This window comes from Komagataeibacter saccharivorans (assembly GCF_003207825.1).
In the GTDB taxonomy this organism is placed as follows: Bacteria; Pseudomonadota; Alphaproteobacteria; order Acetobacterales; family Acetobacteraceae; genus Komagataeibacter; species Komagataeibacter saccharivorans.
The window spans coordinates 170,780-228,450 of the sequence record NZ_NKTY01000002.1; the positions used below are offsets into that span (position 1 = coordinate 170,780).

The 57,671-nt window shown below is 63.8% G+C and carries 51 protein-coding genes, 1 tRNA gene and 2 riboswitches (2 of these 54 running past the window's edge); of the genes, 27 read left to right on the forward strand and 25 right to left on the reverse strand.

The annotated features are described in order from the left end of the window. From ptsP to CFR79_RS02685, 12 genes are all read left to right on the forward strand, one after another. Window positions 1–700, forward strand: the final stretch of a protein-coding gene (gene ptsP / locus CFR79_RS02630) for a phosphoenolpyruvate--protein phosphotransferase (RefSeq protein ID WP_102324943.1). 1,139 nt of this gene lie to the left of the window's left edge; the window shows 700 of its 1,839 coding nt (coding positions 1,140–1,839); its start codon lies off the left edge, out of view; it ends in the stop codon at window positions 698–700. Beyond that, complete coding sequence (locus CFR79_RS02635; protein WP_110546834.1) at window positions 693–2,084, forward strand: anthranilate synthase component I family protein; 1,392 nt, start codon at window positions 693–695, stop codon at window positions 2,082–2,084. Before ptsP ends, CFR79_RS02635 begins: the two co-directional genes overlap by 8 nt. Continuing rightward, entirely contained in the window at window positions 2,081–2,893 is an 813-nt protein-coding gene (locus CFR79_RS02640) for an aminotransferase class IV (RefSeq protein WP_110546835.1), read from the forward strand. Before CFR79_RS02635 ends, CFR79_RS02640 begins: the two co-directional genes overlap by 4 nt. Before the next feature lie 113 nt (window positions 2,894–3,006). Next, window positions 3,007–4,587, forward strand: a complete 1,581-nt coding sequence (gene purH, locus CFR79_RS02645; protein ID WP_110546836.1) for a bifunctional phosphoribosylaminoimidazolecarboxamide formyltransferase/IMP cyclohydrolase — start codon at window positions 3,007–3,009, stop codon at window positions 4,585–4,587. 96 nt (window positions 4,588–4,683) lie between these two features. Continuing rightward, entirely contained in the window at window positions 4,684–5,460 is a 777-nt protein-coding gene (locus tag CFR79_RS02650; RefSeq protein ID WP_110546837.1) for a hypothetical protein, read from the forward strand. A 124-nt stretch (window positions 5,461–5,584) separates the two neighbouring features. Next, the gene (locus CFR79_RS02655) at window positions 5,585–5,926 is read left to right on the forward strand and encodes an AtpZ/AtpI family protein (RefSeq protein ID WP_102324938.1); all 342 of its coding nucleotides are present in this window, start codon (window positions 5,585–5,587) and stop codon (window positions 5,924–5,926) included. A gap of 12 nt (window positions 5,927–5,938) precedes the next feature. Then, the gene (locus tag CFR79_RS02660; RefSeq protein WP_102324937.1) at window positions 5,939–6,688 is read left to right on the forward strand and encodes a F0F1 ATP synthase subunit A; all 750 of its coding nucleotides are present in this window, start codon (window positions 5,939–5,941) and stop codon (window positions 6,686–6,688) included. Between the two features lie 61 nt (window positions 6,689–6,749). Beyond that, on the forward strand, window positions 6,750–6,974 hold the full coding sequence (locus tag CFR79_RS02665) for an ATP synthase subunit C family protein (protein WP_003616715.1): 225 nt from the start codon (window positions 6,750–6,752) through the stop codon (window positions 6,972–6,974). Between the two features lie 16 nt (window positions 6,975–6,990). Then, the gene (locus CFR79_RS02670; protein ID WP_102324936.1) at window positions 6,991–7,605 is read left to right on the forward strand and encodes a F0F1 ATP synthase subunit B family protein; all 615 of its coding nucleotides are present in this window, start codon (window positions 6,991–6,993) and stop codon (window positions 7,603–7,605) included. Window positions 7,606–7,637: 32 nt separating this feature from the next. Then, complete coding sequence (locus tag CFR79_RS02675) at window positions 7,638–8,132, forward strand: F0F1 ATP synthase subunit B family protein (RefSeq protein WP_102324935.1); 495 nt, start codon at window positions 7,638–7,640, stop codon at window positions 8,130–8,132. Between the two features lie 21 nt (window positions 8,133–8,153). Further along, the gene (locus CFR79_RS02680) at window positions 8,154–8,909 is read left to right on the forward strand and encodes a glycosyltransferase family 2 protein (RefSeq protein WP_110546838.1); all 756 of its coding nucleotides are present in this window, start codon (window positions 8,154–8,156) and stop codon (window positions 8,907–8,909) included. Window positions 8,910–8,921: 12 nt separating this feature from the next. Continuing rightward, window positions 8,922–10,586: an ArnT family glycosyltransferase gene (locus CFR79_RS02685; RefSeq protein ID WP_110546839.1), complete on the forward strand. Its 1,665-nt coding sequence runs from the start codon at window positions 8,922–8,924 to the stop codon at window positions 10,584–10,586. Window positions 10,587–10,592: 6 nt separating this feature from the next. Here the strand turns inward: CFR79_RS02685 and CFR79_RS02690 are convergent, their stop codons facing one another. From CFR79_RS02690 to CFR79_RS02700, 3 genes are all read right to left on the reverse strand, one after another. After that, entirely contained in the window at window positions 10,593–11,681 is a 1,089-nt protein-coding gene (locus CFR79_RS02690; protein ID WP_110546840.1) for an oxidoreductase, read from the reverse strand. A gap of 433 nt (window positions 11,682–12,114) precedes the next feature. Next, on the reverse strand, window positions 12,115–13,872 hold the full coding sequence (locus CFR79_RS02695) for a porin family protein (RefSeq protein ID WP_181417337.1): 1,758 nt from the start codon (window positions 13,870–13,872) through the stop codon (window positions 12,115–12,117). 446 nt (window positions 13,873–14,318) lie between these two features. Beyond that, a complete protein-coding gene (locus CFR79_RS02700; protein ID WP_110546842.1) occupies window positions 14,319–14,591 on the reverse strand; it encodes a hypothetical protein in 273 nt (90 codons plus the stop codon). Between the two features lie 102 nt (window positions 14,592–14,693). Here CFR79_RS02700 and CFR79_RS02705 point away from each other — a divergent pair, with 102 nt between their 5' ends. Then, complete coding sequence (locus CFR79_RS02705) at window positions 14,694–15,221, forward strand: DUF2721 domain-containing protein (protein WP_165927309.1); 528 nt, start codon at window positions 14,694–14,696, stop codon at window positions 15,219–15,221. Window positions 15,222–15,240: 19 nt separating this feature from the next. Here CFR79_RS02705 and CFR79_RS02710 read toward each other — a convergent pair whose 3' ends face one another. The 5 genes from CFR79_RS02710 to CFR79_RS02730 all read right to left on the reverse strand — a co-directional run bounded on the left by CFR79_RS02710 (window position 15,241) and on the right by CFR79_RS02730 (window position 22,234). Further along, window positions 15,241–16,158: an ABC transporter substrate-binding protein gene (locus tag CFR79_RS02710; protein WP_408884555.1), complete on the reverse strand. Its 918-nt coding sequence runs from the start codon at window positions 16,156–16,158 to the stop codon at window positions 15,241–15,243. A gap of 106 nt (window positions 16,159–16,264) precedes the next feature. Further along, window positions 16,265–16,367: riboswitch (TPP riboswitch) on the reverse strand. Between the two features lie 62 nt (window positions 16,368–16,429). Continuing rightward, complete coding sequence (locus tag CFR79_RS02715; protein ID WP_110546844.1) at window positions 16,430–17,644, reverse strand: cytochrome b; 1,215 nt, start codon at window positions 17,642–17,644, stop codon at window positions 16,430–16,432. A gap of 275 nt (window positions 17,645–17,919) precedes the next feature. Continuing rightward, window positions 17,920–17,996 (reverse strand) — tRNA-Arg (locus CFR79_RS02720). A gap of 70 nt (window positions 17,997–18,066) precedes the next feature. Then, entirely contained in the window at window positions 18,067–21,360 is a 3,294-nt protein-coding gene (locus CFR79_RS02725) for an efflux RND transporter permease subunit (protein ID WP_110546845.1), read from the reverse strand. Between the two features lie 37 nt (window positions 21,361–21,397). Then, complete coding sequence (locus tag CFR79_RS02730) at window positions 21,398–22,234, reverse strand: SDR family NAD(P)-dependent oxidoreductase (protein ID WP_162900414.1); 837 nt, start codon at window positions 22,232–22,234, stop codon at window positions 21,398–21,400. A gap of 93 nt (window positions 22,235–22,327) precedes the next feature. Here CFR79_RS02730 and gmk point away from each other — a divergent pair, with 93 nt between their 5' ends. Together gmk and CFR79_RS02740 are read left to right on the forward strand one after the other, a co-directional pair. Next, complete coding sequence (gmk, locus tag CFR79_RS02735) at window positions 22,328–22,990, forward strand: guanylate kinase (RefSeq protein ID WP_110546874.1); 663 nt, start codon at window positions 22,328–22,330, stop codon at window positions 22,988–22,990. A gap of 145 nt (window positions 22,991–23,135) precedes the next feature. Next, entirely contained in the window at window positions 23,136–24,368 is a 1,233-nt protein-coding gene (locus tag CFR79_RS02740) for a multidrug effflux MFS transporter (protein ID WP_110546847.1), read from the forward strand. A gap of 30 nt (window positions 24,369–24,398) precedes the next feature. Here the strand turns inward: CFR79_RS02740 and rfbA are convergent, their stop codons facing one another. Both rfbA and rfbB read right to left on the reverse strand, forming a co-directional pair. Then, entirely contained in the window at window positions 24,399–25,304 is a 906-nt protein-coding gene (gene rfbA / locus CFR79_RS02745; RefSeq protein WP_110546875.1) for a glucose-1-phosphate thymidylyltransferase RfbA, read from the reverse strand. After that, entirely contained in the window at window positions 25,304–26,359 is a 1,056-nt protein-coding gene (gene rfbB / locus CFR79_RS02750; RefSeq protein ID WP_110546848.1) for a dTDP-glucose 4,6-dehydratase, read from the reverse strand. The genes rfbA and rfbB overlap by 1 nt, the downstream gene beginning before the upstream one ends. Window positions 26,360–26,588: 229 nt before the next feature. On the opposite strand from rfbB, the gene CFR79_RS02755 reads away from it, so the two are divergent. Further along, entirely contained in the window at window positions 26,589–27,863 is a 1,275-nt protein-coding gene (locus CFR79_RS02755) for a L,D-transpeptidase (protein WP_258373386.1), read from the forward strand. Window positions 27,864–27,997: 134 nt separating this feature from the next. Here the strand turns inward: CFR79_RS02755 and CFR79_RS02760 are convergent, their stop codons facing one another. The 9 genes from CFR79_RS02760 to hpnA all read right to left on the reverse strand — a co-directional run bounded on the left by CFR79_RS02760 (window position 27,998) and on the right by hpnA (window position 40,099). Beyond that, window positions 27,998–30,367 (reverse strand): phosphoketolase family protein, encoded by a 2,370-nt coding sequence (locus CFR79_RS02760; protein ID WP_110546849.1) that lies wholly within the window; start codon window positions 30,365–30,367, stop codon window positions 27,998–28,000. 42 nt (window positions 30,368–30,409) lie between these two features. Next, window positions 30,410–31,624: an acetate/propionate family kinase gene (locus CFR79_RS02765; protein ID WP_110546850.1), complete on the reverse strand. Its 1,215-nt coding sequence runs from the start codon at window positions 31,622–31,624 to the stop codon at window positions 30,410–30,412. Between the two features lie 301 nt (window positions 31,625–31,925). Beyond that, window positions 31,926–32,606 carry a phosphorylase family protein gene (locus tag CFR79_RS02770; RefSeq protein ID WP_110546851.1) on the reverse strand — a complete coding sequence of 227 codons (681 nt, stop codon included), beginning with the start codon at window positions 32,604–32,606 and terminating at the stop codon, window positions 31,926–31,928. Window positions 32,607–32,626: 20 nt separating this feature from the next. Next, window positions 32,627–34,669: a squalene--hopene cyclase gene (shc, locus tag CFR79_RS02775; protein ID WP_102324918.1), complete on the reverse strand. Its 2,043-nt coding sequence runs from the start codon at window positions 34,667–34,669 to the stop codon at window positions 32,627–32,629. A 55-nt stretch (window positions 34,670–34,724) separates the two neighbouring features. Further along, on the reverse strand, window positions 34,725–36,038 hold the full coding sequence (gene hpnE, locus CFR79_RS02780; RefSeq protein ID WP_102324917.1) for a hydroxysqualene dehydroxylase HpnE: 1,314 nt from the start codon (window positions 36,036–36,038) through the stop codon (window positions 34,725–34,727). A 3-nt stretch (window positions 36,039–36,041) separates the two neighbouring features. Then, window positions 36,042–36,923 (reverse strand): presqualene diphosphate synthase HpnD, encoded by an 882-nt coding sequence (gene hpnD / locus CFR79_RS02785; RefSeq protein ID WP_102324916.1) that lies wholly within the window; start codon window positions 36,921–36,923, stop codon window positions 36,042–36,044. 80 nt (window positions 36,924–37,003) lie between these two features. Then, entirely contained in the window at window positions 37,004–37,867 is an 864-nt protein-coding gene (hpnC, locus tag CFR79_RS02790; protein WP_110546852.1) for a squalene synthase HpnC, read from the reverse strand. After that, window positions 37,864–39,093: a glycosyltransferase gene (locus tag CFR79_RS02795; RefSeq protein ID WP_102324914.1), complete on the reverse strand. Its 1,230-nt coding sequence runs from the start codon at window positions 39,091–39,093 to the stop codon at window positions 37,864–37,866. The genes hpnC and CFR79_RS02795 overlap by 4 nt, the downstream gene beginning before the upstream one ends. Window positions 39,094–39,103: 10 nt before the next feature. Beyond that, window positions 39,104–40,099, reverse strand: coding sequence for a hopanoid-associated sugar epimerase (gene hpnA / locus CFR79_RS02800; RefSeq protein WP_110546876.1), 996 nt, complete (start codon window positions 40,097–40,099; stop codon window positions 39,104–39,106). Window positions 40,100–40,293: 194 nt separating this feature from the next. Here hpnA and CFR79_RS02805 point away from each other — a divergent pair, with 194 nt between their 5' ends. Further along, the gene (locus tag CFR79_RS02805; RefSeq protein WP_110546853.1) at window positions 40,294–41,379 is read left to right on the forward strand and encodes a lysylphosphatidylglycerol synthase domain-containing protein; all 1,086 of its coding nucleotides are present in this window, start codon (window positions 40,294–40,296) and stop codon (window positions 41,377–41,379) included. A 43-nt stretch (window positions 41,380–41,422) separates the two neighbouring features. After that, window positions 41,423–42,328, forward strand: coding sequence for a prephenate dehydrogenase/arogenate dehydrogenase family protein (locus CFR79_RS02810; protein WP_110546854.1), 906 nt, complete (start codon window positions 41,423–41,425; stop codon window positions 42,326–42,328). A gap of 25 nt (window positions 42,329–42,353) precedes the next feature. Here CFR79_RS02810 and pyk read toward each other — a convergent pair whose 3' ends face one another. From pyk to CFR79_RS02830, 4 genes are read right to left on the reverse strand one after another with little or no spacing between them, the layout of a single operon-like run. Beyond that, entirely contained in the window at window positions 42,354–43,793 is a 1,440-nt protein-coding gene (gene pyk, locus CFR79_RS02815) for a pyruvate kinase (RefSeq protein WP_102325268.1), read from the reverse strand. Between the two features lie 30 nt (window positions 43,794–43,823). Continuing rightward, the gene (locus CFR79_RS02820; protein ID WP_110546855.1) at window positions 43,824–44,819 is read right to left on the reverse strand and encodes an SH3 domain-containing protein; all 996 of its coding nucleotides are present in this window, start codon (window positions 44,817–44,819) and stop codon (window positions 43,824–43,826) included. A 15-nt stretch (window positions 44,820–44,834) separates the two neighbouring features. Next, window positions 44,835–45,221 (reverse strand): DsrE family protein, encoded by a 387-nt coding sequence (locus CFR79_RS02825; protein WP_110546856.1) that lies wholly within the window; start codon window positions 45,219–45,221, stop codon window positions 44,835–44,837. Further along, complete coding sequence (locus CFR79_RS02830) at window positions 45,211–46,041, reverse strand: HesA/MoeB/ThiF family protein (RefSeq protein WP_110546857.1); 831 nt, start codon at window positions 46,039–46,041, stop codon at window positions 45,211–45,213. The genes CFR79_RS02825 and CFR79_RS02830 overlap by 11 nt, the downstream gene beginning before the upstream one ends. A 196-nt stretch (window positions 46,042–46,237) precedes the next feature. Between CFR79_RS02830 and CFR79_RS02835 the strand changes: the two genes are divergently transcribed. Next, the gene (locus CFR79_RS02835) at window positions 46,238–46,870 is read left to right on the forward strand and encodes a DUF2939 domain-containing protein (RefSeq protein WP_102324908.1); all 633 of its coding nucleotides are present in this window, start codon (window positions 46,238–46,240) and stop codon (window positions 46,868–46,870) included. A gap of 44 nt (window positions 46,871–46,914) precedes the next feature. Here CFR79_RS02835 and CFR79_RS02840 read toward each other — a convergent pair whose 3' ends face one another. Then, on the reverse strand, window positions 46,915–47,142 hold the full coding sequence (locus CFR79_RS02840) for a DUF3126 family protein (RefSeq protein WP_102325267.1): 228 nt from the start codon (window positions 47,140–47,142) through the stop codon (window positions 46,915–46,917). A 266-nt stretch (window positions 47,143–47,408) separates the two neighbouring features. Here CFR79_RS02840 and CFR79_RS02845 point away from each other — a divergent pair, with 266 nt between their 5' ends. Further along, entirely contained in the window at window positions 47,409–47,963 is a 555-nt protein-coding gene (locus CFR79_RS02845) for a hypothetical protein (RefSeq protein WP_243705176.1), read from the forward strand. Here CFR79_RS02845 and CFR79_RS02850 read toward each other — a convergent pair. Then, complete coding sequence (locus CFR79_RS02850) at window positions 47,935–49,719, reverse strand: hypothetical protein (protein WP_254057974.1); 1,785 nt, start codon at window positions 49,717–49,719, stop codon at window positions 47,935–47,937. The two genes, CFR79_RS02845 and CFR79_RS02850, sit on opposite strands and share 29 nt — an antisense overlap. A 351-nt stretch (window positions 49,720–50,070) precedes the next feature. On the opposite strand from CFR79_RS02850, the gene CFR79_RS02855 reads away from it, so the two are divergent. From CFR79_RS02855 to CFR79_RS02885, 7 genes are all read left to right on the forward strand, one after another. Then, window positions 50,071–50,967 carry an MIP/aquaporin family protein gene (locus tag CFR79_RS02855; protein ID WP_243705175.1) on the forward strand — a complete coding sequence of 299 codons (897 nt, stop codon included), beginning with the start codon at window positions 50,071–50,073 and terminating at the stop codon, window positions 50,965–50,967. Window positions 50,968–51,052: 85 nt separating this feature from the next. Further along, a riboswitch (FMN riboswitch) is annotated at window positions 51,053–51,215 on the forward strand. Between the two features lie 108 nt (window positions 51,216–51,323). Continuing rightward, the gene (gene ribD, locus CFR79_RS02860) at window positions 51,324–52,349 is read left to right on the forward strand and encodes a bifunctional diaminohydroxyphosphoribosylaminopyrimidine deaminase/5-amino-6-(5-phosphoribosylamino)uracil reductase RibD (RefSeq protein ID WP_408884556.1); all 1,026 of its coding nucleotides are present in this window, start codon (window positions 51,324–51,326) and stop codon (window positions 52,347–52,349) included. Window positions 52,350–52,351: 2 nt separating this feature from the next. Beyond that, entirely contained in the window at window positions 52,352–52,969 is a 618-nt protein-coding gene (locus CFR79_RS02865) for a riboflavin synthase (protein ID WP_102324905.1), read from the forward strand. Then, window positions 52,969–54,219, forward strand: a complete 1,251-nt coding sequence (gene ribB, locus CFR79_RS02870; RefSeq protein WP_102324904.1) for a 3,4-dihydroxy-2-butanone-4-phosphate synthase — start codon at window positions 52,969–52,971, stop codon at window positions 54,217–54,219. Before CFR79_RS02865 ends, ribB begins: the two co-directional genes overlap by 1 nt. A 32-nt stretch (window positions 54,220–54,251) precedes the next feature. Further along, entirely contained in the window at window positions 54,252–54,737 is a 486-nt protein-coding gene (gene ribH / locus CFR79_RS02875) for a 6,7-dimethyl-8-ribityllumazine synthase (RefSeq protein ID WP_102324903.1), read from the forward strand. A gap of 75 nt (window positions 54,738–54,812) precedes the next feature. Continuing rightward, window positions 54,813–55,823 carry a lysylphosphatidylglycerol synthase domain-containing protein gene (locus tag CFR79_RS02880; RefSeq protein WP_102324902.1) on the forward strand — a complete coding sequence of 337 codons (1,011 nt, stop codon included), beginning with the start codon at window positions 54,813–54,815 and terminating at the stop codon, window positions 55,821–55,823. A gap of 142 nt (window positions 55,824–55,965) precedes the next feature. After that, window positions 55,966–57,671, forward strand: the 5' portion of a protein-coding gene (locus tag CFR79_RS02885; protein WP_102324901.1) for an MMPL family transporter. 889 nt of this gene lie beyond the right edge of the window; 1,706 of the gene's 2,595 nt are visible here — the first part of the coding sequence; its start codon is at window positions 55,966–55,968; the stop codon falls past the right edge of the window.

The window sequence follows — 57,671 nt, forward strand, 5'->3', positions numbered from 1 at the left end:
AAGCGGCGATACCAATCCCGCCCTTGGCGTCCGTGGCATCCGGCTGCTGCTTCAGCATCGCGGCCTGCTGGAAACGCAGTTTGCCGCCATCCTGCGCGCGGCCCGTGCGGGACCGGTGCGGGTGATGCTGCCGCTGGTCTCATCCGTGGGGGAATTGCGGGCCGCGCGTGACATCTATGCCCGCATCGGACGCAGGCTGCGGCGCAAGGGGGTGGAGATACCCGACCCGCTGCCGCCCCTGGGCATCATGATCGAAACGCCAGCCGCCGCCCTTATGGCGGATGTACTGGCGCAGGAAGCGGAATTCCTGGCCATCGGTACCAACGACCTGACCATGTACACCCTTGCGGCGGACCGGGCGGCGACGGATGTCGCGGCGCTGTATGATCCGTTCCATCCCGCCGTGCTGCAACTGGTGCGCATGACGGCGGATGCGGCCCTGCGACATCGCAGGCCGGTTTCCCTGTGTGGGGAAATGGCATCCGATCCGATAGCGGTGCCCCTGCTGGTCGGGTTGGGAATACGGTCCTTTTCCATGCATGCCTCCGCCGTGCCGCGCGTCAAACGCGCGATCCGGGCGCTGGCCATGGATGACTGCCGCCGCATGGCCTGTCGCGCGCTGGAAGCGGCCGACGGGCGCGAGGTCAGCACCATGCTGATGGATTACGCCGCTGCCGCGCGACAGCCTGCGGATGAATAAGGCACCGCCGGTTGCATGCCCCCTGCCATGGCGTGACGTGGACGGGGTACTGGCCGCTTGGGGGCACCAGCCATGGCTGGCCTGTCTGGACAGCGGTGGTGAGGTGGGGCCGCGCGCGCGCTGGGTGATCGTGTGCCGTGAACCGGTGCATGTGATTGTCCAGCATGCCGGAAGGTGCTGGCTGGATGGTGCGGCCACATCCCATGATCTGGCAACACAACTGCGTCTGTGCGTCCCGGCGGGGGACTGTCCGGCGGAGGTTCCGTTTGCTGGTGGGGCCATCGGTTTTATCGGTTATGGCGTGGGCCAGCGGATGGAGGGCGTTTCCACGCGGCATGAGGGCGAAGCGGGGGAGCCGGAAGCCGCCTTTGGCATTTACGATCATGCCTTCGTTCTGGATCGTGAACGGAAGGAAGCATGGCTGGCGGCATCAGACCCCACGACCATGCCCGCCGGACGGGTGGCGGACCTCCGCCAGCAATGGGATGCGATCGCACCGGCGGGGGATATGCCTGCGCTGCCACATCTGGATTTCGTGGCTGATCAGGATGGTGCAGCCTACAGGGCCAGCGTGGCGCGTACGGTTGAACGGATCGCGGCGGGGGAAGTCTTTCAGGTCAACATCACAGGGCGCATGCGCGCGGACCGCCCCGCCGGGCTTGCGGCAATTGATGTCTACCGGACCCTGCGTGCCGGGTCTCCCGCGCCTTTCGGGGCGTTTCTGGGCGGCGATGGTACCTGCGCGCTGCTCAGCGCCTCGCCCGAGCGGTTTTTATCCCTCGATGCGGAAAGGACGATACGCACACGCCCCATCAAGGGCACGGCGCCGCGCGGCCTGACCCCGGTAGAAGATGAACGTCTGGCCCGCCACCTGCGCCACGATGCGAAAGAACGGGCCGAAAACCTGATGATCGTTGATCTCATGCGCAACGATATCGGGCGTGTGGCCGCACTGGGCAGTGTGGGTGTGCCCGAACTGTTCGGGGTGGAGCGTTTTACCCATGTGCATCACCTGGTATCGGAAGTGACGGGGCAGTTGCGCGGGGGATGCGACGCGTTTGACCTTCTGGACGCGACCCTGCCGCCGGGGTCTGTTACCGGCGCGCCAAAACATCAGGCCATGCAGATAATCGACGAACTGGAAGCCTCGGCCCGGGGGGCCTATTGCGGGGCCGTGGTGTGGATCGGGTGTGATGGCGCGATGGACAGTTCTGTCATCATCCGTTCGCTGGTCATGACACGGAACCACATTATTGCCGCGGCAGGGGGCGGGATTACGTATGATTCCGATCCGATGCGGGAATACCGCGAAATGCAGCTTAAAATCGCGGCCCTGCTGGGTATTTTCAGCACCCGGCCCGATGAAGGTGATCCTGCGTCATGACCGTGCCCACGGCCCTGCCGGTATGGCTGAACGGTCGCCTTCTGCCAGCGGGTCAGGCGCATATTGATCCGGCGGATCGTGGTTTTCTGCTGGGCGATGGCCTGTTCGAGACCATGCGCGTCGCCAATGGGCAGGTAAGTCATTTTTCCCGGCATATGGACAGGCTGGCGGACGGTGCGCGTGCCCTCATGCTGGCGCCGCCCGACCGGGAGCGCATTGCGGCAGGCGTGCATGAAATGCTGGCGGCCTGCGATCTGACGGCGGGTTCGCTCCGGCTGACCTGCACGCGGGGGACCGGGCCGCGTGGATTGCTGCCACCTGTGGACGGCACCTCCACCGTGCTGATCACGGCTTCGGCGGGTGTCGTTCCCCCTACCCCCGTAAAGCTGGTTACGGTGGAATACCGGCGTGACGAGGACAGCGTCCTGTCGCGTATCAAAAGCCTGAATTACCTGCCTTCCATCCTTGCCCGTATGGCGGCGGCACGGGCGGGGGCCGATGACGCCCTGATGCTCAACCGCGCGGGATATGTGGCGGAAACCAGTGCCAGCACGCTGCTGGCCTGCATTGACGGCCAGCTTGTCACCCCGCCCGTAACCGATGGGGCACTGCCTGGCACCGCCCGTGGCGTCCTGCTGGATGCGGGGCTGCTGCATGTCCGCCGCCTGTCGCCCTTGGCGCTGCATCGGGCAACGGCCATCCTTACCGTCAACAGCCTGGGCGTGCGCGGCGTCCACATGCTTGATGGGCGTGACGTGCCCGTCATGCCCGACCTGCTGACGGCCGTGCAGGCATGCGTCTATCCCTGATTTCTGCCCCATAGGGGACAGTCATGGCATTTCGCTTATTGCCCCTGACGGCGCGGTTGGACTAATCCACCCGCATTGGCTCATTTCCAGCTTGCGTGAAAGGTCACCCGCTGATGACCCCCCCCAAGACCGTGCCGGTTCGGCGTGCCCTGATTTCCGTTTCCGACAAGACCGGCCTGCTTGACCTGGCCCGCGCCCTTGTCGCCCATGGGGCCGAGATCCTCTCCACGGGCGGCTCCGCCCGCACCCTGCGTGAGGCCGGTATCGCGGTGCGCGACGTGTCGGAGCATACCGGTTTTCCGGAAATCCTCGATGGTCGCGTCAAGACGCTGGTGCCGCAGGTGCATGGCGGCATTCTTGGCCGTCGTGATCTGCCCGCCCATGTCCGCCAGATGGAAGAGCACCAGATCGCGCCAATCGACCTTGTCGCGGTCAATCTTTACCCGTTCGAGGCCACGGTTGCTTCCGGCGCGGGGGCGGAGGACTGCATCGAGAATATCGATATCGGCGGTCCGGCCCTGATCCGCGCCGCAGCCAAGAACCACGCCCATGTCGCGATCGTGACCGATCCGGCGCAGTATGCCGATGTCATCACCGCGCTGGAAAATGGCGGCACCACGCTGGACCAGCGTACGAAGCTGGCCGGGGCGGCCTATGCCCGCACGGCGGCCTATGACGCCGCCATCGCCGCATGGTTCGCTGGACAGGAAGGCGAGATCCTGCCGCCGCGCATGATTGTTGCGGGCGAGAAGCGCGAAAGCCTGCGCTATGGTGAAAACCCCCACCAGAAGGCCGCTTTCTACACCGATGGCAGCAACCGCCCCGGTGTCGCCACGGCCCGCCAGATTCAGGGCAAGTCCCTGTCTTACAACAATATCAACGATACCGACGCGGCGTTCGAGGCCGTGGCCGAGTTCGATGAGCCTGCGGTCGTGATCGTCAAGCACGCCAACCCCTGCGGCGTTGCGACAGCGGCGACACAGGCGCAGGCATGGGACAATGCCCTGCGTTGTGATCCGGTTTCGGCCTTCGGTGGCATCGTGGCGCTGAACCGCACGCTGGAAGCTGAAGCGGCGGCGCGCATCGCCACCCTGTTTACGGAAGTGATCGTCGCCCCCGACGCAACGGAGGAAGCCCGCCAGATCCTCGCTCGCAAGAAAAACCTGCGCCTGCTGCTGACGGGGGCCCTGCCCGATCCCGCGCAGGGTGGGGTGGTTGTCCGCTCGGTAGCCGGTGGGTTCCTGGCCCAGACGCGCGATAGCGGCCGCATCATGCCGGATGCGCTGAAGGTGGTGACGAAGCGTGCGCCGACTCCGGCTGAAATGGCTGACCTGATCTTCGCCTTCCGTGTGGCCAAGCATGTCAAGTCCAACGCGATCGTCTATGCGAAGGACCAGAGCACGGTTGGCATCGGGGCCGGCCAGATGAGCCGCGTTGATTCCGCGCGCATCGCCGCGACCAAGAGCGCGGATGCCGCAAACGCAGCCGGTATCGACCATCCGCTGACCCAGGGCAGCGTCGTGGCGTCGGATGCGTTCTTCCCGTTCGCCGACGGGCTGGAAGCCGCCATCGCCGCCGGTGCAACCGCCGTGATCCAGCCCGGCGGCTCGATCCGGGATGATGAGGTGATCGCCGCGGCCGACAGGGCGGGCATTGCCATGGTGTTCACAGGTATGCGCCATTTCCGGCACTGATCCGAACACACGGCCCTTGCCTGCATGGCAGGGATGGAATGAGATGACACGGTCCGGCCAGATGCCGGTCAGGCTAGATGAGAGACGGGTATCTGCATGGACATTTATCGACATTCCCCCTGCCGCCTTCTTGCGGGCGTGTTTGTGGCAGCCAGCCTTGTGGGCGGCAGCGCCCATGCAGCCGACAGAAAAGGGGCCGTGCAGCATCCCGCGCCATCCACGCCAGCCGTTGCGCAGCCCGCACTGGTATTCGATATCGCGCCCCTGCCGGTCACGACGGGTCAGGTCACGCAATATATCCTGACGGCGTCGGGGCAGGTGTCCGGCCTGCTGCTGGCTGATGGCACGCAGGTTTTCTGTACGCACGAACTGGGCGACAGCCTGCCCGGCATCGTCCGCCCCGGCGAGCAGGTGACGGTAGCCGGGCTGAAGGGCGTAGGCAGGCCCATCGTGCGCGCCTATGCCGTGACCGGGCCACGCGGGCAGCGTATTGCCGATGTCCGTTCCGCCACGGCTGTCGCACCATCTGATTCCCCCAGCATCGGGCCGGATGTTCCGGTCGATGGCACGATCCTTGCCCCGCTATATGACATGCAGGGCAAGGTGCAGGGCGTTATCATGCGTGATCACAGCGTGATTTACGTGGGTGAAACCAATGCCACCCGTCTTGCCGCATGGCTGCGGCCGGGCGCCACGCTGCATGCCATTGGTATCGGTGTTGCCGGTGAGCGCGGGACGGCCATCAACGCGCGTGAAATCGGCCCGGATATCAGTCAGGCCATCCATATCGAACCCGCTGACGCACCGCCGCCCGGCGCGTTTCCGGGCAGTTCGGGTTATGATGTCATTCCCGGTGGTTCGACCGCCGAATAAGGGGGCGGACAACGCATGCGCGATAAAAAAGATGCGGGGATGGGGCGTTTGTTTGCCGCCCCTTGCTTGACAGGTTATTGCTGCATCGTTAGCTAGCGCCTGCACCCTATGGGAGGTGCGAGAAGTGGATAAGGATAACAGGCCTTCAGGCGAGTCCTTTGACCGGCGACTGGAAGCTGCCCGTGAGCGCGTCAAACCGCGCGCGGCAGCCGAACAGGCCACCGGTGGAACGATGTCCGATCTGGGGCTGGTGCTCCGGGCCGGGACGGAACTCGTATCGGCGCTTGTGGTCGGGGTTGCGATGGGCTGGGGGCTAGACCACTGGCTGCACTCAAAGCCCTGGTTCCTTATCGTGTTCTCGCTTTTCGGGGGTGTGGCGGGTGTGCTTAATGTCTGGCGTCTTGTCAGGCCCGATGCCATAAACACGAAGGCAGACGGGCCGGATAACGGCTCAGGACGGATATAGGGAAGAACGAAGTTGGCGGCCGGATCATCCATCGACGCGCTCGGTCAGTTCGAGCTCCATCCAGTTCTGGGAGTACTTGGTGAATCCCTGCGGTTCAGCCAGTCCCCCATGATGATGATTGTCGCCTCCATTGTGGTTCTGGCGTTCCTGTATCTGGGCATGCGTCCGGCGGCCGTGGTGCCGGGACGGCTCCAGGCCGCGGCAGAGATGTGCTACGATTTCATCTACAACATGGCGGTCGATACGATCGGCGCTGAAGGACGGGCGTTTTTCCCGTTCGTGTTCACGCTGTTCTTCTTCATCCTGGCCGGTAACTACCTCGGCCTGCTGCCTTTCTCCTTCGCCTTCACCAGCCATATCGCCGTGACGCTGGCGCTGGCGCTGATGGTGTTCTGCCTCTCGATCATCGTATCGCTCAAGGTGCAGGGGGCGAAGTTCTTCGCCCACTTCATGCCCGCCGGCGCGCCCAAGGCGCTTGCCCCGCTGCTGATCCCGATCGAGATCCTTTCGTTTCTTTCACGTCCCGTGAGCCTGTCGATCCGTCTGTTTGCAAACATGGTCGCCGGTCACGTGATGTTCGACATGTTTGCCGCCTTCACGATCATGCTGGCCGGTCTGGGCTTCTTCGGTGATGTGATCGCCGTTGGTCCCGTGGTCATCAATATCGCGCTGATGGCACTCGAATTGCTGGTGGGTGCCCTGCAGGCCTACGTGTTTGCCATCCTTACCTGCATCTATCTGAGGGAGGCGGTGGCCCACTAACGGGTCGCACGCCGTCTTCCATCGCTTCAATCCAGAACGTCTGAAACAAGGAAAACAAGACATGGATATCGCAGCAGCCCGTGAAATTGGTGCCGGTATCGCCGTTATCGCCCTCGCCGGCGTTGGCATTGGCCTTGGTAACATCTTCTCCACGCTGGTCAGCAGCATCGCGCGCAACCCGTCCGCACGTCCGCACGTGTTCGGTCTCGGCATGCTGGGCTTCGCCCTGACGGAAGCCGTTGCCCTGTATGCGCTGCTGATCGCGTTCCTGATCCTGTTCGTCTGATACGCTGGAGGCGAACATGGCGCGCGCCGTGGTGTATGAAAACATCCGAAGGGCGGGGACCTTGCTGGCCTCGTCCGCGCTGGCTCTGCCGCTGATGGCCATGGTCGCCCCTGGCGCGCGCGCCGAGGGCATGCCCCAGCTTGATTTCGGCAATCCCTATGTCATCGGTCAGGTGGTGTGGGGCGCTGGCATTTTTCTGGTACTCTATCTTCTGCTGAGCCGTTCGGCCCTGCCGAAGGTGGAAAAGGTCCTGTCGCTGCGTCGCCAGACGATCGAGACGGATCTTGGTATCGCGCACAAGGCCAAGACCCGCGCGGACGAAGCAGTGGCCGAACTGCATACGGCACGGCGTAATGCCCTGGCGGAAGCACAGGCCAATGTGGACAAGGTTGTCGAGGAGGCACGTCTTGCCGCCGCCCGGCAGACCGAGGAAATGAATGCACGGCTGGCTGCGGAAATCCATGATGCCGAAACCCGCATTGCGCAGGCACGCGGAACGGCACTGGCATCCGTGCGTGAGATTTCCACAACGACGGCGGAAACGCTGATCCATCAGTTATCCGGCATTGCCGCCCCGGCCGATTTCGTGACGGCAAAGGTCGGTTCTGCTGCGGCAGCACGTGGTCTCTGACCCGCGCTGCCCAAGACAGACAGGTCATAATCATGTTTCATGATCCCCGTTTCTGGTCGGCTGTTGCCTTTGTCCTGTTCTTTGTCCTGTTCGGGCGCTCACTGTGGAAGCCCCTGGTGAGCGCACTGGACGGACGGGCGGAACGCATCCGCGCCGAGCTTGATGAAGCCGCGCGCCTGCGCCGCGAGGCCGAGCAGATGCTTGAGGACGCCACCCGTGACCGGGAAGCGGCCATTGCCGAGGCCAAGGAACTGGTCGAACATTCCCTGCGGGAAGCCGCCATCATTGCGGAACAGGCCAATAAGAATGCCGCCGCCGTAGCCGCCCGCTGCGAACAGATGGCAAAGGATCGTATTGCATCGGCTGAACGCTCCGCCCTGCGGGAAGTGCGTGAAATGGCCATTGAAATCGCCATTCAGGCCACGGGTGAGACGCTGGCCGCCAGCCTGAACGCCGATACCGATGGCAAGATCGTTGACAAGTCGATCAGCGACATGCCGGCAGTCCTTTCCCAGCGCGCTGCCTGACAGCCCTTGCTGACAGCCGCAATGTCGGAAATACGCGATGGGGCGGATGACGCCCCTGTTGTTTCCATCATCGCCGCCGTGCTGGACGAGGGGGAGAACATCCGCCCCCTCTGTCAGGAAATAGCGGCATCCCTGCACCAGTTGCCTGTAGCCGAGGTCATCTTTGTCGATGACGGCAGCACGGATGATACGGTTGCGGCCCTGAAGGCCGTAAGGGATGACGGTATCCTGCCAGACCTGCGTATCATCAGTCATGACCGGCCCTGTGGTAAATCCGCGGGTCTGCGCACCGGCATGGAAGCCGCGCGGGGCGAATGGGTCATCACCCTTGATGGGGATGGTCAGGACAACCCCGCCGATTTCGCACCCATGCTCGACCTGTGCCGTTCGGCCAGGGGACGTGCCCCGCTTGTGGTGGGGGTGCGCACCAAGCGGCGCGATACCCTGTCGCGCAGGCTGGCGTCGCGTTTCGCCAACGGCCTGCGCAGTCGCCTGCTGAATGATGGCTGCCCCGATACCGGTGCTTCGCTCAAGGCGTTCCGGCGGGCCGATTTCCTCTGTCTGCCCCAGTTCGAGGGACTGCACCGTTTCCTGCCTTCCCTTATGGGGCGGCGGGGCGTACCGCTGGTGTGCATGTCGGTCCATCATCGCAACCGGCTGCACGGATCTTCCAAATATACCAATTTCAACCGGGCCATCGTAGGCGTCCGGGACATATTGGGTGTCATGTGGCTGAACAGCCGCGCCAGGATACCGAAACGCGTTACCGAACGCTGAAGGGGCCATGCCATGACGCGTCTGACGTTGCGCCACTATATTCTGGTGGCGCTGTCCGTGTTTGTCCTGTTCCTGCCCGGGCGGGCCACGCTGCCGCCGCTGGATCGTGACGAACCGCGTTACATGGAAGCCACGGCGCAGATGCTGCATGGTGGCGACTATGTCGATGTCCGCTTTCTCGATCAGCCCCGCTACCTGCAGCCTGCTGGCATTTACTGGCTGGAAGCGGCTGCCGTCCGCCTGACCGGCATGCAGGACACGCACGCTGTCTGGCCCTACCGCATTCCCTCACTTCTGTCTGTCACCGCTGCCGCCGTCCTGACCGCGTGGATTGGGGCGGCGCTGTTTGGCCCTGCCTGCGGATTGCTGGCCGCGGCCCTGCTGGCCGTGTCCGTGCTGATGACGGCGGAAGGGCGGATGGCCACCATTGATACCACGCTGCTGCTATGCGTGCTGCTGGCGCAATGCGGACTGCTGCGGGCCTATCTGGACCGCGAACGTGATCTTGCAACGCCTCTGGCTGCAGCGCTGCTTTACTGGACGGCGCTGGGGTGTGGCCTCATGCTTAAGGGGCCGGTCATCCTTATTCCCGGTTTTGGCACGCCGCTGGCCCTTGCGCTGGTGGAACGGCGCATCGACTGGTGGCGGCGTCTGCGCCCTTCATGGGGATGGCTGCTGATGCTGGCCATTGTCGTGCCATGGTGCGTGGCGATTGGTGTCAAAAGCCATGGGGATTTCTTTTCCCGTTCAGTCGGTCGCAATTTCCTTGGCAAGGTGGCGAGCGGGCAGGAAACACACGGTCTGCCGCCGGGCTATCACCTTGCGGTTTTCGCCCTTGCTTTCTGGCCGGGGTCGCTGTTCGCGGCCATGAGCCTGCCTTTTGTGTGGGCGCGCCGGTTTGAACCGCATGTGCGCTACCTGCTGTGCTGGATCGTGCCGCACTGGCTGGTGTTCGAAGCCATCGCCACCAAGCTGCCGCATTACGTGCTGCCGACCTATCCCGCCATCGCCATCCTGACGGCTGCTGCCGTCGTGTCCTATTCCTCCCGCTGGGAATGGCCGCATGCGATATGGGCGCGGGGTGCGCTTGCGGCCTATGCGGTGCTCTGGTTCACGCTGGGTTCGGTTCTGGCATTTGCGGGTCCGGTGCTGCTGTGGCGGATGGAAGGCACCTTTTCCCCCGCAGCCATGTTGATCCCGGCCGGTGCGTTACCCCTGCTGGTGCTGTCGGGTTATCTGATCGTGCATCGGGATATGCTGCGCGCCGTCATGGCTGCGGTGGCGGCTGCGGTCATTATCCATGTGGGGCTTTTTTCTACTGTTATTCCACGTTTGCAGACCATCTGGCTCAGCCCCCGCCTTGCCGCCATGGTTGATGATCATCGTCCCTGCGCGCAGACGGTCGTGGCTTCCATATCGGATTCCGAACCCAGCCTTGTTTTTCTGCTGGGTCAGAATACACGGCTGATGGGCGCCACGGCAGCAGCGGACTTCCTGCAACAGAACCAGAAATGCGCTCTGGTGCTGGTCGGCGCACAGGATCTGGTGGCCTTCAGCACCCGCGCCATGCAGGATGGACTGGACCTGCATGAACTGGGACAGCAGCGCGGGTTGAATTATTCCACCGGCAAATATCTCGATATCGGGCTGTATGGCGTGATCCGCCAGCCGGACTGATCGGCCCTAACGTTCCCATACCTGCGCCCACAGGACTTTTTCTTCTTCGTTCAGGGGGAGGGAAAGTCTTTTGCCGTCCCGGGCGGATCGTGCGGCGGTTTCCAGCACAGCCATGACGGCAATGGCCTGTATGGGGGGAACCGGGTTCGCGCGGTGGCCCATGACGGCATCACGAAGCAGCGCATAATAGATCCGCTGGTCGCCCGGTGGAGAGGGCACGGCGCGGGGTGTATCCGTGCCATCGAATACCAGCATGTCGTCAGGGTCCGCGCCCCAGCCATCGGCACCGGGAACCATGCCCGTGCGAAGCTGGGTTTCCTGCTGGTCCGCTGCGCGCTTGAGCAGCGTGCCACCTGTGCCATGTACCGCAAAACGTGCGCCGGGCCATGCTGCGAGCATGCTGCAATGCAGGCTGACGCGCATCTGCCCGTAGAGAAGTATCACCTGCGCCCAGTCATCAATGCTGGCGTCATCGCGCTGGCAGGCAAGCGTGGCCTGTATGGAATCCGGCAGGCCGAACAGTTGCAGGGCCTGGTCGGCCAGATGGGGGCCAAGGTCGAACCACAGGCCACTGCCGGGCATATCGGCTTCGCGCCAGCGGTCGCGCACCTGCGGACGGAAACGGTCCATACGGGATTCAAACGTGGTCACCCGCCCAATCATTCCGGCATTCAGGCCGTTGCGGATTGCCAGAAAATCGCTGTCCCACCGCCTGTTCTGGAAAACGGACAGGATTCTGCCACAGCCCTGTGCCTCATCGGCCAGTGCGCGGGCCTGCGCCAGATCAAGGGTGAAGGGCTTGTCCACCACCACATGCAGCCCCGCATGCAGGGCGGCGCGTGCCAGTGGTGCATGGGTTTCGTTGGGGGAGGCGATCACCACCATATCGAGATCGGGCAGGGCAAAAAGCGCATCGGGCGTATCCACCACCTGAACCTGCGGCCAGTCCTGTGCCACGAGGGCGCGCTGCCCCGAACTAATGGCGACCAGCGCCAGACCGGGTGTTGCGTCAATAAGTGGCGCATGGAATGTGCGCCCGGCGAATCCATAACCGACAATCCCGACCCGTAGTGGCCAGCGTGATGGTGTGGGCATCTGTTGCCTTTCTTCCGGTGCATTACGGCAGGACCCGTTTTTGCAGCAAACTGCTTCCGGCGGCCAGATGCCCGGACCGGCGACGAACGCGGTCGTTTGATGGCGGTATGGAAGCGGGGAAAGCGGGCCTCGTCTTTACCCTTTTCCGGCGAACAGTCCCTGTTGCAGCCAGTTTTTATGGCGCGGGGCTGCGCGACCTGTCCAGACTATTCCCATTTTGGAATAACTGATTGATAAATAAAAGTTTTTGGGTGCCACCTTTTTGAAAAAGGCTTCACCAAAAACTTCTACGTAATCTGCACGAACACGACCTATGCAAGACTGCTCCGCCACCAGCCGTCGCAGTGAGGGATAAGGTTAACCCGCATCCCGATGCAGACGGTATGCCCGCCTGCCCCGGTCAGGATGTTCTCGCCCGGATGGCGTTAAACGCTCAGAACAGCAGGATCATACCGCCGGAAGCACTGTTGTCGCTTTCCTTGTACGGTCCGTGTGCTGCCGAACTGGTATGGGCATATTCCGCCACCAGATTCAGCCAGTCCGTCATTTTATAGTAGGCGGCGCCCACTTCGGATTCATTGCGGCGGACCAGATCCGGATCATCCTCGCCCGGTGCCTGATACAGGTTACTGACACCATAGCTGCCCACCAGTTTGAAACGCTTGGTGAAGTTGTACATCATCTGGACATAATAGCCTTCCGATGCACGCTTGCGGCCGTTGCTGGCCACGCCATCAAAGAACAGGCCGGTCGTGCCCAGCCCGCTGCCACGGTAGTAGTAGCCGACGAACTGCGCGGGTCCGTAGGTCAGCTTCGTGCCGATTTCACCCGCTTCCGCCGTAACGCCACGCTTCTGGCCCGGATTGACCGCCATATCCGCCGTGGTGGTTGTGGCCATGTTGTAGATCCCGCCACTGGCTTCAAGCAGGGCCGTGTTGACGGTTGTGGTCCGGCTTACGGTCAGGTCCTGCTGGTGCTGGGTCAGGAAGCTGGCCCAGATGCGGGCACTCAGGCCGCCGATCTTGAAGTCATAGGTCACCTTGCCCTGGATCATGGGCGAGCTGTGCTGGGTGGAACTGGCCGAATAGGCATTGCCATTGGCGTCATCGCCCGAGAAATCGAATTCATCCAGCGGCTGCAGGATGCCGATCGTGCCCTGGAACCCCTTGATGGTGGGCGACTGATAGGAAATCTGCGGAATCCAGTCCGCATACACATAACCCACGCCGATACGGCCCAGCGAGGTATTGCCCGGCGCCGAGTTGCTGCCTGTTGAACCGACACTCAGCAGCGTGGCGTCATCAAGGATGGCGTCGCCGCCAAAGATGCCAAGGTCACGACCAATCTTGAACGTGCCCCATTTCTTGTTGCCCGCCGTCACGTAAACCTGACGAAAATCGATGCCGGCGGTTCCCAGCCCGACCGGGCTACCACCCGTATTGGCGTTGAATGCGCCGTTCTTGGCATTGTTGATGCCAGGATACATGCCCATCACGGCGGCAAGGTCGATGCCGTTCTGGGTGGTCTTGAGCTTCAGGATCAGGCCCGCGGGCAGCAGGCCGTTACGCAGCGCGGAGGAATCGAACCCGCTCGATCCGGTGGAAACACCGCCTGCAACCGGATGGCCGCCAGCCGGGCTGTTATAGGTGTAAAAGCCGTTGATGAAGCCGGACAGGTTGATGTCGATCGGCCCTGCCTTGAAGGTCAGGCCGCCACCGGGCACGTATTTGTCCACATGCACCAGCGATGAACTGTCCATGGTATGCTGGGCTGCAAGCCATGTGGATTCTGCCGATGCCGCGCTGGCCTGCGCACTGGCCGCCGCCTGCTGGGCCTGCGCCAGTACATCGTTGGGGTCCATCCCGCCACCGATGTCGATCTGGCCGGGCGGCTGGATTTTCTGGCCCATGGCGGTGCGCATCTGGGTGTGGGTGGATGCGGGAATGATGGTACGACGCTGGGCAGGCATGTACTGCTGCGCACGTGCGGCGGAGGCCGCTTCGCGCGCATGCTGCATATGATGGGCCAGCAGGCCGCGGTATTCGCCCTGTGTCAGGCTGCCCTTCGCCTTCAGGATATCGAGGAGTTCACTGTAATCATCAGCACGCGCGTCTTCAGGGCAGGCAAGGGATGCCCCGCTACTTGCCATAACAACTACTGCGCCAATACGCGCCAATTTTCCAGCCGACATAGTATTAAACTCCCTGTCCGCATTCCTGTTGTATAAAACCCGGCGGGTCAATGGGGGCTGGTGGCTGTCCCAGGGCGCGTATGTCGACGGAACCGGGGCATGAGCGTGCAGGGATTCTTCCTTGCACGCGCAGGGGAAAAACAGCGGGTTTCCGATGGGCGGAAGGAATTTGTTAGCAAATATTCCTTTTTTTTTATGCAAGGTTCAAAAAACAGTCATCCTGAAAAAGCTGTGTGTTTCCCGACCGGTTCCGTACGATATTGCAGTACGCACCCGCCCGGAACGGAGATGAATGGTCCGGATACGAAACATTGTATCGGATGCATCAAACAATCGTGTGCGCATGAATTTCCAGATTCTGTTCAATAAATCAGATGGGGGCAGGGGTTCATCCAACCGGAAATACAGCACACAGCATCACAAAGCTGTGTTTATATTTTATTGACTTAATTCTTGACTGTAACCTGCGGGCCTGCCTCACCACCCAGCAGGGCGCGGGCCTGACGCCACGCGGTTTCCAGCGCCTCGACCATCGTGCCCTGCGGGGCGGTCCAGTCCAGTGCATCATCGCCGGGCAGAGTCACGCGTGCGCGCCAGCAGGTGCCGCCGTTACCGTCGGGTTGCCGGTCGATGTTTACGGACCAGTCGTCGGGAATGCGGGACAGGACGCGCGTCAGCCGTTTTTCAGGCGTAAGCGGCGTGGCGTAATTATGCGACATGACGGTGGCTCCTTTCGTGTCTGTATCGATCCTGCCCCTTGACGGGGGCAGGGATAAGCCCAAAAAACGCAGGTCCTGACCGCATCCAAGGATATATCTGCAGTGTCTGCCTTTCCCGGCCTTATTCCCGATGATTCCGTCGATGGCGTTGCCCATCTGATCCAGACAGCCCTGACACCCGTCTTCATGCTGTCCGGCATCGGTACATTGCTGAACATGTTCAACACCCGGCTTGCCCGCGTCAGTGATCATATCGAGACGGTGCGCGACAAGCTGGAAAATGCGGATGACACCACGGACACCAAGGGAAAGGACAGCACCAGCGTGCTGCTGCGCCGCCTGACCCACCTGCATTACCGCACGCTGCTGCTGGATGCCGCGATCCTGTTCGCCGGTGTGGGCGGCGCATCCGCCTGCGGGTCAGCTTTCGCGCTGTTTCTGGGCAGCGTGCGGGATTCCGCCATCGCCTGGTGGCTGGTGCTCATGTTCGGCAATGCGCTGGTCTGCACCGTTATCGCGCTGGCCATGTTCCTGGGGGACAGCATCGTCGCATGGCACGGCCTGCGGGTAACGACGTTCCTGCCGCACAGGCGCGACATGCTCAATAACATGGCCCTTGAACAGGACTGATCGCCGCACGGGGCTGGTTTCAGGGGGCGGGATCAAGGCTGAACGGGTCAACCGCATACTGTTCCAGCGCAATGTCGCGGGTCATCATGCCGTGGGCATGCAGGAAGGCGGCAAAGGCCCGGTAGCGCGGTATGTTCAGCAGCGCGGGCTGTTTGCACAGCCGCGACAGCGTCGCCTGCCACGCCGCATGGTTCAGCGGGGTGTCGAGTTCCGGGTGATCGTGGATCGCCTGCGCCAGAATGGTGTCGGGGTGGTTGATAAGCGTATTCGTTCCTTCCGCCAGTGCATCCATGAAGGCGCGTATCCATGCCTCACGCACATGATCCCGTCCCACCAGCAGGACCAGTTCATCGGACATGGGCACGCCGTGCTCCTCGGGGAAGAAGGCTGAAACCCTGACGCCTTTCTGTTGCAGGTCGATCAGTTCATAGGTCCGCACGGCCCCGATCACCGCATCCACCGCATGGCTTATGATTGCCTGTTCAAGCTGGAAATTGACATTGACCTGATGCACGTCGGCAAGGCCAAGCCCCGTCGAATGCAGCATCGCGTCCAGCGCCGCATCATCCACCCCCGGCATGGAAATGCCGACCGTCCTGCCCTTCAGGTCCGCAATGGTATGGATGGTGTCACTGGCGATCAGGACGTTGAGCGGCGTGTCAATCAGCGTGCCCACGCGCATCAGCGGAATGGACTGATCGGCCAGCATGCCCAGTTGTGTCTGGTAGGAAACGGCCATATCCGCCTGTCCCGCCGCGACCAGACGGGCGGGCGATCCGGGATCGGCAGGCGCGATCAGCCTGACATCAAGTCCATGGCGGGTGAAGGCGCCGCTATACTGCGCGGCCAGCAGGCTGGCATGATCGGCATTGAGGAACCAGTCCAGCACCACGGTCACCTGCCGGTCGGCGGCGCGCACGGGTGTCGTCACGACCATGCAGGCCAGCAGCCCCAGCAGGGCGAAAAGATGATGGACAAGGGTGCGCATGTGCCTTCCTTCCAGCGTATCAGCGACGGATGGCAGGCAGGGCGCAGGCCCGGTGGGCCATGGCAGGACGCCTCCCTTCGCTGGCATGACCCAGATCAGGTTCAACGGGTGTGATCTCAGCCCGGCACTTCTGTTGCAGGGCACCCCGGTCGGGCAGAGAGTGTGTGAAGGCGGCGTCGCCCGTCAAGTCACGGCTTGCGGACCGTGCGCGATGGCAGGTTCAGCCTGCCGTGCCGCGCATTTCCCGCCGTGCGCACAGGGGCAGCAGCACAAGGAAGTAGCTGAAATAATACAGTGTCGCGATCCGGCCCACGATCATCCAGCCCCCTTCGGCATGGTGGCGTCCAACCAGCCCCATCAGCACGAAAGCCGCCACCAGCCCCGCCATGCCAGCCCGGCACAGCGGACGCGAGCGGGCCGAACGGATGGAGGATCGGTCAAGCCATGGCACCGCGAACAGGATCGCGATTGATCCCCCCGCCGCAAGCAGGCCGCCGAATTTTGACGGAACAGACTGCAGCATCCCGTAAAAAGGCAGGAAATACCATTCCGGTTCGATATCGGCGGGCGTGTGCAGGGGGTTGGCGGGACGGTAGTTTTCCGGTTCGGACAGCAGGTCGGGCCACAGGAAGGCGAGGGCTACGAACACCAGTGCGAATACCACCAGCCCGGTCAGGTCCTTGGTGGTGTAGTACGGATGGAAAGGGACGGTGTCGCGCGCATTCACGGGTTTGCCGGTCGGGTTGTTCGGCCCCGGCACATGCAGGGCCGCGACATGCAGCCCGACAATGGCGACGATGGCGAAGGCCATGACAAAATGCAGCACGAAAAAGCGGTGGATGAAAATATCCCCCAACTGGTCGCTGCCTTCCATGATGTGTTCAAGCGTGGGGCCGATAACCGGCACGGCCCCCACCGCCTTGCCCGCAACATCCGCCCCCCAGTAGGACATCTGCCCCCATGGCAGGACATAGCCCGCAAAGGCGGTGACCATGACCATGACCAGCAGCCCCAGCCCCGACAGCCACAAAATCTCGCGCGGCTGTTTGTAGGAGCCATAGTACAGCCCCCGGAACAGGTGGATATACAGTGCGGCCATGAACAGGCTCGCCCCGGTGACATGCATGGCGCGCAGCGCCCAGCCGCCGGGCAACTGGCGTTCGATCATCTCGATGGACATGAAAGCGCCTGCCGCGGTGGGCGTGTAGTTCATGGCAAGGAAAATGCCGGTCGCCAGCATGAGCACCAGCACGGCGCACAGGATCGCCCCGAAATTCCACAGCGCGTTCAGATTACGCGGCATGGGGAAGTCCACATATTCCTTGCGGAAAGCACTGATGACAGGAAGCCTGCGGTCAATCCACGAAAGGACGCCGCCACCCGATGCGGGTTCCGCGTGGGGGGGAATGTTTTCGGGGAGGCCGGACCCGTTCATTCTTGTTTCCTGAATTCAGACAAAGAAAGATCAGCCACGGGTGTAGCAGCCCCGCAGGCGGCAGGCACCTTTCTTTTTGGAACGCCCCGCCCCCGCATGGGAAGGGCTGGCTTGCACACAGGCGGGCACCGTGGCGCATGACGGAAACCGCGCGCGACCGGATCGTGCGATCCACCGGGCAGGCAGGCTCCGCATGGACTGTCGTTGACGCGCAGATGCGCGCACAGGACCGCTCAGGGCGATTTTCCGAATGACAGTCTGTTTTTTAAGGAAAGTGGCGCACCCGAAAGGACTCGAACCTCTAACCCCCAGATTCGTAGTCTGGTGCTCTATCCAGTTGAGCTACGGGTGCGCTGTGAGGCGGTTTCTAGCCGACACGGCTGACCCCTGCAACCCCCTTTTTTTGCTTATGGAAAATTTTTTCATCCCCGCCTGCGCGCCAGCAGCCGTCTGGCCCTGTCTACGGTCCATGTGCGGATGTGTTCCATGTAAAGATAGACCACCGGCGTGGTGTACAGCGTCAGCAACTGACTCATCATAAGCCCGCCCACCACCGTAATGCCCAGCGGGCGGCGCATTTCTATGCCGTAGCCGCTGTTGGTGATGAGTGGCACGGCCCCAAGGGCGGCGGCCAGCGTGGTCATGAGGATGGGCCGGAAACGCTGGATGCAGGCGTCATGGATGGCATCGCGCGGGGAAAGTCCCCGGTCGCGTTCGGCATGCAGGGCGAAATCCACGATCAGGATGGCGTTCTTTTTCACGATCCCGACCAGCAGGATCATCCCGATCATGGTGATGAGCGAAAATTCCTGCCCGCTGGCCCACAGCGCCAGCACCGCCCCCACCCCGGCGGAGGGCAGGGTGGACATGATGGTCAGCGGGTGGATGTAGCTTTCATACAGGATGCCCAGCGTCACGTAGATCGTGAACAGGGCCGCGATGAAAATCAGTACCTCGTTGATGATGGCTGACTGGAACTGGGCCGCCTGCCCGGTGAACCCGCCATGGATGGAAGGAGGCACATGCAGCCTGATCATGGTGTCCGCTATGGTGGCGGATGCGTCGCTCAGCGCCATGCCGGGGGCAAGGTTGAAGGAAATGGCGGCGGAAACGAACCCGTCCTGATGGGAAACGGTGATGGCGGTGGGACGCGGCACCAGACGCGCCACGTCGGAAAGCGGGATCATGGTCTCGGTGGAGGAGGATACGGCCGAGCCGTTCGACGCGGCACTGCCCCCCGCCAGCCGGTTGGCGATCTGGTTGCGAAAGGACTGCTGGCTGAGCTGTGTGCTGCGGCTGGCCTGTATCCCGGCCTGCGTCGTGACGCGCACGGTATTGGATACCGTGCCGCCGCCGGGACTGCCCCCGGCAGTCGAGACGCGGAAGCTGTTCAGGATATCGGGCGATGTCCGGTACTGGTCGGCAACTTCCATCACCACATGATAGGTGGTGAGGGATGTCGAGATATTGGATGCGGCGCGCTGGCCAAAGGCATCGTACAGCGTGTTGCTGACCAGTTGTGGCGTGACAAGGTAGCGCGCCGCAAGATCGCGGATGATGTCGGCATGGATCGCCGCGCCGTTATTCATGACATTCGTGGTCACATCGCGCAGGGCCGGGGCCGTGCGCAGGGCGGCGGCCAGTCTTGGCACCCATGTATAGATGTCATCGGCGCTGTCGCTGGTCAGCAGGTAGCGGTACGCGCCTTCCTTCTGCCGTCCGCCGCCGCCGCTTATGTCGCCTGCCGAAAACAGTGAAATGTCGAGCCCCGGAATATCCTCCAGCCGTTTATGGATGCGGGCGATCATGTCGTCCGGGCTGTCATCGCGCCGGGAACGGTCGATCATCTGCGCGAAAGCCTGGCCTTCGATATTGGTGTCCCCGGAAAAGGCGATGACCTCCTGCGTGTCCCTGTCCACCATCATCGCGTCACTTATGGCGCGGATTTTCTGCGTCATGGCGGGAAAGGACGTGGTCTGGTCGGCCCGGAAGAAGTTCATGACCAGGGCCACGTCCTCCTTCGGCAGGATGCCCTTGGGCATGAACACGATCACCGCAATCATCACCCCAAGGCTGAGCGGCAGGGTAATGGCGGTCAGGACATGATGGCGCAGCGCCAGTGACAGGGAGCGTTCATAATGGCGCAGCAGCCACTGGTACCCGCATTCCAGCCTGTCGCCCGCGCGGTGCGGCCAGCGCCGCCACCATGGTGCGGTGGCATCGGGGGGCGCCTTCTCGCCCACTTCCAGAAACAGGCTGCACATCATGGGCGTCAGGCTCAGCGCCAGCACCAGCGAGACCGTGACGGTGATCGCCAGTGTCATGGAAAACTCGAAAAACACCTTGCCCGGTGTGCCCGCCAGCAACAGCAGCGGCAGGAATACCGCCACCAGCGATATGGTGATCGACAGCACCGTAAACCCGATTTCACGCGATCCCCGTAGCGCGGCAGCCTTGCGGTCCATCCCGGCTTCCATGTGGCGGGCGATGTTTTCCAGCACCACTATGGCGTCATCCACCACGAAGCCGGTCGCGATCGTCAGCGCCATGAGCGAGAGGATATCGAGCGAGAAATGGAACAGCGCCATGAACGCCAGCGTACCCGCCAGCGAAATGGGGACGGTAATGGCCGGGATCAGGGTCGAGCGCACCGTGCGCAGGAAAACCAGCACCACCCCCACCACCAGCACGACCGATGCCAGCAGCGTCCACTGCGTATCCGCCAGCGATGCACGGATGGTAACGGAACGGTCCATGGCCGGGACAAGTGTGACCCCACGCGGCAGGGCCGCGCGCAGGGTGGGAACGCGGGCCTTGATCTCATCGATGACGTGGATGACGTTGGCCCCCGCCCGGGGACGGATGATGGCCATGACGGCGCGGTGACCGTTCAGGAAGCCGATCTGGCGTTCGTTTTCCACACCGTTACGCACGCTGGCCACGTCCTGCAGCCTTACGGGACGGCTGTCACGGTAGCCGATGACCAGGTTGCGGTACTGCGCCGCCACGCGGGCCTGATCGTTGGTGGCCAGCGTATAGCGGGTGGTGTCGTTTTCTATGATGCCCTTGGGCGTATTGGCGTTGGCTGAAGCAAGGGCTGAACGGATGTCCTCGAACCCCAGCCCGTATTTGAACAGGGGCCACGGATTGATTTCCACCCGCACGGCAGGGGCCGAACTGCCCGCGATTTCCACCCAGCCTACCCCCTGTACCTGCGACAGCAGGGGCTGCAGCCGGGTCTTGGCGATGTCGTACAGTTCCGATACCGGCTGCGTGTCCGATGTCAGGGCAAGGATCAGGATGGGGTTGTCGGACGGGTTGGCCTTCCAGTACTGCGGCTGGGACTGAAGGGTGGCGGGCATGTCCGCGCGCGCGGCGCGCAGCGCAGCTTCAACATCGTTGGCCGCCGCGTCGATATTGGTGGTTTCGTTGAACGTCAGCAGGATGAAGGCGGTATCCTGGCTTGAATCGGATTCAATCTCGCTGACACCCGCGATCTGTCCCAGCCTGCGTTCCAGCGGGGTGGTGACGGAACTTGCCATCTGCTGGGGTGACGCACCGGGCTGCGTGGCCATGATGTAGATGACCGGCACGGCAATATCGGGCAGGTCGCCCACCGGCAGCACCCGATACGCAAACAGTCCGGACAGCAGGATGGCTGCGGCCAGCAGCGTGGTCGCAACCGGGCGCAGGATAAAAACGCGGCACAGGTTCATCGACTGTGACCGACCCTGACCTTCATGCAGTCCACGTTCATGCTGATGGTGCTGTCCCGTCTTCGGGTGTCAGGCCGGTTTCGGGCATGGTGCCTGCCTGTCCCGCCGCCTGACGGAAATAGTAGGATTCCGCAATCCTGATGGGCAGCAGGTCCATGAAGCGCGACCCCGCGGCCAGCCACCACGGGAAGAAGATGCGCCGCCTGCCCTCCGCCACGCCGGATATGATGGCGCGTACGGCATCGCCGGTCTGTGTCAGGCCGGGCATGGGGAAAGTGTTGCCTGCGGTCATGGGGGTTGCGACAAAACCGCAGCACACGCTGGACAGGAGGATACCGGCCCGCGCCATGTTGCCGCCCGTCGCCACCATGAAACGGTCCACCGCCGCCTTGGACGCGCAATAGGACGGCGTTCCGGGAAACGAGACAAGCCCCGCCACGGATGACATGGCGCAGATGCGCCCGCGCACGCCATCGCTCCCGCGCGGCTGGGCGCGCATGACCTGCAGCGCCGGAAGCACCGTATTGATCACGCCGTCCACGTTGGTGGCGAACATGCGCCGGATCTGGTCATCCGGTTCGTAGGGGGCTTCCTCGCCGCCCCGGGTGGATGCCGTAATCCCCGCGCAGGCAAAAACGAGGTCAAGCGTGCCCGTGCCGGTTATCCAGTCATCCATGCCCGCGCGTTCGCGCACATCCTGCACCCGGATGCGCGCATCCGCCCCGCGTGCGATGCAGCGTGCCGCCACGTCGCGCAGGTTGGCGTGGTTTCGTCCCCCCAGATGCAGCCTGCGGCCCGGTCGGGCAAGGGCCAGGGCGATGCCGCGTCCGATACCGGAGGAGGCGCCGGTGATGAGTATCGATTCCTGTTTCATGTTCGCAGAATACATACACCCTGTTAGAACTGCGCTACCCCCTTTGCGCAGCCGGCCGGTATTTGTGTACGGCCACCAATTATGGAGAACCGCATGAGCCAGACCTTCAGCCCCCCCCGTGCAACCTCGGCGGTTCCGGTTCGGCGCAGGGGGGTATGTCTGGTTATCTCAGCCCCGTCCGGGGCGGGCAAGTCTACCATCGCCAATGCGCTGCGCGCGTCCGAACCCCAGTTGCTGCATTCCGTGTCCGTCACCACCCGCCAGCCCCGACCGGGGGAAAGTGACGGAATCCATTACCATTTCCGCACCATGGAAGAATTCAGCCGCATGGCGGAAGCAGGCGAGATGCTGGAATGGGCGACCGTATTCGGCCGCGGATACGGCACGCCGCGCGCGCCGGTTGAACAGGCCCTGGCGGAAGGGCGCGACATGGTGTTCGACATCGACTGGCAGGGACACCGCCAGATCCGTGCGGCATTGCCCGCTGATGTGGTCAGCCTGTTCGTCCTGCCCCCGTCCATCGCGGAACTGGAACGTCGCCTGAACGGACGCGCATCGGATGAGGCCGATGAGATCGCGCGCCGCATGCAGGCCGCGCGCGACGAGATCTCGCACTGGAACGAATTCGACCATGTCATCATCAATTCCGAACTGGATCAGGCCATTGCGGAAGCCCGCGCCGTGCTGGTCGCGGCCCGGCTGCAACGTCACCGCCAGATCGGACTGACGGATCTGGTGGCCAGTTTCGGGGTCTGACACGGCAGGCTGCATGGTACGGCGTGGGGGTTACGCCGCTGGCATGTGTTTCATGCGATAGCATTGATGGACAAGCGGCATGAAATGCGGGGATATGCTTCCGCCTGCCGCGTGCATGCCTTTTTAATTTCCCTGCCGGATCATCATGCCTGCTCCTCGCCCGTCCGATTCCGCCCTGCCATTCTGGATGATTGCCCTGCTGGGGCTGCTGACGGCAATCGGGCCCCTTGCCACGGATATGTACCTGCCCGCCTTTCCGGCCATGGATCAGGAACTGGCGGGCGGCCAGGCCGGGGCCAGCCAGATCACGCTGGCGGCGTGGTTCGCGGGGCTTGCGATCGGACAGTTCAGCCTTGGTCCCATATCCGACCGGCTGGGACGCCGCATGCCGCTTCTGGGCGGGCTGGTGCTGTTTTCGGTCGGCTCCCTTGGCTGTGCGGAGGTCACGTCATTCAACCTGTTCTGCCTGTGCCGTTTTATCGCGGCACTGGGTGGGGCGACCTGCGCGGTCATTCCACGCGCCATCGTGCGCGACGTGGCGACCGGGGCGACCTGTGCGCGGATCATGTCGCAGCTTATGCTGGTTTTTGGCGTCATGCCCATACTGGCGCCCTCGCTGGGCAGTCTGGTGCTGTCCGTCGGGCACTGGCGCTGGATTTTCTGGATTGCGGTCTGGTACGGCGTACTGGCGCTGGTGGTGGTGGTGGCGACGCTGGGCGACACCATGCCACGGGAAAAACGGATCACCTTTTCCGCTACCGGCATGATTGCCCGCTACGCCGGGCTGGTGCGTGAGCCGGTGTTCATGTCCAGTGCGCTGATCAACAGTTTTTCGTCCTTCATCATGTTCGCCTACATCACCTCGGCACCCATGGTGTTTGAACACCTGCTGCATTTCACGCCCGGTCAGTTCGGGGTGTTCTTTGGCCTCAATGCGGGCATGTTCATCGCCACGGCCCAGCTTAATGGCATGCTGGTGCATCGCGTGTCGCTGTCGCGCCTGCTGGACCGGGGGGTGGTGGGCTGCCTGCTGGCCGCGCTGACCTGTCTTGTCCTGTCGCTGGCGGGTGTGGCGGGTCCGGCGCATCCGCTGCTGGTCTGCGTGCTGATCATGTGCATTACCGCCTCGCTGGGGTTTGTGGGACCCAATGCAACGGTCATGGCCTTTACCCATCACGGCCACCAGATTGGCAGCGCGTCGGCGCTGATGGGCACGATCCAGTTCTCCCTCGCCGCAGGCAGCGGCTTCATTCTGGGCCATGTGCCATTCCACAGCCCCGCGCCTCTGGCCGTGGTGGTGATGGGCGGGGGAACCTGCATGGGGCTGTGCAACATCTGGCGCCATGCCTGTGACCGCCGCACCCACGGACGGAAATAGGGGCGCACGGAGGGGCGTTTTCCCGCCTCCTCAGACCGGCTGCCGGTCCGCGATATCGCGTAGTGTCCGCCCCAGTTCGGTCTTTTTCATCTGCCCGGCCAGCGTGCGGAGCTGGCTTTCGTTTATGTAGCCCATGCGGAAGGCCGTTTCCTCTGGCGATCCGACCAGCATGCCCTGACGTGACTGCACGGTATGGACGAATGATCCCGCCAGCATCAGGCTTTCGGGCAGGCCCGCATCCAGCCATGCGCAGCCGCGCCCAAGCCGTTCGACATGCAGCGTGCTGTCTTCAAGATACAGGCGGTTGAGGTCGGTGATTTCCAGTTCACCGCGTGCGGAGGGGTGTAGGCGGGTGGCAAACTCTCCCACCCGTCCATCGTAGAAATAAAGGCCGGTCACAGCCCAGTTGGAAGGGGGGTGTTCAGGTTTTTCCACAATGTCCAGCGCCCGGCCATGGCGATCGAACGTCACGACCCCATAGCGTTCGGGATCGCGCACCTGATAGGCGAAAACCGTCGCCCCATCGGGCCGGTGGGCCGCGGTGCGCAGCATGGCGGGCAGGTGATCGGCGAAAATCAGGTTGTCACCCAGTATCAGGGCGCACGGTGCCCCCGCCAGCCAGTCACCCGCGATCAGGAATGCCTGCGCAATGCCCTGTGGCGCGGGCTGGATACGGTAGGTGAAGCGGACACCGAACTGCGCGCCATCCCCCAGCAGGCGCTGGAACTGCGGCAGGTCCTGTGGCGTGGAAATGATCATGATATCGCGGATACCCGCCATCATCAGGGTCGATAGCGGATAATAGATCATCGGCTTGTCATAGACCGGCAGCAACTGCTTGCTGGTCGCCAGCGTCATGGGATGCAGGCGCGTGCCCGATCCCCCTGCCAGCAGGATGCCCCTGGTAGCAGGCTTCTGCCCTTCGTCATGCTGCATCATGCCACCTGTCCAAGCCGCTGGCCGCCATAGCGCCGGTTACGGATGGCCTGCCACCACGGCGCATGGTCGAGATACCAGCGCACGGTCAGCCTTATGCCGCTTTCAAAATCATGTCGTGCCGTCCAGCCCAGCGCCTGTTCCGCATGGGATGGGTCGATTTCATACCGGAAATCGTGGCCCGGCCTGTCCTGAACATGTTCGATCAGCCGCGCATGCGTTCCCATCGGGTCGGGGCGCAGTTCATCCAGAATGTCGCAGATGGTGCGGACGACCTGCAGGTTGGTGCGGGGCTGGCGGCTGCCTATGGCATAGGTTTCGCCCGGCTGGCCCCGTTCCACGGCGCATACCAGCGCCTGTGCATGGTCGTCCACGAACAGCCAGTCACGGATATTGTCGCCCGCGCCATAAATGGGCAGGGCGCGGCCCTCGATGGCGTTGATTATCGTCAGCGGCACAAGTTTTTCAGGGAAATGCCAGAGACCGTAATTATTGGTGGTGTTCGTAATGAAGGTCGGCAGGCCGTAAGTATGCCGCCATGCCCGCACCAGATGGTCGGATGCCGCCTTGCTGGCGGAATAGGGGCTGCTGGGGCTGTAGGGCGTGGTTTCGGTAAAGGGTGGATCGTCCGGACCAAGCATGCCGAACACCTCATCGGTGGAGACATGATGGAAGCGGAAACTGTCCCGCAGCACGGGGGGCAGCGCCTGCCAGTAGATGCGCGCGGCCTCCAGCATGGAAAAGGTGCCCGTCACATTGGTCTGGACAAAGGCATGCGCGCTGTCGATCGAACGGTCCACATGGCTTTCGGCCGCCAGATGCATCACCGCATCGGGCTGGAAGGCCTCAAATGCCGCCAGCACGGCGGACGTATCGCATATGTCGCAATGCCGCATGCGATAGCGGGAGGAAGAAGTCGCTTCCTCCACCGCATGCGGGCTGGCGGCATAGGTCAGGCAGTCGATATTCAGGATTTCATGGCGCGTGTGTCTGATCAGATGGCGCACGACCGCCGACCCGATAAACCCGCACCCGCCGGTTATTAAGATGCGCATGGGAATCCACCACATTAAAAATCGTAGCAGACAGGTAAAATATTAAGATCCCACAAATATCCGCCCTGTATTTCCCGTTACATGACCGGGGGCGGCTGACTGTGGGGCCGGTCAGGCGCGCCGCGCGGGTGGGATATGTGATTTACGGAATGTCAGCATGCTGCGAACATATGACCAAATACGATATAACAGGGTTATTGCACGTCCCCGACCAAGGTAGCCTGCCTGCATGATGTTTCCGATGCGCCTGATCCGGTTGCGTTTCCTGGTCCTGACCATCCTGTTCATGACGCAGGGTGGTGCCCGTGCGGGGGCCACCTCCGTCCCCGATGCCGCCAGCATGCTCCAGCATGACATGCAGCACGAACTTGGTGTCCGGCAGATGCGCCCGCGCCAGACACAGCGCGCCATGGCCCTGACGGTCGATGTGCTGGATCAGGCCAATGGCTGGCCGCAGGATGCGGAAATCGTGCTGGTGGTGGACCGTGCGCCCACCGTTCAGCTCATGTGGTTCGTGCTGGCTGATACGGCGGCCCATCAACTGACCCCGCTGGGCATGGTGGCGGTCAGCACGGGCCGACCGGGGCGGAAGGAACATTTCCGCACGCCGGTAGGCATCTTCGTCAATGATGGCCAGATTTACGGGTATCGCGCACTGGGCACCAAGAACGAACACGGCATACGCGGCAATGGCGAAAAGGGCATGCGGGTATGGGATTTCGGCTGGCAGACGACAGAGGACTGGCGGCGCAAGGGAAGCGTGGCGGTCGTCCGGCTGGAGATGCATGCCACGGACCCGACCTTCCTTGAATCCCGGCTGGGGCAGGCGGATTCGGAAGGGTGCATCCGTATCCCGGCGCGCGTGAACAGTTTTATCGACCGCCATGGCCTGCTGGACCGCCAGCTTGACCTGATCGCGCAGACCGACCCGCAGAAGGCGCGCGGCGTGCGCGCCCTGCTGGGCGCGGAACATGTCCCCACAGCGCTGGAAGGGGACCGGGTGATCGTGATCGACACGTCCGATCCCCAGGCCCCCCTGTCCGATCCGGCGCAGGCCCAGAAAATACAGGCTGATTTTGCCCAGTTCCTTGCAGCGTCCAATACAGCGGGCCAGCCATCCCCCGCGGCACAATCTCCATCCGCACCGCCGTCAGCCGGGCCGCGTCCCATCGCGCAACTGCCGTCCCGACCGCAACCCGCTGTCGCCTATGTCCCGCCGCCGGCGCCCACCGGGCAACGGCCTGCCGTGCCCCCGACCCCTGTTGTGCCGCGTCCGGTGCCCCCGCTACCGCCTGCGCAACAGCCACAACCGGCACCTGTGTCACCGCCCCCACCTGTAGTAACGCCCCAGCCGGTCGTGCAGCCGCCGGGACCTGCTTCCCCGCCGGATGACAGACCGCCACGCCCGCCCATGCGCATCGTGCCGCTTCCCCCGTCGCCCGGTGACGCGCCTGCGCCCGCTCCGCAGGAATCTGCGCCGGAGCAGCAGGCCGGGTCAGGCTGAATACGGGCATTGTGGCGCCTGCCATATCAGGCGTTCTCATGGGGTAATAAGGCTGGCCCTTCCTTCCTTAATTCCCATAAAAAAAGGGGGCATTGCTGCCCCCTTTCCTGACCGGAGTGATGCCGGCGACTGGTTCAGGACCAGCGCCAGTTGCGTACTTCCGGCAGGTCCTGTCCATATTCCGCCACGTAGCGGTGGTGTTCGTTCAGCTTGTCGCAGATCGCCTCGTTGGCATAGGCCGCCTTGGATGCAAGACCCGGCACCCGGCGGATCACGTTCTGCACCAGATGGAACCGGTCGAGGTTATTGCGCACGGTCATGTCGAACGGCGTGGTGGTGGAACCTTCCTCACGGTAGCCATGCACGTGGAAGTTACGGCAGTTGGTCCGCTTGTAGATCAGCTTGTGAATCAGCGCCGGATAGCCGTGGAAGGCGAAGATGACCGGCTTGTCCGTGGTGAACAGGCTGTCGAAGGTGAAGTCATCCAGCCCGTCCGGGTGCTGGGACTGTGATTCAAGGGTTAGAAGGTCCACCACGTTGACCACGCGGATTTTCAGGTCCGGCACGTGATGGTTCAGGATCTGCACCGCAGCCAGAGTCTCCATGGTCGGCACGTCACCCGCGCAGGCCATGACCACATCGGGTCCGCTGTCCTTGTCGTTACTGGCCCATTCCCAGATACCGATGCCCTTGGCGCAATGGTCGATGGCGGAATCCATGTCCAGCCACTGCGGTTCGGGCTGCTTGCCCGCCACGATCACGTTCACGCGGTCCCGGCTTTCAAGGCAGGTTTTGGCCACACACAGCAGGGTGTTGGCATCAGGCGGCAGGAACACCCGTACCGTCTTGGCCTTCTTGTTCAGCACATGGTCGATGAAGCCGGGGTCCTGATGGCTGAACCCGTTATGGTCCTGCCGCCAGACATGCGATGTCAGCAGGTAGTTGAGTGAGGGGATCGGCGCGCGCCATGCCACTTCATCCGCCTGCTTGATCCACTTGGCGTGCTGGTTGACCATGGAATCCACGATGTGGATGAACGCCTCATAGCATGACAGGAAGCCATGGCGGCCCGTCAGCAGGTAGCCTTCCAGCCAACCCTGACAGGTATGCTCGCTCAGGATTTCCATGACATGGCCGTCCACCGACAGGTGGTCGTCATAATCAAAGGTCTCGGCGTTCCATGCGCGGTTGGTGACATCCAGCACGGCGTTCAGGCGGTTGGAATTGTTTTCATCCGGCGCCAGCACGCGGAAATTGCGCGCACCCAGATTCGCCTTCATCACATCGCGCAGCCAGCTACCCAGCACGCGCGTGCCTTCGCCCAGTTCATGCCCCGGCGAGGATACGGTAACGGCATAATCCGCAACATCGGGCATGCGCAGGTCGCGGCTCAGCAGGCCGCCATTGGCGTGCGGGTTGGCGCTCATCCGGCGGTTGCCCTTGGGGGCAAGGGCCGCGATTTCAGGCAGCAGGGTGCCGTTTTCGTCAAACAGCTCTTCCGGCCTGTAGCTATGCAGCCAGGTGTCGAGCAGCTTCAGGTGCTCGGGATTGGTCATGTCGGTAATGGGCACCTGATGGGCGCGCCAGTACCCTTCGACCCGCAGCCCGTCCACCGTCTTGGGGCAGGTCCAGCCCTTGGGCGTGCGCATGATGATCATGGGCCAGACCGGGCGCGCGGTCTGGTTCTGCTCACGCGCGGCCTTCTGGATCTGTGCGATTTTCGCAAAGGCCGTATCCATCGCCACGGCCATCTTCTGGTGCATGGTGTCGGGATCGTCACCTTCCACCACGATCGGCTCATAGCCGTAGCCACGGAACAGGCTCAGCAGTTCTTCGGCGGGGATGCGGGCCAGCACGGTGGGGTTGGCGATCTTGTAACCGTTCAGGTGCAGGATCGGCAGGACCGCGCCATCGGTCTTGGGGTCAAGGAACTTGTTGCTGTGCCACGATGTCGCCATCGGGCCGGTTTCGGCTTCGCCATCACCCACGACGCAGGCCACGACCAGATCGGGATTGTCGAACGCCGCGCCATAGGCATGGGACAGGGAATAGCCCAGCTCGCCGCCTTCATGGATGGAACCTGGCGTGGTGGGGGCCGCATGGCTGGGAATCCCGCCGGGGAAGGAGAACTGCTTGACCAGTCTGGCCAGCCCGTCCGCATCCTGCGTCACGGCGGGGAAATACTCGCTGTATGTCCCTTCCAGATAGGTGCTGGCGATCACGCCCGGCGCCCCGTGGCCCGGCCCCGCCACGAACAGGATGCTACGGTCCTGTTCACGGATGATGCGGTTGAGGTGCAGGTAAAGGAAGTTCAGCCCCGGTGTGGTGCCCCAGTGCCCGAGCAGGCGCGGCTTGGTATGTTCCAGCTTCAGCGGTTCACGCAGCAGCGGGTTCGCCATCAGGTAGATCTGGGCAATCGAGAGGTAGTTTGCTGCATGCCACCACTTGTTGAAAAGCGCGACATCCGCTGTGGACAGCGGGTTCGCGGATGCAGTTTCACTCATTTGCGTTCCTTCCGAGATATTCCATCCCTGTGCGGCCTGCGTTCAGGCCAGGCACATCAGCACATGCCGACGGATTGTTGTTTCCTCATCGGTGGGAATGACCCGCACCTCCACAGCACTGTCGGGCGTGCTGATGATGTCCCGATGCGCGGCATTGGCCTGCGCATCAAGGCGGATACCCGCCCATTCCAGCCGCGCGCAGATCGCAGCGCGGATAATTGCGTCATTTTCCCCGATGCCGGCGGTGAACACCAGCCCGTCCAGTCCCTGCAGCGCGGCCATCATGGCGCCTGCTTCCTGGGCGAAGCGGTAGGTGAACAGGTCCAGCGCCTGCGTCACTTCCGGGCTGATCGCCGCACGTGCGTGCAGGTCGCGCATATCGGCGGATACACCCGAAACACCCAGCAGGCCGGAGCGATGATAGAGAATGTTCTCGATTTCCGCCGCGCCCAGCCCTTCCTCGCGCAGCATGTACAGGATCACGCCGGGGTCCAGATGGCCGCAGCGCGTGCCCATCACCAGCCCGTCCAGCACTGAAAAGCCCATGGTCGTGTCCACGCTGCGGCCGCCGCGCATGGCGCACAGGCTGCCGCCACTGCCGATATGGGCCACAATGGCCCGCCCTTCCGACAGGCGCGGCGCGCAGTCATGCAGGGCCGATGCGATATATTCATAGGACAGCCCATGGAATCCGTACCGGCGCACCCCGCGCGCGGCATATTCGCGGGGCAGGGCCTGCGCCTGCGCCACGGCGGGCATGGTGTGATGGAAACCGGTATCGAAACACGCGACCTGCGGCAGGTCGGGTTTCTGCGCCAGCAGGGCGCGGATCGGGGCCAGACTGCCGGGCTGGTGCAGGGGGGCGAAGGGGGTCAGGGCCGTGAGCCGGTCCAGTATGTCGGGCGTGATCCGCACGGGGGCGATGAATTCCGGCCCGCCATGCACGACGCGGTGGCCGACCGCCATAAGATCTACATCCCCAAGCTGCCTGCCGACCCAGTCCATAAGGGTGGCCATGGGGCCGTGATGGGCATCGTCGCCCGCCTGTCCGGTCGTGGCGGGGTCCCAGCGTTCGTCCACCAGCGTATGGCCGCTGGCATCATGGGCGATGAAATGGGGGTGGGTGCCGATGCCTTCCAGTTCGCCCGATGCAATGCGGTGGCTGGGCGCTGTAGCCCCCTCGCCCTTTTCTATGGAAAACAGGGCAAACTTCAGGCTGGACGATCCTGCGTTCAGCGCCAGTACAGCGCGTGTCATGCCTGTCTCCCCTTAATGTCTTTGTCTGGCCTGCGCCATGTCACGCCGATATGGCGTGTCTGACATTGATGCGAATCAATTGCCTGCATCGCGGGCAGCGTCAAGGAAGGGTGCGTGCTGGCAGATTTCCCCTCAGCACATACGCCCGGAGTGGTGGATCACGCGGCGTATGGTCAGAAAGTATTTTTAAATCAGCGCGTTAAAATATTTCTGCCCCCGCTTTCTTCATGGCTGCCCGCCATGTTCCCACGGGCGGCGGGGGCGCGCATATCACATCCGCGTGGCGCAGGACGCGACCGGATCAGCCAAAACGCCGGGCCAGTGCGGCCTGTGCCGCCTTGCGGGCATGGCCCGCGTCCCGACCGACGCGCATCAGTGCTGGAATCTGCAACGGATCGCACAGGATGCTGCGCGTAAGGGCGCCAACGGCCAGTCGGCCATCGGGGCGCAGGGCCACGACGGCGGCAGGCGGCAGGGTGCGGTCCGCCGGGTCGCACACGACGCGCATCACGGCAAAGGGCACCTTGCGCGCGGCGGCCATTTCCGCGACCACGCCACTTTCCATATCCAGCGCCACGCAGCCGGTCTGGCGGAACAGGGCGGTCTTGCGCGTCGCGGCGGTGACGATCACGTCGCTATGCAGCAGGTCGCCGCCAACCACGTCCGCCCGGTCGGCCCCCAGCCATGACAGCAGGGCAGGGGAGGCGGGCAGACGTTCACCATTCACCATCACATTCTGCGGGATGACAACTGCGCCGGGGTCAAGTGCCGGATCAAGCCCCGCCGCCAGACCAAAGGACAGCAGCGCGTCAACGCCACTTTCCAGCAGGTCCAGCACCACCTGCCGCGCGCCGGACAGGGTCGCGCCGCTCAGCCCGAAACGCGCATCGGGCAGGAAGGGACGGATCAGCGAGGCTTCCGCTTCCATTCCCACCACGATCCCGAGCCGGGAAAAGGGGGACACGGATACAGTATCGGGCATGTCTATCGGTTCCCCCGCGCTCAGAAGCCGTAGCCGACGCGGCCGCTATTGCTGACTTCCAGATTGCGGTAGCGCGACAGCGCCATAAGCGGGAAGAACTGGCGATAGCCGTGGTAGCGCAGATAGAACACCTTGGGGAAACCGACGGCGTTATAGGGTTCTTCCGCCCATTCGCCGTCCTCGCCCTGCGTGCGGCCCAGGAAGGCGATGCCACGGCTTACCGCCGGATCGTCACGCAGGCCCGCCGCCATCATGCCCAGAACGGCCCATGCGGTCTGTGATGGCAGGCTTTCCTTGTATTCGCCCGGTGCAGCCCCTTCGTAGCTGGCGCAGTCCTCGCCCCAGCCGCCATCGGCGCGCTGGTGACTGCGCAGCCAGTCGGTCGCGCGGATGATCATCGGGTCATCATGCGCGATCTGCGCCGCGTTCAGCGCGCACAGGACGGACCACGTACCGTAGATGTAATTGGTGCCCCAGCGGCCGAACCACGAACCGTCCTTTTCCTGCTCATCCCGCAGGTAGGCGATGCCCCGGTCAATGACCGGCTGGTCCTCCGGGTGGCCAAGCTGGGCGAGGAAGGAAATGCAGCGCGCCGTCACATCCGCCGTCGGCGGGTCAAGCAGCGCCCCGTGATCGGCAAAGGGAATATGGTTGAGCAGATCGAGGTTGTTGTCGATATCGAACGCGCCCCAGCCGCCATTCGTACTCTGCATGCCGATGATCCATTCGCGGGCGCGCTCGATGGCTTCCGTATTGGCGGGGTCGCCCTCACGGTGCAGCAGCATGCCGACAACGGCGGTGTCATCTACATCGGGGTAATAATCGTTGGCATACTGGAAGGCCCAGCCACCGGGGCGCAGGTCCGGGCAGTTGACGGCCCAGTCGCCCTTTACGTCCAGAATCTGGCGTTCACGCAGCCACTTGCTGGCGGCGGCCAGTTTTTCCTTCGTCTTTTCCGGGGCGATGCCGTTGGGGCCGGATGCGGCCTCGATCATGGCATGGCCGGCAAGGCCGGTATCCCAGATGGGGGACACGCAGGGCTGGCAGTAAGTTTCGTCGCCCTGATTGACCAGCAGGCGCTGCACCGCGTCCCATGCGGTCTTCGCCCGCGGGTCGCTGTCTGGAATGCCCAGCGCGCGGAACATCATGACGGTATTGGCCATGGCGGGGTAGATGGCCCCAAGCCCGTCCTCGCCGTTCAGGCGGGGTTCGATGAAGTCCACGGCGGCCCTGATGGCCTTGCGGCGTGTCTTTTCGGGGATCATGCGTTCGACGGGACGCAGCACCACGTCCACATACTTGAACACACGGCCCCATACGGAACGGTACGGCCCGCGAATCCAGTCACGAACCTTGCGCGGGGGCGTGACGAACAGTTCCTGCACATGGATGTCGCGCGGATTGATCGCGATGGGACGCAGGGCGGCCAGTACCAGCAGGGGCGCGATCACCGTGCGCGACCAGTAGGACATGTTCCATACGGAAAACAGGGCCGTGCGCGGCAGCAGCATGATTTCCACCGGCATGGCGGGGGCCGCTTCCCACGGCACTTCGCCAAACAGGGCAAGCTGGATGCGGGTGAACACGTTGGTCCGTTCCGCGCCGCCATGATCAAGGATCGCCTGACGGGCGCGCACCATGTGCGGCGCGTTCACGCTGTCGCCAAGCGCCTTCAGCGCGAAATAGGCCTTGACCGAAGCCGACAGGTCGAACTTGCCGTCCTGATAGAGCGGCCATCCGCCATGATCGCCCTGGATGCGACGCAGATAGACACCGATGCGCTGTTCCAGCTCCGGATTGATCCGGTCCAGATAGTGTTCCAGCAGCACGTATTCGGCCGGGATGGTGGCGTCGGCTTCAAGGTCGAAGACCCAGTGCCCGTCATCGGCCTGCCGCCGGCCCAGCGCACCATGGGCGCGGGTTACGGCCTGATCCAGTTCGTCCCGGTCCAGCGGGGCATCCGTTGCCGGACGCGGCGTGCGGGCCGGTCCTGCCGCGCGGGAGCGGGTGGACGCGGGCGTCTTCTTGCGGGGAGCGGTGATTGTCTCGGTTCTCTTGGCCATTATTCCACGTTCCCCGTGTCATGACGGGGGCCTATTCCAAATCCGTACATCATGTTCATTCCGGTCGGCCCGGTGTGCCCCTGCGGGCATGGACAGCCTTCGCCGCCGCGGCACCTGACCTGATCGCACCTTCAATAGTGGCGGGCAATCCCGTTGCCGTCCAGTCTCCTGCCAGCAGCAGGTTGGCCGCCATGGTCCGCGTGCCCGGTCGCAGGCGGTCCTGCGCGGGGGTGGCGGCAAAGGTCGCGCGCTTTTCGCGCACGATGCGCAGCGGCGGCATGGCGACGGGCAGCGGGGCCGTGGCGGCGGGGTCGATCGCGGCGCGCACTTCGTTCCAGATCAGGGCCGCGAGTTCATCCGTATCGCGCCCGTCATAGCGGTTGGCGGCGCTGACCGTGACCGACAGGATACGGTCCTTGACGAAGACCCATTCGCTGATTCCGCCCACAACCCCGATGAAGCGGGCCTGCGCCAGCCCGCCCGTCAGGGTTGGTGCGGCGGGGAGCAGGAAATGCACGTTCAGGATCGACTCGAACGCATCCGGGGCGCTGAAACCGGGCAGTTGCGCGGCCAGCAGTCCCGATGCCACGGGGGCGGGCACCGCCATGATGACCGTATCGCGTTCGCCGATGGCCACCTGTTCGTCACCCAGCCGCAGGGCGGTGACGGTGGCGCCATCCATTTCCACCGCGCTGACGCGGCTGCCCGTGCGTACCGTCGCCTTCAGCACCGACAGATGGGCAAGGGCTGGGTCCACGAAACTTTCGGACAGGCCCTGCTCGGGAAAGCGGGGCAGGCAGTTGCGTCCGCCGCGGGCAAGGCTTTCCTTCACCACGGCCCCCAGCAGTGCCGCGCTGCCGGTATCGGGCATGGTGTTGAGCACGGATATGGCGAAGGGTTCGAGCAGCCGCCGCGACAGGCTGCCCGGTTGCAGGCAGTCGCTCACCACCATATCCGGCGTGGCGTCCATGAGGGCCAGCAGCCCGCGCAGTTCCGCAAGCCGCATGCCCGGCACGCGCCTGCGGCGTGAAAGCACCCACAGCGGCACCCGCCCGCGTGAAAGGTCCAGCGTCCAGCGCAGCCGTTCGGCCAGATCCACGAAGGGGAAGACCGGGCGGCCGGGGCCGACCAGTGTCTTCTGCGCGCCGATCAGGCCAAGATAGCGGTAGACCGCCGGGTTGCCCGACAGCAGGAGATGGTTGCCATTATCGATCCGGCAGCCCAGATGCCGGTCCAGATAGGACCGCGCCCGACCGCCACAGGCCGGACCGGCTTCATAGACCGTAACGCGTTCGCTGCCGCCCGCCAGTTCCACCGCCGCCGACAGCCCGGCCAGCCCGCCACCGATGATATGGACATGTCCGCTCATGTGTCAGCTTACCAGCGCGCGCAGGGCGATCAGCACCTTGCGGGGGCGGGAAAGGGAGACCCGGCGTTCGGGCGTGCCCCAGCCCTGACGTTCCTGCGCGCTGAGGATGGCGGCATAGGTCGCCCCCATCAGGCGGGCCGGGCGCATGGCCGTATGGTCGCACCGGCGCATGGCGGCGGCGGCGGCACGGAAATGGTCATGCGCGCGCCCTGCCAGAATACGCCCGACCTGTTCCAGCGCCGGGGCATGGACCACGGCGGCGGGTTCGGGCGCAATCCCGAAGCGTTCCAGCAGTTCGCGCGGCAGGTACAGGCGGCCAAGGCGGGCATCTTCCGCCACGTCGCGCAGGATGTTCGTGATCTGCAGGGCGCGGCCCAGATGGTGGGCAACCTTGTCCGCCTCGGCGGAGGAATCACCAAACACCCGCACCGAAAGCCGCCCCACGGCGGAGGCCACCCGGTCGCAATACAGGTCGAACGTGGCTTCATCCGGGGCGATGACAGGGCCGCGGGCATCCATTTCCATGCCGTCGATCACGGCGGCGAAGTCGTCCTGCCGCAGGTCGAAGCGGCGGATGGTGGCCAGCAGGACACGGTCGATGCCGTCGCGTGCCTCACCGGCGTAAAGCCGGGCAATGCGCGCGCGCCATTCTTCCAGCCTGCGGCATTTGTCTTCCGCCTCGCCCGCGTCATCCGCCACGTCATCGACCAGACGGCAGAAGGCATAGACCGCGTACATCCCATACCGCCGGTCAGGTGGCAGGATGCGCATTCCCTTGCCAAAGGACGTACCCGACTGCACCACGACCCGCTCAACCGCTGCCAGGTCGGCGGGATCGCAGCCCAGTGCCGGGGCTTCATCATGTCGCGCGCGCAAAAAACCCATTCCCGCGTGTTCCGTTCACTTACCAGTTACAGTCCGCCCGTTCTTAGCGGTAATCACGACCAAGGACAAAACCCGCCCTGTCAGAGCAGCGTGCGTGTGGCGCGGGCAAGGGCCAGCAGCACATCCCCGCGTGACAGCTTGACCCGCCCCGCGATGGGGTCTTCCGCCCGCAGCCGCGCCGCCAGACGTTTTGAAAGTCCGACGATGACCGCTGCTTCCATGCGCATGCGCCGGTCGCGGATCAGGCCGGGCAGGGTGGCCGCCTGCCGGTTGAGCATGTCCACCCGGTCCAGCAGCGCATCGAACACCAGCCGCAGGCCGGGCACGGTATGGGTGCGGCGCAGGTCATCCACCTGCACGCCCTCACGTTCCAGCCACGGGCGGGGCAGGTAGCAGCGGTCAAGGTTGCGCAGGTCGTCCGCGCAGTCCTGCAGGTGGTTAAGAACCTGCAACGCCGTGCACAGCGCATCGGACGGGCCGAATGTGCGCGGGTTCTCGCCATGCAGTTCCAGCAGGAACCGGCCCACGGGATTGGCGGAATAGCGGCAGTATTCCTCCAGCTCCTCCCACGAATCATAACGGTTCTTGACCGCATCCTGACGGAAGGCAACGATCAGGTCCGTTGCTGTGGCGGGGGAAACGCCGGTCTGCCGCAGCGTGCGGCCCACGCGCACCGCCGTCTGCGCATCGCGGCGCTGGGGGGCCTGCCTGCGGCCCATCACCACGTCCTCCATGGCGTTGAGGCGGGCGATCTTGGCTTGTGCGTCCAGCCGGTCGGTATCGACGATATCGTCGATCACCCGGGCGAAATCGTAATAGGCATGGACATGCGGGCGCAGCCTGCGGCTTATCAGCAGGGATCCTACGGGAAAGTTCTCGTCCCCGGCGTCCTTGCCCGACGAGACATCCTCGCTGCCCCACACGCTCCGCTCATCAGTGTTCACCCTACGTCATCCCCCATGGTGTGATTTATTACGGTTGCGGCACCCTTGGCGCCATTATGTGTCGAGATTGCGCCATCGGGATCGGTATAGGCGCGGCTTTTCCATATCACGCCCCGGCCCCGATGGTGGTCCAGCGCCGAACCGATCGTCGCCAGCGTATAGAACCCCGCGATGACCGGCAGCAACATCGCCCATGCGGGCGACAGGCTGAAACGGCGCAGCGTGGGCGTGTAGGATGCCATGGACATGACCCACGCCCCCGCCCCCAGCAGGCAGGGCAGACCATGGGTGAACAGGGCAAGCTGCATCGGAATGACCCATACAAGCACCATGCCGATCACGGTGGCCAGCAGCAGCAGGGGCGAATAGTCAAGCTGCACATACGCCGTGCGCGCCACCATGCGCCAGATGTCGATCGGGCGGGGATAGGGGCGGATCGAGCGGGCAAGACAGCTATGCCCCAGATAGATTCTGCCGCCGCTGTGCTTCACATGCGCGGCCAGCGTGCAGTCATCGATCAGCGCGCCGCGCAGGCTCTCGATCCCGCCGATGCGCGCCAGCGCCGACCACCGCACCAGCACCGTGCCGCCAGCAGCCCCCGCCACCCGGCTGCGTGGGTTGTTCACGCGCGCGAAGGGGTAGAGCAGGGTGAAGAAGAACACGAAGGCCGGGACCAGCATGCGTTCGGCCTGACTGGCGCAGTTCAGTTCCACCATCTCGGATACCTGATCCAGATGGTCCGCCTGCGCCTTGGCCACCAGTGTCGAGACATGGCGTGGATCGTGGGTGATATCCGCATCGGTCAGCAGCACGAAACCGCTGGAATCGGGCACCAGTTCGCGCGCGCGGGTCACGCCCTGCGATACCGCCCACAGCTTGCCGCTCCATCCCGGGGGGCGGGTCCGGCCCGTAACCACTGTCAGCCGTCGCTGCGGGTCCGGCACGCCGCGCGCCAGCCTGCCGGTGCCATCGGTGCTGTTGTCATCCACTACAATGACATGAAGCGGGCCGGGATAATCCTGCGCCAGCAGCGAACGCACGCACTCCACCACGGACGGGGCTTCGTCCCGCGCGGGGACCACCACGCAGACTTCGGGGCAGTCCGCAGCCCGGAGCGGCGTGCGCAGGGGGGCGAGTACCGGCCCCGCCTGCCAGAAACGCCCATGGCAGAAAATCAGTCCCAGCCAGATGACAAGGCTCAGGACGGCAAGGGGAAGCAGCAGCATGACGGGAACCTCAGTCCAGCATTCCGTGCTGGCGGAACCAGTCAATGGCGTCCTTCACCGCTTCACGCGCGGGACGCGGGGCATAGCCCAGTTCGCGTATCGCCTTGTCGGATGAAAAGAACATCTTCTTGTGCGACATGGCCAGCATTTCGCGCGTGACGCGCGGCGCAATGCCAAAAGCGCGGGACAGCCATTCGCTGGCCACGGCCACCGGCCAGATCACCGCCTGTGGCAGGCTTATGCGTGGCGGGGCGACCCCGGCCAGTTCGGCGGTCATGGCGAACAGGTCGCGCAGCAGGTAGTTCTGGCCGCCAAGGATGTATTTTTCCCCGATCCGGCCGCGTTCCAGCGCCAGCGCATGCCCTTCCGCCACGTCATCCACATGGACGATGTTTACGCCGGTATCGACATAGGCCGGCATGCGTCCCGCAGCACAGTCCAGGATCATCTGGCCCGTGGGCGTGGGCTTGATGTCACGCGGGCCAACCGGGGTGGACGGGTTTACGATCACGGCAGGCAGGGCGCGTTCATGCACCAGACGCAGGACTTCCTGTTCTGCGCGGTATTTGGAGCGTTTGTAGATGCCGATCACGCCGTGTTCGTGCACCGGCGTTTCCTCATCGGAAATGGTGCCATCCCCGATCAGTCCCAGCGCCGCGACGGAGGAACAGTACACGATCCGCTCCACCCCCGCCTTCTGTGCCGCGAGCATGAGGGCGCGCGTGCCTTCCACATTGGCGACCATCATGGGTACCGGATCGGGCACCCACAGCCGGTAATCCGCCGCGACATGGAACACGTAGCGGCAGCCCCTGACCGCCGCATCGAAGCTGCCGGGGGTGGACAGGTCCCCTTCCACCAGTTCGGCGGGAAGATCGCGCAGATTGGTCAGGTCGCTACCCTTGCGCACCATGAGCCGGAGCGTATGCCCCCGTTCAACCAGGTTGCGGGCAACGGCCGAGCCGACAAAACCGGTCGCGCCGGTTACAAGTGTTGGGGCAGTCATGGTCTGAACGATCACTCCGTCAGGGGACAGAATTCATGATTGCGACACGGACTCGCAACCGGCGGGCGTTCCATTTATCCCGACACCTCCCGGTGGCGCCAGACCCTGCTGTAGTGTAAGTCAGGCGCAGTCGACCGCTGTGGTACGAATTTTACCCGGCGTTCCGACGCCCACAGACGAAGACGGACCCTTTCTTGAGAAAGCTCACGATCCTGCTGGCCATCCTTGGCCTGGCCCTGCTTACAGGCTTTACCGCGTGGTACGGGGCCGGTTCGGTCATGAAGGCCATCGTCTCCATCGGCTTCGTCGGATTCATGGCGACGGTGCTGGCGCAGCTTGCAGTCGATGCAATACTGGGTCTCGCCTGGCATGCAGCTTGTCGGGACATTCCGTTCGTCCAGCTTGTGGTTTCACGCATGATTCGGGATGCGGCCGCGTCCTGCCTGCCGTTTTCGCAGTTGGGCGGGATGGTGCTGGGCATCCGCGCCACATCATCAAGCGACCTGTTCGCCGGGCGTCGTGGCCGTCATGTGGACGGGGGGGAGGCCGCCTGCGCCAACCTTGTGGACATCACCACCGAGGTCATGGGCCAGATCCTGTTCATCCTGACCGCCGTGCTGTGCCTTATGGCCCACCAGCAGTCCAGCCCGTTCGCCCGTCCGGTGCTGATCGGTCTGGGGCTGCTGACGCTGGGCATCGCGGGCTTCATCTATACCCAGCGCCGGGGCGGCGACCTGCTCCGCGGCGTGGGGCGCAAGCTGGGGCACAACATGGCCGCCCAGTGGCAGGACGCAATGCTGAGCAGCGCGGACAGCATACAGGAACGTTTCGACGCGATCTGGTCCCATCCGGGCCGCATCGCGCAGGGTGCGCTGCTGCATTACGTCGGATGGCTGGGCAGCGCCGCCACCATCTGGATCGCCTATTATTTCCTTGGCGCGCATCTGAGCTTCAGCGGCGCCGTGGCGATCGAGGGCGTGGCCTGCGGCATCATGTCCGTCTCGTTCCTCGTGCCCGCCGGGCTGGGGGTGCAGGAAGCGGCTTACATGGCGCTTGGTTCGGCCTTTGGCATCGCGCCGTCCGTCTCGCTGGGGCTGTCGCTGCTGCGGCGCGGGCGGGAACTGGTTATCGGCATTCCCATGCTGCTGCTGTGGCAGGGCATGGAAATGCGCGGCCTGCGCCGCAGGCCGGCCACGCTGGATGATGCGGGGGCCGCCCCGGTCACCGCCCCGGTTTCCGTGCATGACCGGCCCCGGCAGACCGACGCCGCGCCCGAGTGAGGGCGCTTTTTTTCAAGAACCTTCAGCCAGACAGATTCCCATCATGACGACGGACCCCACCGTTCCCCTGTTTGATACGCTGACCATTATCGGGCCGGGCCTGATCGGGTCGTCCATCCTGCGCCGCGCGCTGGATGACCGGCGTATCGCGCGCAGGCTGATTGCATGCGACATAAGCCCAGAGGTCCGCGCCCGTGTGGCTGAACTGGGAATCGCCGACGTGATCGAGGCTGATCCGGTTGCCGCCGCGCGGGATGCTGACTGTGTAATCCTGTGCGTGCCCGTCGGGGCGATCGCCATGGTGGCGGCGCAGGTCATGCCGGTCATGAAGCCCGGCGCGATCCTCAGCGAGGTCGGATCGGTCAAGAAAACGGTCATGGACGCCATGGAACCGCTTCTGACTGCCTGTCCCGATATTGCTTTCGTGCCTGCGCATCCGATGGCGGGCACCGAGTTTTCCGGGCCGGATGCCGGATTCGCCACCCTGTTCGAGGACAGGTGGTGCCTGCTGACCCCGCCGGAAAACACGCCTGCTTCCGCCATCGCGCGCATTACCGCCCTGTGGGAAATGATGGGCGCGCGGGTGCGCAGCATGACCGTCGAACATCATGACCGCGTCTGCGCCATTGTCAGTCACCTGCCACACCTTCTGGCCTTCACCATCTGCGGCACGGCGGATGATCTGGCGGATGAAACCCGCTCCGAAGTGCTGGATTTCGCGGCATCGGGCTTTCGGGACTTCACGCGCATCGCGGCGTCGGACCCGGTCATGTGGCGTGACATCTTTCTCAATAACCGTGAAGCCCTGCTGGACATGCTCGACCGCTTCGTTGCGGATGCGCAGGCGATGGGCAACGCCATCCGCACCGGCAACGAAGATGTGATCGTAAGCCGGATCAACCGGGGCCGCGCCATCCGGCGCAGCCTGATCGAGAACCGGCAGGCGTAACGCCGGTTCCACGCTTTCGGGTGGTTCAGGTAATGATCGCAACCCGCAGCGTATTGGTGCTGCCCGCCACGCCAAAGGGCAGCCCCGCCACGATCACCACCGCATCGCCAACCGCGCCATAACCATCCATATGGGCGATGGACAGCGCCTGATCCACGACGCTTTCGATCGTATGCACCGGCGTTTCCTGCCCCACGGATATGGCCTGCACGCCCCATGCCACGGCCAGCCTGCGGGCCGCGTCATCGGTCGGGGTCAGGCCAAGGATGGTGCAGGACGGCCGTTCGCGTGCGATCCGCAGCGCCGTGCGTCCCGCAAGCGTAAAGGCCGCAATGGCGGAGGCACCCACCGTGGACGCGACCTGCCGCGTGGCGGCGGCAATGGCGCCCGCCACGTCATGATCGGGTTCCGGGGCGGAGGTTTCCATCTGCCGCCGCCACCCTTCGTCCTCCTCCACACCGCGTACGATGCGGTCCATGATGGCCACGGCTTCACGCGGGTATGACCCCACGGCGGTTTCGGCCGACAGCATGACCGCATCCGCCCCGTCGAACACTGCCGTCGCCACATCCGATGCCTCCGCACGGGTCGGTGTGGGCGCATGGATCATGCTTTCCAGCATCTGGGTGGCCACCACCACCGGGCGGCCCAGTCGCCGGGCCACGCGGATGATGCGCTTCTGCGCCAGCGGCACGCGTTCGGGCGGCAGTTCAACGCCCAGATCGCCACGCGCCACCATCACCGCATCGGACAGGGCGACGATCTCCTCCAGATTGTCCATGGCCTGCGGTTTTTCCAGCTTGGTCATGATCCACGCACGGCCATCGGCCAACTGGCGGGCTTCACGCACATCCTCGGGCCGCTGGACGAAGGACAGGCCCACATATTCAATGCCCAGATCCAGTGCGAAGGCCATGTCCGCACGGTCCTTGTCCGTCAGGGCCGGGATGGGCAGGACAACGTCCGGCACATTGACGCCCTTGTGATCGGACAGGACACCGCCCAGCACCACTTCCGTCAGCAGGAAATCGTCGCCGCGTTCACAGACCCGCAGCGCCAGACGCCCGTCGTCAAGCAGCAGCGTGCTGCCCTGCGCGGCGGCGGCAAGGATTTCGGGATGGGGCAGGCAGACACGCGCCTCGTTTCCCGGCGTGGGGTCGAGATCAAGCCGGAAATGGGCCCCTGCGGTCAGTTGCGTGCGTCCGTTGACGAAATTGCCCACACGCAGTTTCGGCCCCTGCACATCGGCCAGAATGCCGATGGGGCGGCCCAGTTCGGCTTCCACATCGCGGATCACGCCATGGCGCGCGGCATGATCCTCATGCGTGCCGTGGGAAAAATTGAGCCGGAATACATCCACTCCCGCCACGGCCAGCGCGCGTATGGTCGCATGGTCTGATGTTGCCGGGCCCAATGTGGATACGATCTTGGTCCGGCGCATGGCACGATACGGTGTTTCCGGCATCATTTTCTCCCGCTCTGTTCATCTTTGCCCTCAGGAGGGCGATATGACCTCCTGCGGTAACAGTCCCCAAAACGCGCTGCGTTCCAGCCAGCCGCTGTACTGCTTGACCGAAACCTTGCACCATGCCGATCCTGCCTGGCACTGGCGCAGGGTGCCCACCACACCGGGGCGCAGCACGGCAGTCACGGCGGATGTCGTGCTGGCATCCGCGCGCAGCATGACCGCCCCCCTGACCCGACCCGCCTCGGCCACGTCCGCCACATGGCCGACCACCCGTGTATCGGCGCGCCCGATCACATCGGTTTCCTTGGCGGATGGCTGGTTGGTCTGCTGCGCGTCTCCCTGTGGGGGCAGTCCCGGGATGACAAACGTGCGGGTTCCCACAAGGGTTGCCTGCTGGACCCATCCCTTCTGTCCGTCCGCGTCCTCGACCAGACGCCAGACATCGAATTCCCGCTCGATCCTGACCGGCAGTCCACGGCGGTGATAGACCCAGTCGATGGGATAGCGCTGGCCCGGCCCCGTGCGCATGTTGACTTCATCAGCGCGGAAGGCGGCGAAGCGGGGCAGGGGCAGGCCGGTCACGCTGCCCTTGCTGTTGTCCACAGGCTGGATCGTGGCGGTATCCGGCGTGGCTGGTACGGGCGGCGGCGGAGTATGCGCCGCACTTTTCGCCGCAACGACACCGGCCCCCGCACCGGCGGCGACGCCTGCCGCCACGGCTGCGGCATGGTGGTGGCGGGCCGTATGGGATTTCACCTTTTTCTCGGTGGCCGCGTGGACATGGGCATGGCCCAGACTGCTGGCTGCCGCATGGGTGCTGCTATGGGCGGTCGCAGCCTGCCCCGCGTGATGCGCATGGTGATGCGCTGTTTTGGTGGTGGTCGCGGGGGCGGCTGCGTAGCCGTGCCCCATGCCTGTGGCCAGCACGGCCACGCAGCCTGCCAGATATCCCCACCGTACCGGGGCGCGGGACGGCGCCGGGGCCGGTCGCGCCAGGAATTCATGCCGCACGCACTGCGCCATCGCGTTCTTCAATCCTTACAGGGTTATGATCTGCCGCCCCCGGGCGGCTTCGAGGAAGGTGGGAATACCCGCAACCTGTACTCCATCAAGCAGGAGATCGGGGTCAAGGCCACATAATTTCAGCGCGGCTTCACATACCATGAGGGTCGCATCGAATTCGATCACAGCCTCCCGTAGCGTATCCATGCCCGCAACACCGCGTGCGCGCACTTCCATGTCATCGGCGGCATCGTGCAGGCCATGCCAGTCACGCGCCAGCGCATGCACGCCCCGCCCCGCCGCGAACAGGGTGACGGGACGACCAATGGCCAGCGCCCCTGCGGCTACGACAAAGGCATAATGGGCGCGGGCATATGCGCCATCATATAACAGGATGGCCAGCGCGCCGTCATCATGCGTCATGCGTGGCCTCCGCCGGGATGCGGCAGGTCGGGGCCGTGGCGTGGCGATGGGCGGACAGGTCGTGAATGGTGGGATGCGCGCCGCACAGGGCACAGTCGGGGTCAGCGGGCAGGGCGATGGTGTGAAAGCGCATGGCCAATGCGTCCCATACCAGCAGGCGACCGGCAAGGCTTTCGCCGATCTGCAGGATTTCCTTCAGGGCTTCCGTTGCCTGAAGCGTGCCCATGACACCGGTTACCGCGCCAAAGACCCCCGCTTCGGCGCAGGAAGGGGTGGTGCCGGCGGGCGGGGCTTCGGGGTACAGGCAGCGATAGCACGGACCGCCGGGCCGGAAGGTGGAAAGCTGGCCTTCAAAACGCAGCACGGCGGCGGAGATGAGGGTGCGCCCTTCCAGCGCGCAGGCATCGGCCACCAGATAGCGGGTGGCGAAATTGTCGCAGCCATCGCAGACGAGGTCGTAACCACGCACCAGTTCGCGCGCATTGTCCGCCGTCAGCCGGACGTTATGACAATCGACCTGCGTTCCCGGATTGATCGCACGCAGCGCCTGTGCCGCCGAATCGACCTTGGGCTGACCGATCCGGTCGGTCACATGCGCGATCTGGCGCTGCAGGTTGGACAGCTCGACCACATCGTCATCCACCAGCCCGATCCGGCCAACACCCGCCGCCGCCAGATACAGCGCCACGGGCGACCCCAGGCCACCCGCGCCCACAACCAGAATACTGGCTTTTTTCAAGGCGTCCTGCCCGGTTCCGCCTACTTCGGGCAGAAGGATGTGGCGCGCGTAGCGCTGGATCTCGTCTTCGGAAAAATTCATCCCTGTCTCCTGCACGATCCCGCAGCCCCTTCATGGCGGATACACCCCACCCGCGCCACAACGCAGCCGGAAGCCGCGTGCGGGAGTTCACGATTACGTGATAATTTCTTCATGCAATCATGAAACCAATGCATGCCGGATATGTTTCCAGTATAGTCCAGTTACGGCGTGAAACCATTAGGGGGAGTATAAATCAATGTCTTATCTTTCCCGTATGGAAATTCCATCCGGCCTGTCCTCCCTGCGTCGCCAGCAGGCGCGCTGGGTCTGTGCCGGGACGCTGGCCGCCGCCACGTCGCTGTATGCCGCGTCGCCTTTTTTCACGCTGTGGTCCATCACATCCGCCATCCGCGCCCACGACATGGGCAGCCTGAACACCACGCTCAAGTGGGACACGGTGCGCAGCAGCCTGAAAAATCAGGTTGTGGATGGCCTGATCGGCCCCACGCATGCGGATGATGAACTGCCGGAATTCGGCTCGTCCTTCGCGTCCTCCGCCGTGTCCAACGCGATTGATGAGGAAGTGCGCCCTGACAGGCTGGGCAATCTGGTCGATCACCTGATGCCCCATGAACAGGTTGCGGCGCCCATGGGTGTGCCCGCCATGGTGGGCATGCTGGGTCGTGTGCACATGCACTTCACCCATCCCGGCGTGTTCGAGGCGAGTGTCATCATGCCCGGGCATGAAAATGAAACGCCGCTGCGCCTTCAGATGCGCATCCACGGTTTTCAGTGGAAGATTCATAGCGTGGGACTACCCGCCCCGCGCCAGCAGCCCCTGATCGAGGCGTCGGCCGGGCCGGTTCCGCAGCGCGTGACGCAGCCCTAGGCCGCGTGGTGGCGGGATAATGCGCCCGCCGCGCAGGAACCCGGTTATTTCGGGGCAGGCAGGTCTTCCTCAAGCACCGTCATGTGTACGGCGTAGGACACTTCACCTTCATCTTCATCGCGGTGGACCGTACCCACCACTTCGCCGTTGACGGCCAGTTCAACCGACAGGCCCGCCCGCGGCGGTGCATTGACGGTCAGACCCGGTGAGCCCAGCAGGCGACGCAGGCAGACCTGAAGACGCGAAATCTCGGAAGAGGACATGGTACCCATGAAACGTATGTTCTCCACAATGGCAGGACCAGCCGGGAATAGGATCAGGACCGGATACGCCCCGTTTGTCAACGCGCGTGGCCGGTCCGGTCAGGATCGCGCGGCTGCCCCGTCGGAACACGGGCATCGCCGCAGGCTATAGGCACATGCGGCGCGCGCCGCAACCGGCGTGCCCATGATTTTCCTTATCCCTGCCCCGCCCGCGCCACGATTACCCTGTTCTGTCGACCATGGCGCAACACCAGTAAGAAGGGAGAACAGCGACCATGCGTATAAGATCGTTTCCCCGGCTGATGCTGCTCATGGCCCTGCTTGGTCCCACCGCCGGGCTGACAGCACTCGCGGCCAGTCTGCCCACGACCACGGCCACAACCGAAACCGCGTCAAGCCTGAGCGCCCGCGCCCTTGCCCGCCAGATTCATGAAGAAGGCGCGCAGGCCACCGTCCACGCGCTGGATGAACAGAAGGCATGGCCCCGCCTGCGCCGCGCCGTGGCCGCTGGCTGGGATGGGTGGATCGAACTGGTGCCTGACCTGATCACCCATGCCGATGACGCAACCGCCAGCCGCCTGCGCACATCGCTGCGTCAGGCCCTGCCGCGTAATCCGTATGCCGTGCTGTCCATAATTGATCCGGGCAATGGCGCGCTGCTGGGGGCGGGGGCGCTGTGCACCGCCCATGGCATGCCGGCGCGCTGGCGGCAGGACAGCATCCGCGCCATCGGTGCGGTGCATGACATCCATCTGGCCCACCAGAATGCGGACTGCCTTGCCGCCCTGTCGGCTGGCCTGCCTACTGAAACGGCAGATAACGGAACGTGACGTAGACGGTATTGCCACCGGTGGTGGGGGACGCCCCATCACCGCCCTTATAGGCGAATTTGCGCAGATAGGTGTACTGCACGCCGGTCATCACCGCGCCATAGCCGCCCTGCAGCACATGCCACCAGCCGCCTACCGTCAGGTCGGCAAGGGTATGGGTCTGGGCATCACAGCTACCGCCGGTAATCATCTCCACATTACAACTGCTCAGCGACAGGTCGTTCACGCCGTAGCCATACTGGTAGCCATCCGTGCCGGTATAGGTCCGCCGCCCGGCATGTTCCACGCCACCATACAGATAGACCAGCAGGTTGGGGGTCGGGTGGCCGATCAGTCCCATGCTGCCGATGATTTCGGGAATGGGCGCGGGCGTGCCATTGGCCTTGAATGTGGCGTCGGGCAGCATGCCGGGGCCATAGCGGCCAATGCCCTCACCCGCCAGCACGTTGCCGGTAAACTGCAGGAAGCGGGGAATGACATGCACCGTCACGTCCCCACCGACGCCACCTGCAAAGGACACCCGTTCGCGGATCGGCCCACCCGTGGCGGACTGCGACATGGCCTTGAACCAGCGCGCCAGACCGTAAATCTCGTAATGGGCGGGCTTGGTGTCCAGCGCCCCTTTCAGCACGATGTCAGGGGCGACATCCATGCTGTATTTGGCGTTGGGATTGAGCATGCCCGAGCCAGCGTTGCTGTAGAGTATGCGCGTGCCGGATGAGGCGAGGATATCATCATCGGTGCCGCTCAGCATCGGATGATCGCTGCTGCTGCCTGATGCCGCGTAAGCCACCTGTGGCGCTTCAAGCGAAAGCCCCAGCCACCATTTGCGCCCGAAATCCTTGATGAAGCGGATCTGTGGCACGCGGGTAAAGACGATACCGGGTATCTGGTTGTTATCGACTACCGGCGGTAGCTGTTCATGACGTGACAGCAGGCCCTGCGTGTAACCTGTGGTCAGGCTCCATGCCTGCCCGGCCAGCACATGGAACCCCCATTTGGTGTTGCTGTAGGTCATGTACGCCTGCCGGATTCGCGGCGTGTAGCTGTTGGTCTGGTAGCTGTTGGCCGTACCTGCCGCGCCGCCGAAATCCGTCTCGATATAGCCGGATAGGGTTTCATCCTTGGTGGGCGAACCCTGCAGCAGCACGCTCAGGCGCGTAAGCTGCGCGGACGGGCGGTACTCGCCCGTATGGGCGTTGGGGCTGTTGGCGTAAGGGAAGCTGCCCCAGCTTGTGGCGGGGCCGCTGGTCAGGTTCTTGCTGCGATAGATGTTTGAAAAGTCGATGAAGCCGCCCAGCCGTACCGAAACCCCGCCAATGCGGAACACGGGGGGCAGGCTGTCCACGCCTGTCTGGGTAATGGCAAGCGGGCTGGAGGAATCAAGGTCAAGCTTGGGCTGGCTGGGAATGATGCTTTCCGTCATCGTGTTTTCCGCCGCTGCCGCGGCCTGCGCATCATCCGACAGTGCAGGGCCACCTATGACCAGACGCGACAGGTCGGGCATGGCGGTGATCTGCCCGGAAGGAGAAGGGGCGGTCCACGCCGTACTGGCCCGCCCGCCGGAACGCAGCGTGCGGCTGGCTGGCATGTGCTGTGCGTTCTGTGCCCCGCCGTGGCGGGCCTCGATCTGCTGGACCTTGGCTTCAAGCCGTCGCATTTCGGCATGGATGGCACGGATTTCCGCCATGTCATCCGCCCGCGCGCAATCCGGCATGACCATGCCGCCAAGCAGCACCGCAACCCCGCCCCACATGATGGCCTGCCTGCCTGCGGTGCAGGACAGGCAGCTTTCTTTACAACAGCAATCCATCAGTCTGGCGCGTCAGCCCCTGAATACATGATTAACAAAATCCACCCGTGCCGGGTACGGGCACGGGATAATATCGGCTGCGTGCAGATGGCAGCAGATACCGTCTGTTTTCTTTCACCGGCAACATAACATGCGTAATACATGAACGGATTGCATCTTATATAGAAAAAATGTTTATCTGTTATGCATTAAATATTCATACGCACGACATATATTCGCATGATTTCCTTTATTTCATAACATTTCTGCCGTTAACTCAAGTCCTTTACATGCACTGACATGGGAGTGAGAGATATGACCGAATCCCGGCAATCGGGTTCCCGTCCCATCGAGGACCGACCGCTGGCCGGTATGCCGCATCCTGACCATCCCTTTCACTGGAAGCTGTATGGATGCGAAATGGTCGCCACCGTGGTGCTGATGCTCTGCGGGATCATTTCCGTGACGGTGCTGACGGCCCCTTTCAGTGTCATCGGCAGGGACCTTGCGCCCCATCCCCTGCTCCAGACCGCCTTATGCGGCCTGTTCTTTGGCCTGTCGGGGACTGTGGCCGCCTATACGCCGTTTGGCCGTGTCAGCGGGGCGCATGTCAGCCCGTCCGTCTCGCTGGCGTTCAGTCTCGCGGGGCGGCTGGGGGGTGTCGATCTGTGCGGCTACGTTGCGGCGCAGATGGCGGGCGCCTGTGTCGCCACCTTTCTCCTCGCCCTTTTCGGGCATCTGCTTCCGGGATGGGGGCGCATGGTGCATGAATCCGCCTATGCCGCGACCGTTCCCTTTTCAGGGGTAGCGGTTATCTGGCCGCTGGTGACGGAGGTGGCGCTGACCGCCCTGCTGGTGCTGATGCTGTGCTGCCTTGCCGCCCATCCGACATGGAAAGTGGTGACGCCATGGGCGGGCGGGCTGTTCTTTTTCATATGCAATCCGATTTCGGCCTGGCTGTCGGGCAACAGCTCCAATCTGGCGCGCAGTTTTGGTCCGGCGCTGATGGCGGGACAGTGGCAGGCGTTCTGGATTTATGTGCTTGGTCCCTTCATGGGGGCAGCACTTGCGATCTGGCTGCTGCGTTCGCGCCTGCTGGGACGTATCGAGGTGGAGGAGGCGCGGCTGGTCAATTTCGGCCACCATGGCCGCATCCCTTCCCTGCTGCATCCGGGCCGTCATGCGGGGGCGCAGGGGACGCCCCGCCAGTGATGGGCAGGCAGCCTACTTGCAATCGGCGCAAATTATTCCCAATATCATAACCAGAAACGCGAATCGGGTCCCAGACCCGGTTTGCAGGCGTTCTCAGGGCGGGGCGAAATTCCCCACCGGCGGTGAGTGTTCCCTGTCCGCAGGGGCATAAGTCCGCGAGCGCCCGGTCGCAGTCATGCGGGCGGGGTCAAGCAGATCCGGTGTGATTCCGGAACCGACGGTTACAGTCCGGATGAGAGAGAACGAGAACTGTACACCCGCCTTCCGTCATGGAAGGCAGGCAGATGGTTTTACGCGCCCTGAGTCCGTCCAGATGGATGGAGTACTGTTGCTTGGACGCGTTGCCACGGGGCATCATGCCCTTTCCCACTCCTGACCTGCCTGAAGCGGTTGCGCATGGTTTTCGCGCCGCGGTGGATGAGGCCGCGCGCCATGTGGGCGCCACGGCGCCCAATCCTCCTGTCGGCTGTGCGCTGCTGGACCGTGATGGCGTCATCCTTGCCGTTGGTGGCCATCATCGCGCCGGTACTCCCCATGCCGAAATACAGGCCATAAACCAGTGCCGTGAACGCGGCCTGCTGGACCGCGCGCATACGGCGGTGGTGACACTGGAACCGTGCAACCATACCGGCCGTACGGGTCCGTGTTCACAGGCGCTGCTGGCAACGCCGGTGCGCACGATATGGATCGGATTGCGTGACCCCAACCCGCATGTGGAAGGCGGCGGCGCGGATTACCTGCACCAGCATGGATGCAGCGTGCATGTGCTCCAGCCCGTTCCCACGCATGCGGCGGCCCTTGCGGCCTGCCGCAGCCTGCTGGCCCCGTTCGCGCATTTCATGCGTACCGGCCAGCCATGGATTACGGTCAAGCAGGCGCTGGACGCCACGGGTTCCATGGTGCCGCCCGCAGGTCAGACGACCTTTAGCGCGCCGGCCTCCCTTGACCTTGCGCATAAGCTGCGCCGGGCCACGGACGCGGTGATTACCGCCAGCGGCACCATCCGCGCTGACAGCCCTGCCCTGACCGTGCGCCGTGTGGCGGATCATCCCGGTCGTGCGCCGCGTATCCTCGCCATCTGCACCCGGAGGGGGGAAGTGGACGAAGCCTACCTGCTGGCCGCGCGTGCGCGTGGTTTCGATGTTCGGGTCTGCACCGATATCGCGGCCCTGCCGGACATGCTGGGGCAGGCGGGCGTGACCTGGGCGATGGTGGAGGCAGGGCCTGCGCTGCTGGCTGAAATCGTGGCCCGTAACCTGTGGCATGACTGGCTGACCATCACGGCGGATGGCAGCGGCATGGATCGCTACGATGTCCGTGTGCGGGAAGGGGATGTGACCCCGCTGCGCCTTTTCCCCGAACTCTCCGGTATGAAGGAGTAAAGATGTTTTCTGGCATTATCGAGTATCAGGGGCACGTCAGTGCCGCGCGGCGACTGGACCGGGATCTGGAAATAACGGTGGAAACCGGCATTACCGATCTGGCTCTGGGCGAAAGCGTCGCCGTCAATGGCGTGTGTCTGACCGTCACCGCCTTTGACGCCGCGGGTAAGGCCTCCTTCTTCATCAGTTCGGAAACGCTGGACCGCACGGCCCTTGGGCGGATCGCGGTGGGGCGCACCGTCAACCTTGAACGTGCGGTCACTGCCGGTACCCGTCTTTCGGGTCATATCGTGCAGGGTCATGTGGATGGGACCGCGCGTCTGCTGGAAGTCGAAAAGACGGGGGAGGGACGGCGCATTGTCTTTTCCGTTCCCGCCCGGCTGCGGCGCTACCTTGTGGAAAAGGGCTCGATCACGCTGGACGGCATCAGCCTGACGCTCAATGAGGTTGGCGCGCCGGGGGCGGAGGGCAGCGATCCCGATGCGTTCCGCATCGCCCTCATGATCATTCCCCATACATGGGATCACACCACCCTTGGCACCCTGAAGGCAGGGGATGCGGTGAATGTCGAAGTCGATGTCATCGCCAAATATGTGGAGAGCATATGTCAGTATCGTTGATGCCCCCCGCGCTGGCACAGGCTGTTGCCACCATCCGCCGGGGCGGAATGATCATCCTTGTGGATGACGAGGACCGCGAAAACGAGGGCGATCTGGTCATGGCCGCCGAGTGCATGACGCCGGAGGCGATGAACTTCATGGTCACGCATGCGCGTGGTCTGGTGTGCATGCCCATGTCGCCCGAACGGATCACGCAGCTTAACCTGCCCATGATGACGCAGGTGAACACCTGCCCGCGCGGCACGGCCTTCACCGTCTCGATCGAGGCGCGCGAAGGGGTGACAACCGGCATTTCCGCAGCCGACCGCGCCCGTACGGTGCTGGTGGCGGCGCAGCCTGATGCGACGGCGGCGGATCTTGTCTCGCCGGGGCATATCTTTCCGCTGCGCGCGGTGCCCGGCGGCACGGTGGCGCGGCCGGGCCATACGGAAGCGTCGGTCGATCTGGCGCGCATGGCCGGGCTGATACCCGCCGCCGTGATCTGCGAGATCATGAACGAGGACGGCACCATGTCCCGCATGGATGACCTGCGCCCCTATGCCGAACGGCACGGGCTGCAGATCCTGTCCATCGCGGAACTGGCCCGCTGGCTCGAATCGCACCCGCTGGATGCGACGGCGGACGCGACACCGGGCATCGAACAGGTGGCCCGTGCCCATCTGCCCAGCCGCTTTGGCGGCCCGGACATGATGATCCATGCCTTCCGCGCGCCCGATGGCACCGAACATGTCGCCATGGTGAAGGGCCAGCCCGACAGGGCGGGTACCGTGCCGCTGGTGCGGCTGCATTCGGAATGTGTGACGGGGGATGCGCTGGGGTCGCTGCGATGCGACTGCGGCGCCCAGTTGCAGGGCGCGTTGCAGCAGATCGGGCAGGCGCAGGCCGGGGTGCTGGTTTACGTGCGCGGGCATGAAGGGCGCGGCATTGGCCTGGCCAACAAGATCCGCGCCTACGCATTGCAGGATGAGGGGCTGGATACGGTCGATGCGAACCATCGCCTTGGTTTCGAGACCGATGCGCGTGACTGGCAGGCTGCGTCCGCCATCCTGCACGCGCTGGGTGTGAACAGGCTCGACCTGCTGACGAACAACCCGGACAAGGTGCGTGCCCTGCAGCAGCACGGCTTTGACGTACGCGAACGCATTCCCCTGACGGTGGCGGCCAATCCCTTCAACCGCGCCTATCTGGAAGCCAAGCGTACCCGCATGGGCCATGCCCTGTGCCAGCCGGAAACGGCGGATACGCACTGAATCATAACGACAGACACGGATAAAAGCTGGATATGAGCACCAACATCCCCTCCGCCCCCGCGCAACTTGATTTCGCCCATCCGCCGCGCATTGCGATCGTGGTCAGCCGTTTCAATGAAAACGTGACCCACGGACTGCGTGATGGCGCGCTGGCGTGGCTGGCGGAACATGCGATCGCCATGCGTGATGATGACGTCATGTATGCGCCCGGTGCCTACGAACTGCCCCTTCTGGCCCAGACGCTGGCCCGCACGGGCCGTTACGACGGTGTGGTCTGCCTTGGCTGCGTGATCAAGGGCGATACGGCGCATTTCGAATTCATAAGCCTTGGCACGGCGATCGGCCTGCAGCAGGCATCGCTGAATACGGAAGTGCCGATCGCCTTTGGCGTGCTGACGACCTATACTGATGAACAGGCCGTGGTCCGTTCGCGTGATGACGTGCACAACAAGGGACGCGAGGCCGTGGCGGCCTGTGTCGAAAGTCTCGCATTGCTTCAGAAAATCAGAGGCTGCTAAGATGCCACAGGACACCATAAATGGCTGAAAACGGCCCTTTATGGTCCTGTTTCAATCTGTGGACAGGGATGGCGGATGCGGCAGTTCACCCTCATCGCCGGGGCATTCGGAATTGGTCTGACCATATGGATGCTGGGGCGTTTTGGCCTGCATGACATTCTCTGGCTGATGGCGGCCGGGGGATGGAGCATCCCTGTCATCATCCTTTTCCATACGACACAGGTCTGCGCTTCGGCGCAGGCATGGCGCATGCTGGCCCAGACCGGGCGCGCCCGTCTGGGCTTTGGCGATTTTTTCGCCCTGCGCTGCGCGCGCGAAGGGATCAACAACCTTCTTCCCGTGGCGCAGGTGGGAGGCGAGGTCATCACCACCCGCCTTCTGGCGCGCAGGCATCATGTGGGCCTGCGGCGCGCGGCGGCGGCGACCATATGCGACCTGACCATCGAACTGCTCAGTCAGGTGACGTTCACCCTTATCGGACTGGGGGTGCTGTTCTGTCTGGTCCATCGTTCCGCCGTGACGGATGAACTTATGGAAAGTGCCCTCGCAGCCGTGGCGCTGGGTGCGGTTTTCCTTGGCAGCCAGTATCTGGGCGCGGTGTCGGTTGTGGAAAAGCTGCTGGTGCGGATCGCGGCCCATCTGGGATGGGACGGGGTGGAGGACATCCGTGGCCTGCATCAGGAAATCCTGACCCTTTACCGCACCCATGAAAATTCGCTGCGTGCGGGCGCGTTGCAACTGCTGGGCTGGTCGCTGGGCACGTTCGAGGTTTTTCTGGTTCTCGACGCGATGGGCCATCCCCTTTCGCTTGCTGACAGCTTTGTGATCGAGAGCGTGGGGCAGGCTGCGAAGTCGGCAGGCTTTGCCGTACCCGGCGCGCTGGGCGTGTCCGAAGGGGGGTATATCCTGATCGGTGGGCTGTTCGGCCTGTCGCCGCAGGTGGGGATCGCGCTTTCCCTGATCAAGCGCCTGCGGGAAATCGCATGGGGCCTGCCATCGCTTCTGGCATGGCAGGTGATGGAAATGCGCTGGATACGTCCCGAGCCCGCCCATGCGAAGGAAATACATCTGTCCGGTCGATCATGATATCGCCACGCTCCGTGCGTAGGCGTGCGTCATGAAGAACCACCTTGCATCACGACCGCATCATGGGCCAAACCGGGCATCTTCACGGACTACCGCGCGCCACGCGGTACGCCGTAGGTTTCTGAAGGGCTGAATACTCGTCATGCTATCGGTACCGCTTGGGCGTCTTGTCGCTTTCTGTTCCCGTCGTGCCATTGCGGTCGTGCTGGCTTTTGCCGTGCTGATAGCGGGCGCGACCTATGCCAGTTACATGCTGCTGGGCGTGACCACCGATACGGACACGATGTTCTCCTCCTCGCTCGACTGGAAGAAGCGGTCGGACGAAATGGGGCGGCTGTTCCCGCAGAAGCAGGACCAGCTTGTCGCCGTAATCGATGCGGCCCTGCCGGAGGAGGCGCAGCAGACCGCGCTGGCGCTGGCCGCGAAGCTGCGTGATGACCATGCCCACTTCAATTACGTCACCACGCCCCAGACCGATCCCTACCTTGTGCGCAACGGTCTCATGTTCCTTGACCCGACGGCGCTGGAGCGTGTGCTCAACACCACCATCACCGCCCAGCCGTTCCTGAGTGAACTGGCAGCCGACCCGTCCGGGCGGGGGCTGTTCAGTGCGCTGGACCTGATCGCGCTTGGCGTCAGTCAGGGGCAGGCGGATCTGGGCAACTTTCAGGCGGCGCTGAACGGTTTCGCCACCACGTTGCAGCATTCGGTCGATGGCAGTCCTGAACCCCTGTCATGGGAACGGCTGCTGGCGGGTGATCTGGCGGATCTGGGCGGCAAGTTCCAGTTTGTCGTGACCCAGCCCAAGCTGGACTATGATTCCTTCCAGCCCGGCGGCGCGGCATCGGATGCGATCCGGGCCGCCGCCAATGACCTGCCGTTTGTCAAGAACGGACGCGCGCATGTCCACATCACCGGCGATACGCAGATTGCGGATGAGGAATTCGCAACCGTGGCCGAAGGCATGGTCGCGGGGCTTCTGGGTTCGCTGGTGCTGGTTACGCTGTGGCTGATCCTGGCGGTGCATACATGGCGCATCATCGTGCCCATTATTGTCACCCTGGTATCCGGCCTGCTGCTGACCACGGGCTTCGCCGCCATCGTGGTGGGCAAGCTGAACCTGATCTCGGTGGCGTTCGCTATCCTGTTCGTGGGCATTGCGGTGGATTTCGCCATCCAGTTTTCAGTGCGCTTCCGGGCGCAGGCACAGCCCGATGGCTCTTCCCCCGGCCTGCTGGACGCGCTTGAGCGCACGGGGAATGAAACGGGGCACCAGATCCTTGTCGCCGCCATGGCGACATCCGCCGGTTTCCTTGCGTTTACGCCCACTGCTTTTGTCGGCGTGGCCCAGCTTGGGCTGATTGCCGGTTTCGGCATGCTGTTCGCCTTCATCTGCACGCTTACGCTGCTGCCCGCGCTGCTGCGCCTGTTCCGGCCGACCGCAGGCCATGGCCGCATGGGCTTTACCTTCGCCCGGCCCGTGGACCACGCGATCCGCCGCCATCGCTGGCCGATCCTTGCCGTTTTCGTGGTGATCGCGCTTGTGGGACTGGGGCTGACGCCACGCCTGACATTCGATGCCGACCCGCTGCATACCAAGAACCCCAAATCGGAGGGGATGGTCACGCTGGGCATGCTGATGTCGGAGCCGCAGTATTCGCCCTATACCGTGGATGTGCTGCTGCCCAATCTGGATCAGGCCGCCGCCATGTCGGAGCGCCTGTCCGGCCTGCCGCTGGTGCATGACGCGCTGTGGCTTGGCTCCCTTGTGCCATCCGACCAGAAGACCAAGCTCCCGCTGATTCAGGATGCGGCCAGCCTGCTGCTGCCGACGCTGGTGGTTCCCAA

Coding starts and splice junctions, on each gene's coding strand:
- CFR79_RS02635 (WP_110546834.1), top strand. CDS start 693: ATGAATAAGGCACCGCCGGTTGCATGCCCCCTGCCATGGCGTGACGTG.
- CFR79_RS02640 (WP_110546835.1), top strand. CDS start 2,081: ATGACCGTGCCCACGGCCCTGCCGGTATGGCTGAACGGTCGCCTTCTG.
- purH (WP_110546836.1), top strand. CDS start 3,007: ATGACCCCCCCCAAGACCGTGCCGGTTCGGCGTGCCCTGATTTCCGTT.
- CFR79_RS02650 (WP_110546837.1), top strand. CDS start 4,684: ATGGACATTTATCGACATTCCCCCTGCCGCCTTCTTGCGGGCGTGTTT.
- CFR79_RS02665 (WP_003616715.1), top strand. CDS start 6,750: ATGGATATCGCAGCAGCCCGTGAAATTGGTGCCGGTATCGCCGTTATC.
- CFR79_RS02670 (WP_102324936.1), top strand. CDS start 6,991: ATGGCGCGCGCCGTGGTGTATGAAAACATCCGAAGGGCGGGGACCTTG.
- CFR79_RS02675 (WP_102324935.1), top strand. CDS start 7,638: ATGTTTCATGATCCCCGTTTCTGGTCGGCTGTTGCCTTTGTCCTGTTC.
- CFR79_RS02680 (WP_110546838.1), top strand. CDS start 8,154: ATGTCGGAAATACGCGATGGGGCGGATGACGCCCCTGTTGTTTCCATC.
- CFR79_RS02685 (WP_110546839.1), top strand. CDS start 8,922: ATGACGCGTCTGACGTTGCGCCACTATATTCTGGTGGCGCTGTCCGTG.
- CFR79_RS02690 (WP_110546840.1), bottom strand. CDS start 11,681: ATGCCCACACCATCACGCTGGCCACTACGGGTCGGGATTGTCGGTTAT.
- CFR79_RS02695 (WP_181417337.1), bottom strand. CDS start 13,872: ATGTCGGCTGGAAAATTGGCGCGTATTGGCGCAGTAGTTGTTATGGCA.
- CFR79_RS02700 (WP_110546842.1), bottom strand. CDS start 14,591: ATGTCGCATAATTACGCCACGCCGCTTACGCCTGAAAAACGGCTGACG.
- CFR79_RS02710 (WP_408884555.1), bottom strand. CDS start 16,158: ATGGTCGTGACGACACCCGTGCGCGCCGCCGACCGGCAGGTGACCGTG.
- CFR79_RS02715 (WP_110546844.1), bottom strand. CDS start 17,644: ATGAACGGGTCCGGCCTCCCCGAAAACATTCCCCCCCACGCGGAACCC.
- CFR79_RS02725 (WP_110546845.1), bottom strand. CDS start 21,360: ATGAACCTGTGCCGCGTTTTTATCCTGCGCCCGGTTGCGACCACGCTG.
- CFR79_RS02730 (WP_162900414.1), bottom strand. CDS start 22,234: ATGAAACAGGAATCGATACTCATCACCGGCGCCTCCTCCGGTATCGGA.
- gmk (WP_110546874.1), top strand. CDS start 22,328: ATGAGCCAGACCTTCAGCCCCCCCCGTGCAACCTCGGCGGTTCCGGTT.
- CFR79_RS02740 (WP_110546847.1), top strand. CDS start 23,136: ATGCCTGCTCCTCGCCCGTCCGATTCCGCCCTGCCATTCTGGATGATT.
- rfbA (WP_110546875.1), bottom strand. CDS start 25,304: ATGCAGCATGACGAAGGGCAGAAGCCTGCTACCAGGGGCATCCTGCTG.
- rfbB (WP_110546848.1), bottom strand. CDS start 26,359: ATGCGCATCTTAATAACCGGCGGGTGCGGGTTTATCGGGTCGGCGGTC.
- CFR79_RS02755 (WP_258373386.1), top strand. CDS start 26,589: ATGATGTTTCCGATGCGCCTGATCCGGTTGCGTTTCCTGGTCCTGACC.
- CFR79_RS02760 (WP_110546849.1), bottom strand. CDS start 30,367: ATGAGTGAAACTGCATCCGCGAACCCGCTGTCCACAGCGGATGTCGCG.
- CFR79_RS02765 (WP_110546850.1), bottom strand. CDS start 31,624: ATGACACGCGCTGTACTGGCGCTGAACGCAGGATCGTCCAGCCTGAAG.
- CFR79_RS02770 (WP_110546851.1), bottom strand. CDS start 32,606: ATGCCCGATACTGTATCCGTGTCCCCCTTTTCCCGGCTCGGGATCGTG.
- shc (WP_102324918.1), bottom strand. CDS start 34,669: ATGGCCAAGAGAACCGAGACAATCACCGCTCCCCGCAAGAAGACGCCC.
- hpnE (WP_102324917.1), bottom strand. CDS start 36,038: ATGAGCGGACATGTCCATATCATCGGTGGCGGGCTGGCCGGGCTGTCG.
- hpnD (WP_102324916.1), bottom strand. CDS start 36,923: ATGGGTTTTTTGCGCGCGCGACATGATGAAGCCCCGGCACTGGGCTGC.
- CFR79_RS02795 (WP_102324914.1), bottom strand. CDS start 39,093: ATGCTGCTGCTTCCCCTTGCCGTCCTGAGCCTTGTCATCTGGCTGGGA.
- hpnA (WP_110546876.1), bottom strand. CDS start 40,099: ATGACTGCCCCAACACTTGTAACCGGCGCGACCGGTTTTGTCGGCTCG.
- CFR79_RS02810 (WP_110546854.1), top strand. CDS start 41,423: ATGACGACGGACCCCACCGTTCCCCTGTTTGATACGCTGACCATTATC.
- pyk (WP_102325268.1), bottom strand. CDS start 43,793: ATGCCGGAAACACCGTATCGTGCCATGCGCCGGACCAAGATCGTATCC.
- CFR79_RS02820 (WP_110546855.1), bottom strand. CDS start 44,819: ATGGCGCAGTGCGTGCGGCATGAATTCCTGGCGCGACCGGCCCCGGCG.
- CFR79_RS02825 (WP_110546856.1), bottom strand. CDS start 45,221: ATGACGCATGATGACGGCGCGCTGGCCATCCTGTTATATGATGGCGCA.
- CFR79_RS02830 (WP_110546857.1), bottom strand. CDS start 46,041: ATGAATTTTTCCGAAGACGAGATCCAGCGCTACGCGCGCCACATCCTT.
- CFR79_RS02835 (WP_102324908.1), top strand. CDS start 46,238: ATGTCTTATCTTTCCCGTATGGAAATTCCATCCGGCCTGTCCTCCCTG.
- CFR79_RS02840 (WP_102325267.1), bottom strand. CDS start 47,142: ATGGGTACCATGTCCTCTTCCGAGATTTCGCGTCTTCAGGTCTGCCTG.
- CFR79_RS02845 (WP_243705176.1), top strand. CDS start 47,409: ATGCGTATAAGATCGTTTCCCCGGCTGATGCTGCTCATGGCCCTGCTT.
- CFR79_RS02850 (WP_254057974.1), bottom strand. CDS start 49,719: ATGTGGGGCGGGGTTGCGGTGCTGCTTGGCGGCATGGTCATGCCGGAT.
- CFR79_RS02855 (WP_243705175.1), top strand. CDS start 50,071: ATGACCGAATCCCGGCAATCGGGTTCCCGTCCCATCGAGGACCGACCG.
- ribD (WP_408884556.1), top strand. CDS start 51,324: ATGCCCTTTCCCACTCCTGACCTGCCTGAAGCGGTTGCGCATGGTTTT.
- CFR79_RS02865 (WP_102324905.1), top strand. CDS start 52,352: ATGTTTTCTGGCATTATCGAGTATCAGGGGCACGTCAGTGCCGCGCGG.
- ribB (WP_102324904.1), top strand. CDS start 52,969: ATGCCCCCCGCGCTGGCACAGGCTGTTGCCACCATCCGCCGGGGCGGA.
- ribH (WP_102324903.1), top strand. CDS start 54,252: ATGAGCACCAACATCCCCTCCGCCCCCGCGCAACTTGATTTCGCCCAT.
- CFR79_RS02880 (WP_102324902.1), top strand. CDS start 54,813: ATGCGGCAGTTCACCCTCATCGCCGGGGCATTCGGAATTGGTCTGACC.